The organism is Nocardiopsis kunsanensis DSM 44524 (assembly GCF_000340965.1).
Lineage (GTDB): Bacteria > Actinomycetota > Actinomycetes > Streptosporangiales > Streptosporangiaceae > Nocardiopsis > Nocardiopsis kunsanensis.
On sequence record NZ_ANAY01000045.1, the window covers coordinates 1 to 41,369 of the forward strand.

Genomic DNA, 41,369 nt, shown 5'->3' on the forward strand with positions numbered 1-41,369 from the left:
GACCGGCTGCTCGGCCGCCCTGGACGCCGAACGCCACCTCGCCGACATGGGCAACTGAGCAGCAGGGCCGCAACGCACGCAAGGACAGAGCCCCTGCCACGGCGGATCCTGCGCGGGGGTGCCTGTTCTGTACCCGTACCCGGAGGGGCGTTCTGGAGGGAGTTGCCGTGAGCGAGGAGCCGGCCGCCCCGGTCGTGGTCGACGGAGAGGACCGTTCTTGTGTCCAGCTCCTGCTGGAGTTGCGTGGACACGTCCGGGACCTACCGCACGGCACACAGGTCCACCTCATCGCCGCCGACCCCGCGGCCCCGCTGGACCTGGCGGCCTGGTGCCACATGACGGGCCACGTGTATCTCGGCCGGCTCGGGGGACACGACCGTCCGACCTACGGCATCGGGGTGGCCGGGGCCGCTCGCGAGACCAGTACCGCTTCCCCGTGGAGACCTGCCTGAACAGCGGGTCCGAGGCGGCCCGCCACCCTCATGGCCAGGGAAGCAGGCCCCTCCGCCACGCTGCAACCAGGTACCTTGTTCTACAGATATTTGGATGACAGGTGAGGCGCTGTGGACAAGACCGATTTCTACGAGGCCATCGCCCGCACGGGCAAGGCCCTGTCACACGGCAAGCGGTTGGAACTCGTCGAGCTGCTGGCCCAGGGGGAACGCCCGGTCCAGGAGCTCGCACGTGCGGTCGACCTGAAACTCACCACCGCTTCGGCCCACCTCCAGGTCCTGCGCCAGGCCGGCCTGATCACTGCACGCAACGAGGGCACCAAGATCTACTACCGCTTGTCCGGGGACGATGTCGCCACCCTGACCTCGCTGCTGTCCCGAGTCGCCGAGGCCCACCGGGCCGAAGTCGAGTCGATCCGGCGTTCCTACCTCGGTGAGGAAGAGGTCCGTCCCGTGAAACGGGAACAGCTCATGGCCGATGCGGCCTCGGGCCGTGCGCTGGTCCTGGATGTCCGCCCGTCCGAAGAGTTCGAAGCCGGTCATCTGCCCGGGGCCGTATCGATCCCCTTGGAAGAACTGGCCGGGCGGATCGACGAGATCCCTTCCGACGTCGAGGTCGTCGCCTACTGCCGTGGCCGGTACTGCGTGCTCTCCCACGAAGCCGCCCGACTCCTGCGCGAGCACGGGCACGAGGCGTCCCCCTCCGGTGAAGGCATCCTCGAGTGGGGCGCCGAAGGGCTCGTCAGGGCTTGACTCATGCCGGTGTCGATCCGGCCCGGGTGCCCTGCCCGTGCTCCGGCGTTCGCCGTCCGACCTCAGGGGGCCGACGGCCGTGAGCCTCTCCGGGGGCTCGGCCGGTAACGCATCCCGAACAACCATCCACCGCGACCTGTCATCGGCCGCCGCCGACCACCGACGCATGAAAAGGCCCCGCCACCTGCGAGAACAGGTGGCGGGGCCTTTCCCGTGTTCGGAGAAGAGCCAGCGACAGGACTTGAACCCGCAACCTACCGCTTACAAGGCGGTTGCTCTACCGATTGAGCTACGCTGGCGAGCGCTCCCGGGCCGGAACCGGAGCGTCCACTCGAATGGTACCGGTTTCTGAGCCGATGAGCCCACTCGGCACGGCCGGGTCGTCTCCGGGACGCCCGGCGGCGCCCCGGAACCCGGAATCAGCCCTGCTCGGCGCGCAGGCGTGCGATCTCGTAGAGGGTCACACCCGCAGCGACGGAGGCGTTGAGCGACTCGGCGGCGGTGATCGGGATGCTCGCGACGGCGTCGCAGTTCTCCTTCACCAGACGCGAGACACCCTTGCCCTCGGCACCGACCACGACCACGAGCGGTCCCGTGGCCAGGTGGAGACCGGGCAGGGACACGTCGCCGTCGGCGTCGAGGCCGACGGTGAAGAGCCCTTCCTTCTTGAAGGCCTCCAGGGTCCGGTTGAGGTTGGTCGCCTGCGCGATGGGCAGGCGTGCCAGCGTTCCGGCGGAGGTCTTCCACACCGTGGTGTTGACCCCTGCGGTGCGGCGCTCGGGGATCACGATCCCGTGGGCGCCGAAAGCGGCCGCGGAACGGGCGATGGCGCCGAGGTTGTGCGGATCGGTGATGCCGTCCAGGACCACCAGGAGGGCCGGTTCGTCGGCCGCCCGGGCGCGGTCCAACAGCTCCTCGGGGGTCGCGTACTCGTAGGGGCGCACCTGCAGAGCGATGCCTTGGTGCGCGGCACCGGGCTGGCCGTTGCTGTCGCAGCGGCGGTCGAGCTCTGCGCGGGTGACCTCGGAGACGTCGACGTCCTGGTCACCGGCCAGACGCGCGGCCTCGTTGACACGGTTGTCCGCGTCGAGGCTGTTCATGAGGAACAGACGCTTGGCGGGAACTCGGGCACGCAGGGCCTCGAGGACGGGGTTGCGCCCCACGAGCAGGTCGGAGTCGACCTTGTGGGAACGCTGCTCGGAGCGTGCGCCGCCCTTGGGTGCGCCACCCTTGGGGGCCCTGTCGGCCTTGGCCGACTTGGCCCGCTGCTTGCCCTCGTACCAGTGGCGCTGCTCGGCGGGCAGGGTTCCGCTCTTGCCCTCGAGGGAACGGCGGTTCTTGCCGCCGCTGCCCTTGGTCGGGCCCTTCTTACTCTTCTTCGCCGGCATGGTCGCCGCCTCCGTACGTTCTGCGAGCATGCCGGAAGCGCGGTGCGTCCGGCGGGTCTGTCGCGCCGCCCGGAACGGGCGGGCAAACCCCCAGACTACTGGGGACGCGGGACCGGCAGGTCCTCGTCACGGCCCGCCTGGCCCGCACAGGCCGAAGGGCCCGGGCGCGGACACCTCGGTCCGCGGCCCCGGGCCCCTCGGTTCCGGCTCCGGGCGTGGGCGCTTCCCGGGCTCGGAGGGCAGGCTCCTCGGGAGCAGAGTCACCCCATGTCGTAGACGCGCACGTAGTCCACGGCCATCTGCTGGGGGAACTCGGTGCTCTCGTCGGGGTATCCGGGCCACTCACCGCCGACGGCCACGTTGAGGATCAGGAAGAACTCCTGGTCGAAGACCCAGGCACCGCTGACGTCCTCCGTGGTGACGGTGTTGAAGGCAACACCGTCGACCGACCATGTGATGGACCCGGGCTCCCAGTCGATGGCGAAGACGTGGAAGTCGTCGGCGAAGGAACCTCCGTCGGGGTGGCCGTAGGAGGCGCCGACACCCCCGCCCCCGGAGTACCCGGGGCCGTGAACGGTGCCGTGGACGGTGCCGAGGTCGCTGCCGATGTACTCCATGACGTCGATCTCGCCGGAGTCGGGCCAGGGGGTGTCGGGGAAGTCGGAGCCGAGCATCCAGAACGCGGGCCAGATGCCCTGTCCGCTCGGCAGCTGCACGCGGGCCTCGATCCGGCCGTACCGGTGCTCCATGTTGTCCTGGGTGGTCATGCGGGCAGAGGTGTATTCGTGGCCCTCGTCCCGGGCGGTGATGACGAGGTTGCCGTCACCGTCGAGTGCGGAGTTGTCCCGGCTGGTGGTGTAGTTCTGCAGCTCCTGGTTGCCCCAACCGTGGTCGCCGGTCTCATGGTTCCAATTGGCGGGGTCGGGCGCCTCGCCCGCGGCCCCGTCGAACTCGTCGGACCACACGAGCTCGCCCGGCCTGGACGTGTCGTGGGAGGCGGGGCCGGCGGCCTGCTCGGTGTCGACGCCCCAAGTGAAGGCGGTCGTGGTGAGGGCGACGGCTGCGCCCGCGGCCAGGACGGACGTGACGTTGCGAGCGGTCCTGCGGCGGATGTGTCGGAAGGTGTGGGGGTGGTTCTTGTTCTCGGTGCTCATTCGATACTCCGGGGGTGGAGAGTGGCGGGAAACGAGCCCTGACCCGCACGACCTGTGGTCGTGCGGACCTTTCGTAGACGTGTAGTTCACCTCTACTGAACAGGTGTTAAGTTACTGTACGTGCAGCCCCCGTCACCGACAAGGGGAGTCGGTCGAATTTCTGGGAACGCTCCCGAACTTGTCGGTCCCGCACGCGCGCCCCTTTCCGGGGCCGGAGAACAACCACGGGGCGCCGCAGCGGACGAGCCACGGCACCCCGGACGTACAGGCCCCGCCGGGTCCGGCAGGGCGGAGGTCTCACCCCCGGCGCAGGTCCCAACGCGGGCCCTGCGGGGTGTCCTCGACCACCACGCCGGCTTCGGCCAAGCGGTCCCGGATCTCATCTGCTGCCGCGAAGTCCTTGCGGACCCGGGCCGCCTGCCGCTGCTCCAGCGCCACCGACACCAGAGTGCCCACGACCTCCGTCAACCCCTGGTCCCCGCTGCCGGACCACTGCTCGCCGAGCGGGTCCAGACCCAGCACGTCGAGCATGGTGCGCAACTCGGATGCGTACTGGAGAGCCTTGTCGCTCCCCCCGGAGGCCAGAGCGCTGTTGCCCTCCCGCACATGGCCGTGCACGACCGCCAGCGCCTGGGAGACACCGAGATCGTCGTTGAGCGCCGCCTCGAAGTCCGCGGGCACCCGCTCGGCGGGGACGACCTCGCCGGCCGTCTCGGCGACACGGGTCAGGAAACCCTCCACACGCTGGTAGGCGGCCGCGGCCTCCGCCAGCGCCTCGTCGGAGTAGTCGATGGTGGAGCGGTAGTGGGCCTGGGTCAGGTAGTACCGCAGCTCGACCGGGCGCACCTTCTCGATGAGCTTCGGGATGAGGAGCGAGTTCCCCACGGACTTGCTCATCTTCTCGCCGCCGACCTTGAGCATGCCGTTGTGCAGCCAGTACTGGGCGAACCCGTCGCCGGCGGCACGGGACTGCGTCTGCTCGTTCTCGTGGTGCGGGAAGACCAGGTCCAGGCCGCCGCCGTGGATGTCGAAGCTCGGTCCCAGGTACTTGGTCGCCATGGCCGAGCACTCCAGGTGCCAGCCCGGCCGGCCACGGCCCCAGGGGGTGTTCCAGCTCGGTTCACCCGGTTTGGCGCCTTTCCACAGGGCGAAGTCGCGCGGATCGCGCTTGTCCCGGCCGGGGTCGGAGTCGGCGGCCTCCTGCACCTGGTCGAGGCGCTGGTTGGAGAGCTCACCGTAGGACGGGTAGGAGCGCACGTCGAAGTAGACGTCCCCGGATCCGTCCTCTGCCACGTAGGCGTGGCCGTCGTCGATGAGGCGCTGCATGAGCTCGATCATCTCGGGCACGTGGCCGGTGGCCCGGGGCTCCACGGTCGGCGGCAGGCAGCCGAGGGTGTCGTAGGCCCAGGTGAACGCGCGCTGGTTGCGCTCGCTGACATGCCACCACGGCACACCCTCTTCGGCGGCGGTGACGATGATCTTGTCGTCGATGTCGGTGACGTTGCGGCAGAAGGTGACGTCGTAGCCCAGATGGGTGAGCCACCGCCGCAGGACGTCGAAGTTCACGCCGGAGCGGATGTGCCCGATGTGCGGGAGCGCCTGCACTGTGGCACCACACAGGTACAGGGACGCACAGCCCTCGCGCAGAGGGACGAATTCGCGGACCTGTCGGGCACTGGTGTCATAAAAGCGCAGACTCACACTGTCAAGCGTATCTGCTTCCCCTTGGCCCGCACGTCACAAACCGATGTCCCTGTGGCCCCGGCCCGTGCATCCGGCGGTCGTGGACGCGCACGGGAGAAATGGCTGAGCCGTATCCATATCCATGGCATGGGAGATAAACCGCTCGCACAAGCCCCCTCGAACGACCGAACCAGGCATATCACCCGGCTATCGGCATCCGGCCCCGCCGGGAAGCAACCGGAATCGGCCGGAATCTCGTGTTGGCGCCACCCCCTGGACTACTCTGCGATGACGATGGCCCCTAACAAAACGACCTCCGAGGAACAGCGCTACCGGTCCGGTGACCGTGGAGCGGGAGCCGGCCCCATCGTCGGTGCTGCCGTCTTCGTCGGCTTCATCACCGCATGCGCGCTCGTGCTCTCCTACCACGGCCTCTTCCAGCTCGCAGAGTACGGCGGACACGAGGGCAGCGCGTTCGCGCACGTGTTCCCCGTGTCCTACGCCCTGCTCGTCCTCATGGCCTTCTGGGTCAGTTACGTCCTGCGGTCGGCCCCGCCCCGCGACCGCCTGTGGGTCGACGTGGGACTCATCCCCCTGCTGATCCTGACCGCGGGGGCCACCATGGCCGCGCGCAACCTCGGCTTCTTCGACCCGCAGGTCGAGGGAGCACTGTTGTCGGAGCGCGCGGCCAACGTCATCGTCGCGGTCGCTCCGCTGGCCGCGCTCCTCATCGCGATCCTGCTGTGGATCACCGTGCGTGCCCACATGCGCCGCCGCCACCAGAGCGCCGTACCCCGCCCGCGCCCCTCGGCCGACCGCACCACGGTGCTCCCCGGACGCCGTCCGACCGGTGAGGGGGCCGAACCCGCACCGCTCAAGAGCCGGCTGCTCGACCTCGGTCAGAGCCCACGGGACGATGCGCCCGGCGAGGACCGCGTCGACACCGAGCACCTGCCTGCGGTCGGTGCCACCGACGGTGACCAGGACACCGAGCCCGCCGACACCGGAGCACTCCCCGACCCGGAACCCGCTGAGGGCCCTTCCGCCCGGCCGGAGGAGGAACCCCGCCCCGCTGACGCCTCCTCGGCCCCTGATCCGGAGCACGGGCCCGCAGACGGACAGGAGGCCGGCGCCCGTGCCGAGGCCGCGCCCGGACCCACCGCTCCGCTCCCCCGCCGGAGCGGCGGAGGCAACCCCATCAAACGTGCTGCCGAGGAGACCCCGGTCGTCCCGGGCGCTTCCCGGCCGCGTGATCGGGCGCCCGCAGCCGAGGAAGGAGGGGAGGGAACAGGACCCCGGCCGACCGGGGTCCCCGCTCCCGGACCCGACGAGGGTTTCGAGCACCAGCCCCCCGTGGGCGACCCGGCCACCGACGAGGCCGAGGCACCCGCCGTCCCAGAGCACGGGGCCTCGGCCCCGGCCCCCGTACCCGAGAAGGCGCCGGACGTGTCCGCGGGGACCGGCGAGGAGGACCTCCGCCCCGTCCCCGCTGCTGTGGACGGGCCCTCTGTGGAGGAGTCCTCGGGGGAGGACGGTCCGGACGGCACCGACCTGTGGGAACCGCCGCAGGAGAGCGACCTGTGGGAACCGCCGTCGGAGGAGACCGGAGGGGTCCTCGACGACTACGTGCCACCGGTGTGGACCCCGCCGGAGGACGACGGACCCGCGGCCGAGCACGTCCCCGACAGCGCCGATGCCCCCGACGAGGCAGAGGAGCACGTACGGCCCGTACCGGCGCTGGACCACGACACCGGCCCCGAGGACCGCGCGGCCTTCGGCCGGAGCGCCGATGCCCCACCTGATCGGGCCCGCCCCGGCTCCGAGCACCAGGAGACGCGGGAGAGCGGGAGCCGCGATCTCCCGGCCCCCTGCACAGAACCCGCCGGGACCACAGAACCGGCCGACGAGGAGACCGCCGGGGAGGAGACCGGACACCGGACTGCCGGTTCGCCCCGGCAGGACCCTCCCCCGCCGGCGTCGTCCCGGTCATCCCCGGCCGCGCAGGACCGGGACGCACTTTCCCTGGACAAGCGCCCGATGGTGCTCAAGCCGCGCCGTCCTCCGATGCCCGATCTCAGTTCCGGCCCGCCCTCCCGGCGGGTCCGCAGCGAACCGATGCGCCCGGAGGACTGACCCTGCGGAGCCGCTCCCGGATCGGTCGGCACGCCTCCGTGTCAGTCGTCGGGCACGCAGAGCGCCGTGGCCACCGCCGCGATCCCCTCGCCCCGACCCGTGAGGCCGAGGCCGTCCGAGGTGGTCGCGGAGACGCTCACAGGCGCGCCCACGACCTCGCCGAGGGCCTGCTCCGCCTCCGCCCTGCGCGGGGCGAACTTGGGCCGGTTGCTGATGATCTGGATCGAGACGTTGCCGACCGCGAAACCGGCCGCACGCACGCGGGCGACGGTCTCGGCGAGCAGGGACGCACCGGAGGCGCCCTTCCAGCGGGGATCGGACGTACCGAAGTTGGATCCGAGGTCGCCCAACCCGCATGCGGACAACAGGGCATCGCAGGCGGCATGGGCAGCCACGTCGCCGTCGGAATGGCCACTGACACCATCTTCTCCCGGCCATTCCAGGCCGGCGAGAAAAAGGGCGTGGTCAGGAGAAAAAGGATGGACGTCGGTCCCGACACCCACCCTGGGAATTCGTGTCATGAAGAAGTGATATTCCACAATCGCGCCCCGGCCGGCCCAACGACCGAATACCGGGGCGGCGATCAGTTCGCCTGTGGGTCTCCAGGGTCTGTTCGGTGGGTGCCTTCCGTCGCGAGCAGCGTATCCAGTGGTGCCATCGCAAGACCGAAGAAGGAACCGGCCTGGATGTGCCGTTGACTGACGAGAACGCAGCGAGAGTGCCGCTGGGGCGCCGCGCAGCAGGTAACTCGGTGTCCACCAAACAGGCCCTAGGTGGTGAGGACCTCGTCGAGGAGGGCTTCGGCCTTGTCCTCGTTGGTCTTCTCAGCGAGCGCGAGCTCGCTGACGAGGATCTGGCGGGCCTTCGCGAGCATGCGCTTCTCCCCGGCGGAGAGACCGCGCTCCTTGTCCCGGCGCCAGAGGTCACGGACGACCTCGGCGACCTTGTTGACGTCGCCCGACGCCAACTTCTCCAGATTCGCCTTGTAGCGCCTGGACCAGTTCGTAGGCTCTTCGGTGTGCGGAGCCCGCAGCACCTCGAAGACCTTGTCCAGGCCGTCCTGCCCCACCACGTCGCGAACGCCGACTTCCTGGGCGTTCTCAGCGGGCACACGCACCGTCAGATCGCCCTTGTCAACCCTCAGAACGAGGTAGGTTCTGTCCTCGCCCTTAATAGTGCGAGTTTCGATCGCTTCGATGCGAGCAGCCCCATGATGGGGGTAGACAACAGTGTCGCCGACCTTGAAAGCCATGTGACAGGTACCCCTTCCGCTAGCACAAGGATACCACGAATCCGTGACTTAACGTACCTATTAGGTTTGTGAAGTTGCAGGTCAGGCCACACATTTCGAGGCTTGACAAAGTATACCCGAAGGTTACGACGTGCCTGGTCGGAGAGGCGCGGAGGCCTCTCGGCCCCCGCACTCGAGGAGATTCCGAACCGCCGCGACACGCCGAACGCGGTCCGTCCGAGAGACGCCTCACGCGTCCGGCTCGTAGTCCTCACGCCGGTCCCCCGTGACCATGTAGACGAGGTTGTCGGCCACGTGCACCGCGTGGTCACCGAAGCGTTCGTAGAACCGCCCGACCAACGTTGCGTCCATCGTGGCCTCCACTCCGTACTCCCAACCGGGCGCGAGGATACGCTCCAGGAGTTTGCGGCGCAGGCGGTCCATCCTGTCGTCGTCCTTGTCCAGCTCCCAGGCGGTGTCGGGGTCCTTCTCCGAGATGACCTCACCCGCCTTGGTGACCAGCATCTCGGCCTGGTGCCCCATCTCGAGCACGATCGAACGGAGCGGCTTGGGGATCGCCGAGTCGGGGTGGCGCCGGCGGGCGATCTTGGCCAGGTGGACGGCGTGGTCGCCCATGCGCTCCAGATCGCCCCGCATGTACAGCGACGTGATGATGAGGCGCAGGTCGGAGGCGACCGGCTGCTGGCGGGCCATGAGACTGAAGGCGGTGTGCTCGATCTCCTGGTCCAGACGGTTGATCTCCTCGTCACCGGAGATGACCTCCTGGGCCGCGTTGAGGTCGCTGTCGAGCAGCGCTGTGGTCGCTCGGGCCACTGCATGCCTGGCCAGCCTCGTCATCTCGATGAGGCGTTCGCTCAGGCTGTCCAGGCCCTCGTGGTAGGTATCGCGCATGAGTCAATGCTCCCAGTGCTCATTCGAAGTGTCGGCCAAGGTTCGGTGAACGATCGGCGAACCTACGACGTGCCGGATGCCCTGACCGGGTAAAGCCTCACCTCGCACGTTTACGATCGAATCGTGCAAGGGGAACTTCTCGCCGCGGTGGCGGGCATCATCGGACTCGTGCTCGGCGTCGTCGTCGGCGCCGTGGTCAGCTCCGTGATCAGAGCCAACGGCCGTTCCGGCCCGGGCCGCGGCAACAGGCAAACGGCCGAACAACGCCGGGACGGCACCACACTTCCGCCGGGTATCGCCGAGGTCCTGGCGGCTCTGCCCTCCTCCGCCGTGGTCCTGGACTCGGCCGACCGGGTACTGCGGGCCTCCTCGGCCGCGCGTGCGTTCGGTATCGTGCGGGGCGAGGAACTGGTCATCAGCGAGCTGCTGGCCCTGGCCCGGCAGGTACGCCGCGACGGTGTGATCAGGGAGACCGACATCGAGGTGGCGGTCCGCAAGTTCGGTCCGGACGCGACCTCGTTCGCCGTGCGTGTGGCCCCGCTCGGCGGTACGGGTCTGGTGCTGGTACTGGCCGAGGACCAGACCGAGCACCGGCGGCTGGAAGCAGTGCGGCGTGATTTCGTCGCCAACATCTCGCACGAGTTGAAGACCCCTGTGGGCGCTCTGTCCTTGCTGGCGGAAACCGTACAGGACGCCAGTGACGATCCCGAGGCCGTCCGCCGTTTCACCGAGCGTATGCAGACCGAGGCCAACCGTCTCACAGCGGTCATCCAGGACCTCATCACGCTCTCCCGCATCCAGGGTGCCGAACCCATGGCCGAGCCCGCACCCGTGGATCTCAACGCCATCGTGGAGGAAGCACTGGACACGGTGCGCATGCCGGCCGACGCCAAGGGCATCGACCTGGTCGGCAGCGGCGCCGAAGGGATCACGGTCATGGGCGACGAGAGCCTGCTCGGCACCGCGCTGCGCAACCTCGTCTCCAACGCCGTGGCCTACAGCCCCAAGAACACCCGGGTCGCGGTCTCGGTTGGGCGCTCGAGCTCCTCGGTCGACATCAGCGTCGCCGACCAGGGCATAGGCATACCGCAGCAGGACCTCGAACGGATCTTCGAGCGGTTCTACCGGGTGGACGCCGCTCGGAGCCGGGCCACCGGGGGCACCGGTCTGGGCCTGGCCATCGTCAAACACATCATGACCCATCACCGTGGAGAAGTGACCGTGTGGAGCAAGGAGGGGTCGGGCTCGACGTTCACCCTGCGTCTGCCCAGGCCCGAGGCCGGAGGGTATGGCACCCGCCGAAACACCGACCGTCAGGAGGCGGCCCTGTGACGCGCGTACTCGTTGTCGAGGACGAGGAATCCTACAGCGACGCTCTGTCGTACATGCTGCGCAAGGAAGGTTTCGAGGTCGTCGTGGCCCCGACGGGGAACGTGGCCCTGGAGACCTTCGACCGCACCGGCGCGGATCTCGTCCTGCTCGACCTGATGCTTCCGGGGCTGTCCGGCACCGAGGTGTGCCGTGCCCTGCGGCAGAAGTCGAACGTCCCCGTGATCATGCTGACCGCCAAGGACTCCGAGATCGACAAGGTCGTGGGCCTGGAGCTGGGCGCCGACGACTACGTCACCAAGCCGTTCTCCTCCCGTGAACTGGTGGCCCGTATCCGTGCCGTACTGCGCCGCCGGGGCGAGGAGGACGTCCCGTTGCCCGCCGCGTTGGAGGCCGGTCCGGTGCGTATGGACGTGGAGCGCCACGTGGTGACCGTGCGCGGCGAGGACGTCCAGCTCCCGCTGAAGGAGTTCGAGCTGCTGGAGGTGCTCCTGCGCAACGCCGGGCGGGTGCTCACCCGGATGCAGCTCATCGACCGGGTGTGGGGCGCCGACTACGTCGGTGACACCAAGACCCTCGACGTGCACGTCAAGCGGCTGCGCGCCAAGATCGAGGACGATCCCTCCCACCCGCGCTACATCGTCACCGTGCGCGGTCTGGGTTACAAGTTCGAACCGGTCACGGTCGAGGCGAACTGAGCGCTCACACGCCGCTCGCAGCGCCCCGGTCCGCTCCGGACGGGGCGCTCCGCCGTTCGGCGCCGGGCGCACTCTGCCCGGCACCGGGGCCGCCTTTCAGGCCTCGATGATGACGGTGAAGGGCCCCTCGTTGGTGAGGCCGACCGACATCTGTGCACCGAAGACACCGGTGGCGACCTCGGCGCCGAGCTCGCGCAGTTCCTTCACCACCGCATCGACCAGGGGTTCGGCCACCGGCCCGGGTGCGGCCGCCTGCCACGTTGGGCGCCGGCCCTTGCGGGCGTCGCCGTAGAGAGTGAACTGGCTGACGACCAGGAGCGGGGCCCCGATGTCGGAGCACGACTTCTCGTCCTCCAGGATCCGCAGCGTCCACAGTTTCTTGGCGATCCTGGCGGCCTCGGCCCCGGTGTCGGTGTGGGTGGCGCCCACGAGGGCCATGAGCCCCGGCCCGGTGATCTCGCCGACGGTCCGTCCGTCGACGGTCACCGACGCGTGCGAGACCCGTTGTGCGACCGCGCGCATGTCGTCCTCCTGGTCACGAATCGGTCCTGAAGCTGTTGAGGGAGCGCAGCCGCCGGGTGTTGGTGATGGCGCCGGTGAGGGTCACCAGGAAGGTGCTGACGGAGTCGGCGAGGTCTTCCTCGGGCCGCCATCCCTCCGGACCGGTGTACCAGTGGAGCCCGTCACCGTCGAGTTCGGTCCGGGTGAGGTCGGTGCCGGCCGCCTGGGCCAGCAGTGCGGCCCAGCGCTCGACGTCGTCGAAGATGACGGCGTAGGGCAGGTATCGGGAGAAGAAGACGACGCGCCGGTCGGCCGGTACCTGCGTTGCGCGTTCGCTGAGCAGGTAGTCGCGGAAGCCCATGGTGTGGGCGTACACGGAGCTGCCGAGACGGGTCTTGGCGGGCATGTACTGGGCGCCGGCGGTGACGGCGGCACCGACGATGACGATGGCGAGCCCGGTGAAGGCGAACCCGGTGAAGGCCGCGAGTACGCCGGTGAGGAGTACGCCGGCGGCGGTGACGGCCATGCCAACGGTGGTCCACAGTCCGCGCTCCTGGTCGGGTGAGCGCGCGAACCAGCCCAGGCGGACCATGTCCCGGTAGAGCTGGTCACGGACCCGGTCGATGCGTTCGGGGAAGTGCGGGGCTCTGCGTGCCGAGGCGAGCTCGGAGAGGGTGACGGTTTCCGCGTCGCCGAAGAGGGCCTCCATGAGGAGTTCCTCGGAAGGCAGGAGGGGCTCGTCGGCTTCGCCGCTCTCGCGCACCAAGCGCCAGTCGACGAACGTGAAGCGGTGTTGGGGGAGCTCCTCGATGCGCAGGTGCCCGCGGACGGCGAGGTCGAGGACGGTGGCGGTGAGGTCGGCGATGTCGACGCGTTCGTCGATGAGGGTGCCGATCTGGCCGGGATGCACGTCGTCGGGGGCGTGGAAGCGGGGCAGGGCGCCGGGCCGGTCCTGTACCGGGTCGTTGTCGCCCGCGGCGGACTCCTTGCGTAGAGCGCGCTCGTCCCGGCCGCGGATGCGCACGAGGGCGACGAGTCCGGCCACGGGCAGTAGTAGCAGGAGCCCGAAGAGGGTGGCCGTGGTGGGGGTGATGGCGAAGGCCGAGGCCAGGGACCAGCGCCGTTCGAGGTCGGGTGCGGCCTCGGCGGTGCCCTCGGGGTAGGTGACGACGATGTCGAGCCGGTCGGTGGGGGCCATGTCGGCCTGGAGGAAGTGGGAGAGGGAGGCGTCCATGCCCATGTCCGAGGCCGTGCAGTACATGGCGCTGCGGGGTTCGCCGGCCAGGCAGGAGAGCGCTTCGGGCGGCAGGGGCGCTCGGACGGTCACGTCGGTGCTCTCCACGGTGTGGCTGTAGGCTCCCACGGCGCGCCACTCCAGTTGGATGCCTCCGGTGACCTCGGTGACGGCGCCGGTGACGGTGTAGTCGAGCTGGACCCGGTCGCGGCCGGCGGTGTCCATGCGGACGAGGAGGGAGGAGCCTTCCTGTTCGGTCTCGACGGGGACGGTGCCTCCGTCGGGGTCGACCGCGCGGACACGGTCGATCCCGAAGCGGCGGTCGTACTCCTCGTCGTAGAGCATCACCGTGGTCAGCGCGCGGCTGAAGGTCTCCGGTGCCTCGCCGTCGAACGCGATGGTCTCCTGTGCCCTGAGCACGCCGTCGTCGTCGAGTTCGAGCTGGATGTCGTTGGTGATGAGGGGCCCCTGGTCGGCACTTCTCGGGGTGTTCCCCGATATTGTGGGACTCGTCGCGGCCGCGGCCTCGGCCCGGGGCGTTCCCCCTGCCCCGCCGATAAGCGCAGCCGTGACCAGCGAACACAGCACGATCAGGGCGGTCGCGCCCGCGACCGCCCGACGCCAGGAGTCGACCCACCACATGACGCGAGAGCCTATCCGGTCACTTTGTGTGTCTCTGCCCGGGGTGTGCGCGTCGGGCGCAGGTCACCCCTCGTGTGTGGGGGGCGTGGAGTGAGATCGCGGCCCCTGCCCGACGCGGGGGTCTGGGCCGAGCGTCCCGGGCTCCTCCAGCGGATGGGCCTGGGGACGGCGTTGACTCTGGGTACCGGACTCGCGGCAGTGGGTGCCACGGGCTTCCTCGCGATCTCGTCGGCGTTCCCGCCGGGTGGGCACGACTGGTCCGACCCCGGATTCACCACAGTCGGGGGCCCGCCCCCGGACGGGGCCGTCACAGCGGAGTCGACGGCCGGTTCAGACGGCGAAGGGCACGGGGAGGACCCTCTGGGGGACAACCCGCTGTACCGGGTCGGCGAGCTGGGTGAGGTCACGTGTACTGCACCGGAGCTGGACGAGTCCGACCCGGAATCGATGGAGGGGTTCGCGCACTCCATCGCCGACTGTCTGGACGCCGCGTGGTCGGACTACTTCGAGGAGGCCGGGCTCGAGTTCTCCTCACCCAACCGCGTGTACTGGCACGCGCCCGGGCACAGCCCGTGCGGCCCGTTCCCCAGCGAGGGCACGGCGGCGTTCTACTGTGGGGCGAACGAGGGCCTGTACGTGGGGGTGGAGGACATCGTGGAGGCGTCCGCCGGCAACGACGAACCGGAGGCGTACACGTTCCTGCTCAGCCACGAGTACGGGCACCACGTGCAGGGGCAGTCCGGGATGCTGGCTGAGCTGCACAGTGCCCGTGCCGGGGCGAGTGAGGACGGCGGGGACGAGCTGACCAGGCGCAACGAGCTCCAGGCCAACTGTCTGGGCGGGGTGTTCCTGGGGGCCTCGGGTGACGCGCTCGGGCACGGTCGATCGGAGCAGCAGAATATCCTCGACGACGTCGAACGCCGTAGCGACAGCGGCGGCGCACACACGCACGGTTCACAGGAGAACGGGATCCTGTGGACCCTCCACGGCATGGACCGGTTGAATCCGGCCTCCTGCAACACGTGGGTGGCCGACGAGCCGCTGGTGCGGTGAGTCGGGCCGAGGGCCGCAACTGCCTCCCCTGCGGCCGGAGACGGTGACGGTGACAACAGGTGGGCGGACCAGGCGTGCACTCGGGCTTCGGAGAACCGTCCCGGTCCGGGACGGTGCGCAGGAACCGACGTACCGATCGGCGGGGCTTCGCGCTCGTGGCGGCCGTGCTCGTGGTGCTCACGGCTCTGGCCCTGCTGTCGTGGGCGACGGTGTCGGAGCAACGGTCCGGCGACACGTCCCGGGAGACGGAGGGGGCGAGCGGCGGGGGTCCCCCGCCCGCCGACGAGAACGGGGCGCCCGGCGATCGGGCCCTCCCGGGGCAGGCGGGGGCCCAGGACCGGCCGACGGGTCGTACGGCTCTGGTGGCCAACCCGATCTACGGGTCGGGCCGGTTGAGCCCGTTGCCGTGCCCGGTTCCGGAGCTGGAGCCCGAGGTCCCCGAATCGATGGAAGGGTTCCTCCACACGGTCGCCGACTGTCTGGACCGGACGTGGGAGACGCAGTTCGCCGAGGTCGGTCTCGAGTTCGAGACACCCGAGCGGGTGTTCTGGGAGGAACCGGGGACGAGCCCCTGCCGTCCTTACCCCTCCCCTGCCGGAGCGTTCTACTGCCGGGTGAGCGGGAGCATCTACATCGGCCTGACCGATGTGGTGGACAAGTGGAACGGGGCCACGCAGAGCGTCGTCTACGCGTCGTTGCTGGCCCACGAGTACGCCCACCACGTGCAGAGCCAGTCGGGGTTGTTGGAGTACTACCACGAGCAACGTCGGCTGGAGCCGGACGAGGCCGACCGGAACTCGTGGACCCGGCGCAGCGAGCTGCAGGCCAACTGCATGGCGGGGGCGTTCCTGGGGGCGGTCCGGGTCTCGTATCCGCTGACCGACGGGGACCTGGACACGCTCCTGACCGACGCAGCCGCGACCGCCGACCGTCCCGACGAGACGGCGGAGGAGCGTACGCACGGCTCGATCGACAACAGTGTGGCCTGGACCGAGCGGGGCTGGGAGGAACAGGAGCCGGGCGCCTGCAACACCTGGGAAGCGCCCGAGGAAGAGGTCCGCTGACCGGGCTCTGTCGACCTGTCCGGGTGCGGGTCGGTGTTTCCGTGCGGCCGGGTGCGGCCGTTGTCCACAGGTTCGCGGCCGGGACTGTTTGCCGGGAGCCGGAGGCGGCAATATGGCGACCATGCCGGATCACTCCGCACCCCCTGGCCCCCGCGCTCCCTTTCCTGCACCGGCCCCCGGTCCCGCACCCGACGGCCCCGCCCCCGACGCCGACCGGGTCGAGCTGCGTGTGCACGGGGTGAGTGGGGGCCGCCCCACGGAACTGTTGGACGTCGAACCGGCAGTACGGGTGGGCGGCGACCGCATGGCGGGTTTCTTCCGCTGGCGGCGCGAGCCCGACACCGAGACGGTGCCCGGTATGCGGCGGGAGATCTTCGCCTGGGGCAACCTCACGTCCGGCAACGCCTCTCGGGCGTTCTGGCTGCTTCTCCTACCGTTCATGCTGGTCAACATGGCGTACTGGATGCGTCCGGGGAGGGTCGACCGCGGTCCGCGCGGGCTGCGTCGGGTGGCCGGCAACCTGTACGGCGCGAGTGTGCGGCTCCTGGCGCTGTCGTTGACGGTGCTCATCGTGCTGGCGGCGGCAGGGATCGGCATGGACCTGGTGGCCTGGCAGTGTCCGGCGCAGGCGGAGGAGTGTGTGCAGGCACGGCCGTGGTTGGCTTTCCTGGCCTCCCCGGCCTCACCGTTGTCCGACCCGGGGACGGCCCTGCTCATCGGTGCGGTCCTGCCCGCGCTGGTCGTGGTGGTGCTGTGGCGCCTCTCCCGGCGCACTGCCGCCGACTACGAGGTGGCCGACGGCCGGGTGCCGCCCGAGCCCACCGATGCCGCGCCGTTGAGCAGGTCCGGTTTCTGGAACAACAGCGAGACCATGGCCCGGCTGCGCTCGGCCCACATCGCGGTGGCCATGGGCACGGTGGCGGCGCTGTTGCTGGTGCCGGCGCTCCGGTACGACCTGGATGCGCACGCGCTGGGCGTGCCGGTCCTGCCGGGTTCCTGGGTCCCCGGGGTGGCCTTGGCGGTCCTGCTGGCCGCGGTGGTGGCGGTCGCGGCCGTCAGTGTGCTGGTCCCCGGGGTGGACCCGCGGTGGAACGCACGCGCCGACCTGGTTTGCAGGGTGCTGCGCGACCTCACGTCGGGACTGACTGCGGTGGTGGTTCTGTACACGCTCTGGCCGCGTCCGGGGTGGGCGGCCGAGGGACGCCTGCCCGGGGCCACGGAGATGTTGAACACCCTGTTCACGGTGCAGGGGGTTCTGGTGTTCGTCCTGGTGGGGGCCGCCGTGGCGTTGCAGACGGCCGACCGGGCGCACGGCCTCACGGCGATGCGGGGCCAGGCGGGGCCGGCGACGGCGGCGCTGGGGGTCCTGCTCGGCGGCGCGTTCTCCGCGGCGCTGGTCTTCCAGGGTTCGGTGTGGCTGAGCGGGTGCGGTGCGCTGGCCACCGAGGGGACCGACTGCCTGCCGCTCGCGCCGCCGGAGATCTACTCGTGGCTACAGCTGACCATCGCGCTCGAGGCCGTGGTGGTGCTCCTGGCCGCAGTGTTCCTGTGGGTCCGGTTGCGGGTGGGTGAACGCGCCCAGGAGCCCCGGGTGGCCGAGCACTACGGCCGCAGTGAGGACGCACCTCGCACACGCGACATCGCGAGTGCCTGGGCGGGCGGGCGCCTGACCGAGGTGCTGCCGGGGGTGCTCCTGGCACTGCTGTTGCCGGTCCTGGCTCTGGTCGGGCTGGCGTTGCGCTCGGTGTTGACCGGCGGCATGGAGGCCGGTCCGGCGCCCGCTGCGAGCGCCGTGGCCGACGGTCTGCAGGGCGTGGCGCAGGAGACGATCAGCACCATGACCGGTGTCGGTTCCCTGATCGGTGCGGGCGCGTTGGTGGCGCTGGTGTGGATCGGCCGCAGCGCCTACAGCGATCGGCCCACCCGGCAGGCGGTGGGTGCGCTGTGGGACGTGGGCACGTTCTGGCCCCGGGTGGCGCACCCCTTGGCCCCGCCCTCCTACGCCGAGCGGGCCGTACCGCAGCTGACGGTGCGGGTGTCCCATCTGGCCAGGGACGGCACGAACGTGGTGCTGTCCGGGCACTCCCAGGGGTCGGTACTGGCCGCGGCGACCGTGTGGCAGCTGCCGCGCGACTGCCTGGGCAGGGTCGGGCTGCTCACGCACGGGTCTCCGCTGGACAGGCTCTACGCACGTTACTTCCCGGCCTATTTCGGCCCGCGGTCCTTCGCCGACCTGCAGAACCGTGTCTCGGGGTGGCGGAACCTGTGGCGTCGCAGCGACGCCATCGGCGGGCCCGTACGGCTGCACACCGACCCCGACGACCGCGGGGGCGCGCTGACGGTGGTGGAGCCGGGAGAACCGCTGACCGACCCTGTCTCCTACGGGGCGCCGCCCGGGGAGGCCCGCCGTCCGGAGATCCTCGGGCACTCCTCCTACACCGAGGACCCGGGCTACGCGGAAGCGCTGTGGCGGGTCTCGGTCGAGGGCACGGAGGTCACCGAACGGGAGGCCCCGGTCGCTTCCAGAGCCGAGGAACGGCCTCCTCAGGGGCCGTAGGGACCGTTGTTCCGGCCCACGCCCTTGACCGCGGGCCGCACGTCGAGGAGGTAGATGAGCGTCACCACCAGGCAGGCGATGACGAGCACGCCGCGGCCGGAGAACACCGCGAGTCCGGAGAGCGCGGTCGCCGCTCCGGTGAGGATGAGCCAGAGCTTCTTGGTCTGTTTGTCCATCACTTCGAACGCGGCGGCCGGCGTGCGTACCGCTTCGACCAGCGCATACAGGCTGGCCACGAACGTGGCCAGGTAGACGGCGTACCAGATCAGGCTCACAAGGATCACTCTCCCGACAGCGCGTTGAGCGGGCGTTCCACACCGCTCCCAAGGTAAACGGACACAGAGCATCAATCGTGCCCGATGAGCCGTTCCAGCGAGGGTGTCAGTGCTCTCGTCGCAGCGCACGGGCGGTGTGGGGGCTCCGCAGCGGAGCCGGGGCGCAGGCGCTCGTGGGTGTCGCTCAGACCGGGATGTGCCAGAGGCAGACGACGGAGGAGAGCAGGAAGGCGGAGGCGCCCATCACGAACGCACCGGCGTGGTAGGAGAGCTCGTCGTCGGGGCGCAGCAGTCGGTTGACCCGCTGCAGGACCCCGGGCTGGGTCTGTTCGGCCACGGCCATCGCCCCGTCCGGGACCCGGGCCGGGCCGGCCGCGCCGAAACGCATCAGCGCGGTGGCCAGTTCGCGCGGGGAACTGGTGCGGCGGGCCTGGTCGTCGGCGCACATCTCGATGAGCAGTGCGACGCTCTCGTAGTAGGTGCGTACCAACCGCACCTTGGGGAAGGCCCGCTTGAGGGAGGAGAAGGGCAGCAGTACCAGGTCGTGGCGCTGGCGCAGGTGGGCCTGCTCGTGGGCGAGTACGGCCGCCAGCTCCTTGTCGTCGAGGACCTCCAGCGCACCGGCGCTGATGACGACCTGTGAACGCAGGATCCCCGGCAGGCAGTACGCGGCGGCCACGGGGTGGTCGACGACCCGGGCACCCGGTACGTCGGGGTGGTCCTCGGCCACGAGCTCCAGGAGGTCGTGGTGGCGTCGGCGGACCCGGACGACCTGCACGAACGAGGAGACCAGACCGTAGAAGAGGACCAGGGTGAGCACGGTGGCCAGCACCACGGCCACGATGTGGCTGACGCCTTCGAGCCCGTGGGAGAGTTCCGCGAGGAAGAGATCCCCGGTGAAGATGTCGCCGAGCAGCGCCATGCTGCCGGCAGCGGCGCCCTGCTGGTACGAGGACAGACCGAAGGAGAGCAGCGCTCCGATGGTGGACACGCCCCAGGCCAGGCCGAGCGCCTGCCAGGCGATGACGGCCGTGTAGGGGCCTCGGGAGGGCCATGCGGCCCTGTGCAGGGCTTCCATGGCCCAAAGACAGCCGACCGAGACCAGGGAGAGGAGGGCTGCACTGACCATACGGGCTATTTCCTTGGCTGCTCGGCTTCAGCGAGTGCGCGCCGGAGCGCTTCAGCCTCCTGGCCGTCCATGGACTGGACGAAGGCTGCAAGGGCGGCGTCGCGGTCACCCGTCTGGCCGAGCGCGTCGAACATCAGCTCCGTCACGTAGTTCTCTCGGCTCGCTGCCGAACTGTACCGCCACGCGCGTCCCTCACGTGCACGATCGACGACCTTCTTCTTGGCGAGCCGGTCGAGCACGGTCATGACGGTCGTGTGTGCGAGATCGCGGTCGGCCAGAGCTTTGCCCACCTCACGCACCGTCATTGGTTCGTTCCGTGCCCACAGTACATCCATCACCGCACGTTCGAGTTCGCCGAGCCGATTCATACGAGTGAGTCTACCGGGGCTTCTACTACAGGCTGTCGTACCCCCACGTTAAATCTCGATGTCCCGTGAGCAAGTGGTTCTTGACCCGGACGGCAGGACCGTGGAGATCTGCTGCCCGGCGGGTAGGGGGCGAGCATGGCTGACAAGACCCCCACGCGGATCACTCTCCTGCGTGGCGACATCACGGAGCAACACGTCGACGCGGTCGTCAACGCCGCCAACAGCTCTCTCCTGGGAGGCGGCGGGGTCGACGGTGCGATCCACCGGCGGGGCGGACCCGAGATCCTGGAGGAGTGCCGAAAGCTACGCGGCTCGCACTACGCCAACGGGCTCCCGGCCGGGCAGGCGGTGGCCACGACCGCCGGTGACCTGCCTGCGCGCTGGGTGATCCACACCGTCGGCCCGGTCCACAGCACCACCCAGGACCGCAGTGGGCTTCTGGCCTCGTGTTTCACCGAGTCGTTGAAGGTGGCACAGGAGCTGGGCGCGGCCTCGGTGGCCTTCCCCGCCATCTCCACGGGGGTCTACCGCTGGCCGCTGGACGACGCGGCCCGGATCGCCGCGCGTTCGGTGCACACGGCCCCGCGCACCGTGCCCGACATCCGATTCGTGCTGTTCGACGCCCAGGCGTTGGCGGCGTTCGAGGCCGCGTTCGAGCACGAGGCCTGAGATCCGCGCCCGCACCCGTCTCACCGGTCGGCCGGAAGGCATGACCGTCGGCCACCTGCAGCATCTGCCGGCGGTCCAACGGGCCCGGCACCGAGCGGGGAGGACCACGGCGTCGGTGACGCCCTCGGGGCCTCCGAGCCGAGCCGGGGACTCATCCGCCCTCGGGGGCGGCGATCGGCGCCGGGTACCCCGCCGGAGGCGGGTCCTCCTTCCAGGGTGTGTGTGCCCGACGCCCGGGCAGATCGGCGAGCTCGGGGACGTGGCGCCGCACGTAGACACCGTCGGGGTCGAAGCGGCGGGCCTGGCGCAGGGGATTGAACCCGCGGTTGGGCCGGGTGCCGTTGCCGGTGCCGGCGACCCACTGCCAGTTGCCGTGGTCGTCGGCGACGTCACCGTCGTACAGGTGGGCGTCGAAGTGGGCGACGCCGTGGTGCCAGTCCACGCGCAGGGTGCGGGTGAGGAAGGCCGCAGTGATCATACGGGCCCGGTTGTGCATGAACCCCTCGTCGAGGAGCTGGCGCATGCCGGCGTCGACGATCGGGACCCCGGTACGCCCCTGCTTCCAGGCTTCCAGCGCATCGGGGTCCTCGTGCCAGGTGCGGCCCCGGTCGCGGTAGTCGCGCACGGTGATGGCAGGGAAGGCCGCGGTGACCTGGTGGTGGAAATCACGCCAGGCCAGTTGCCGCACGTAGGCGTCGCCGCCGCGCTCGTGGACCGCGCGTTCCAGCTCCAAGGGGGACAGGCAACCGAAGCGCAGGTCGGCCGACAGGTGGGAGGTGGCCCGGCCTGGCAGGTCGTCGTGGCGGTCGGGGTATTCGGCGAGGCCGCCGTCGATCCAGTCGTCCCTGCGCACGCGGGCACGTGCCTCCCCTCCACGCAGAGGGACGTTGGCAGGTACACCCCGGCCCTCCTCGGCCAGATGAGCGGGGATGTCACCGGTTTCGAGGCCGGAGGGCACCGGAACCCGGTCGGGGGCGGGCAGCACCGGCCGCCGACCGGTGCCCTCCCAAGCGCGCCAGTAAGGGGTGAAAACCTTGTAGTGGTCGCCCCCGCTCGGGGTGACCTCACCCGGAGGGACGACCGTGATACCGGGGTGAGTGCGGGCACGCAGACCCTTCTCGGCGATCCGCTCCATACGGCGCCGGGCGAAACGGCTGACTCCGGCGGAGAGGTGGACGTCGGTGGCCCCGGTCTCCTGGGCGAGAGCGTGGACCTGGTCCGCTGACTCGCCCTGCCTGACGATCAGGTCTCCGCCGCGGCCCCGCAGGGCCGAACGCAGGTCCTCCAAGGCCTCGGCGAGGTAGGCGTTGCGGTTGCGGGACGCCCGCCCGGTCAGTACGGGGTCGAGGACGAACAGGGGCACGACCTGGCGTCCCTCCTCGAGCACACATGTGAGTGCGGGATGGTCGCGGACACGGAGGTCCTGGGTGAAAAGGACGACGGCAGGCGCTACCACCAGGGCTTCCTCACTCTCGGTCACAGGTTTTGGTGCGAGATCGGTGTGGTGACCACAGTGCCAGAGAGCGGGCACGCGGGTAGGGCGGAAACATGAAGACATCCGCCTCTTCCACACAGGACATGATGGAGGTCCGCCCTTTGGTGGGGGTCTCCAGTTGCCTCTTGGGGGCGCCCGTGCGCCACAACGGCGGCCACTCCCGCCACCGGTTCCTCACCGACGAGTTGGACCGCTTCGTGGACTGGCTCCCGGTGTGCCCGGAGGCGGAGATCGGCCTGGGCACGCCCCGTCCCACTCTGCGGTTGCGGCGCCTCGGCGGGGGAGATCGGACGGTCTCCAACGCCGACGGCACCGACCACACCAAGGACCTGTCCGCCACCGCCGACCACCACCTCGAACGGTTGCGTGAGGCCGACGGCTACGTGCTCAAGAACAAGTCACCCAGTTGCGGCCTCTTCGCGCTACCCGTGGCCGACGACGAGGGAAACAGGGTGCACGGCGGTGGGCGCGGGGCCTTCGCCGACCGGCTCACCCGGCTCCTGCCGTCCTTGCCGGTGGAGGAACAGGGGCGCCTCATGGACGCGTCGCTGCGGGAATGGTTCGTGGAGCGGGTCTTCGCGCACGCGCGCCTGCGGGCCCTGTTCTCCGAAGACTGGCGCACGCGCGACCTGGTGGAGTTCCACACCCGGCACAAACTGCAGCTCATGGTGCACTCGCCGGAGGGCTACCGGGAAACGGGGAGGCTGGTGGCGCGCGCGGGATCGGTCCAGCGGGAATCGACGGAGGAAACCTACACCGAGGCCTTCCGACGGACACTCGCGGTGCGTTCGAGCCGGGGGAGACACGCCAACGCCCTGCAGCACGCGTTCGGGATGCTGAGCCCGCTGCTGGACGACGCGCGCCGCCACGATCTGCTCGCCTCGATCGAGGACTACCGGCAGGAACGAGCGCCGTTGAGCCTGCCGATGGCCCTGTTGCGCCACAACTGCGCGCCGGAGGAGGCGCGGTGGGTCCGGGACCAGACCTATCTGCGGCCGTACCCGGACGGACTCGGACTCCGGCACACAGTGGCCGTCTGACGCCGACGCGGGCATACGCGGGGCCGGCGCCGCCACAGCAAGCAATCGCCCCGTCCGTGGTCGGGCTCCTGTCCCGGCTTCTCACCGTCCTCCGAGGTGTCAGTGTGTTCACGTCCCTGTCCTGGTGTCCTCCTGCACCGTCGCTGTGATCGCTGTGGCCCTGGCGACCGTACAGAGACCCACCACTCCACCGGCGGCTCCTCGGGCCGGGGAGTTCCGCCACCGGCGGCACGGTCGATGCGGCCGAGGATGAACACGGACGCCACAGGAACACACATCCCGCAGCGGTGCGGAATCCGCGGCGAGGCCGAACGCTTCGCCGGTCTGCTCGACGAGCACGGCATGACGGTCGCCACCGATCATCCTGCCGGGAGGACACGGCTTCGGCACCTGGAAGAGCGCCGTACCCACCGTCGTCGACTTCCTCGTCTCCGGGTGGGCCACAACACCCTGACCGCCCGATGGTCGAGTCCGGCCCCTCGGGTCGCCCCGCCGGGAACACTGTGTACCTTCGTCGCTGTTGACCACAGCGGTTGATGGCACGGAACACGGAAGGGGCTCACCGGTGGCTGGAAAAGTTCTCCTGGGAGATCGGGCGGCGGTACCGTCCCGGGTCGCCACGGTAAGCCTGCACACGTCCCCGCTCGACCAGCCGGGAACCGGGGACGCGGGCGGCCTCAACGTGTACGTGGTCGAGGTGGCCCGCCGCATGGCCGAACGGAACGTGGCAGTGGACGTGTTCACCCGCGCCACCGACCCCGACCTTCCTCCGGTCGTCGAGCTCGTGCCCGGCGTGAACGTGCACCACGTGCCCGCCGGTCCCTACGGACACCTGGACAAGAACACTCTCGCCGACCACTTGTGCCCCTTCATCTTCGGGATGCTGCGTGCCGAGGCCGAGGGTGCGCCCGGCCACTACGACCTCGTGCACGGCCACTACTGGCTGTCCGGGCGCGCCGGAGTGGCCGCTGCCCGCCGCTGGGGTGTGCCGATGGTGCAGACGATGCACACCATGGCACGGGTGAAGAACGCCGCGCTGGCCGACGGGGACAGCCCCGAACCGGAACTGCGGGTCAAGGGCGAGGACCAGCTCGTGCGCCAGGCCGACCGGCTCATCGCCAACACCGACGACGAGGCGCGCCAGCTCGTCCACCACTACGGGGCGAGCGAGAGCCGCATCAGTACGATCCCGCCCGGCGTGGACCTGGAGACCTTCACCCCGGGGGATCGGCGTTCCGCGCTCCGCAGCCTCGGTTTCCCCGACGGCACCGAGCTCCTGCTGTTCGTGGGCCGGGTCCAGCGGCTCAAGGCCCCCGACGTGCTCATCCGAGCGGCCGCGGAACTGATCGAGCGTGATCCCTCGCTGCGGGACCGGCTCGTGGTCGGTGTGGTCGGCGGGCTCTCCGGCGGGGGTATGCACGAACCCGGCCTGCTCACCGAACTGGCGCGTTCTCTGGGCGTCGCCGACGTGGTGCGGCTCGAGCCCCCGCAGTCGCGGGCCCGTCTCGCCGACCACTACCGGGCTGCCACCGCCACGGTGGTGCCTTCCTACTCCGAGTCCTTCGGGCTGGTGGCCGTGGAATCACAGGCCTGCGGCACCCCGGTGGTGGCCGCGCGTGTGGGAGGACTGTCCACGGCGGTGGCCGACGGGGTCTCCGGCGTACTGCTGGAAGGCCACGACCCGGCCGAGTACGCGGCCGAGTTGCACCGGCTCGTCGCCGAACCGGCCTGGCGTGCGAAGCTGGCCGACGCGGCACCCCGCCATGCCGCGACCCTGGGCTGGTCGCGCACGGTCGACGAACTGCTCGACGTGTACGGACAGGCCCTGGCCCCCCGCGCACCGCTCCCCATGGCCGCGTGCCGCTGAGTCGGCACGTGCGGCCGGCACCGACGAGGAAGGACCCACAGGTGGCCAGTAACCCCGCGCGAGAAGCCGCGACCGAGGCGATCACCGAGGCCGTGGCCGAGGCAGGACTCGACATGGAGGTTCCCCGCGAGGGCTCCTTCCTGGTCACGATCCCGGGCACCGCCAAGCTCAAGACCCTGGTGTGGCTGGAGGTGGGCCCGCACAGCCTCACCCTGACCTCGTTCTTCTGCCGGCAGCCCGACGAGAACCACGGCGACTTCTACCGGTGGCTCATGCAGCGCAGCGCGGACATGTTCGGTATGGCCTTCACCGCGGACGAGGTCGGGGACGTGTACCTGCGCGGACGGTTGCCGCTGTCGGGGGTCACGCCGGAGGAGGTCGACCGCCTGCTCGGGTGCGTGCTGACCTACACCGACGAGAACTTCAACGCCGCTCTGGAGCGCGGGTTCGCCTCGGCGATCCGCAAGGAGTGGGCCTGGCGCACGGAACGCGGCCACGACACCCGCAACCTGCGCGCGTTCGCGCACTTGGCCGAGCAGCCCGAGTGAACCGGGCCTCCGCCCGCACCTGCTCCTGGAGCGGGGTGAGCGGCGCGTCCCCGGTGCCGGGGTCCGTGGGCCCGGTGTCCGGGAAACGCCTTTCGCGGCGCAGCGGGATGGGAGTCCTCCCCCCGCCAGGGCCTAAGCTGGGCGGCATGGGAACTCTGGTACTGCTGCGACACGGTGAAAGTGTCTGGAACGCGAAGGGCCTGTTCACCGGTTGGGTGGACGTGGACCTGTCCGCCACGGGCGAGGAGGAGGCCCGCCGCGGCGGTGACCTACTCAAGGACGCCGGTGTGCGTCCGGACGTCGTGCACACCTCGCTACTCGTGCGCGCCATCCGCACCGCCAACCTCGCGCTGGAGAAAGCCGACCTGAGCTGGCTGCCGGTCGAGCGTTCCTGGCGTCTCAACGAGCGGCACTACGGTGCCCTCCAGGGCAAGGACAAGGCACAGACCCGTGAGGAGTACGGCGAGGACCAGTTCATGATCTGGCGCCGCTCCTACGACACCCCGCCGCCGGTCATCGCCGACGACGACACCTACTCCCAGGTGGGCGACCGTCGCTACTCCCAGCTCCCCCCGGAGCTCATGCCGCGCACCGAGTGCCTCAAGGACGTTCTCGAACGCGCCCTCCCGTACTGGTACGACAGCATCGTCCCGGAGCTGGCCGCCGGTTCCACCGTGCTCGTGGTCGCGCACGGCAACTCGCTGCGCGCGCTGGTCAAGCACCTGGACGGTGTGAGCGACGAGGAGATCGCCGGTCTGAACATCCCCACCGGCATCCCGCTGCGCTACGACCTGGACGACAACTTCCACCCGACCAACCCGGGCGGCACCTACCTGGACCCGGAGGCCGCGAAGGCCGCCATCCAGGCCGTCGCGAACCAGGGCAAGAAATAGTCCGGTCCTGCCCGGTCACGGGCCCGTGTCCACGGGACGCGGGCCCGACGTGTGTTGGGACCAGTGCTCGTCAGCCCTGTTCCCGGGCGGTCAGTAGACGAGGGCCTGGGCGCCCTCGGCGAGAGTCTCCGCCACGAAGGTGGGGGCGCCGGCGATACGCACGCCCTCCAACAGGTCTTCCCGGGTGAGCTCCCGGCGGGCGGCGCACTGCGTACAGACCGTCACCGTCCCCGCTTCCAGCACCGAGCCCAGGAGTTCGGGCAGGGGCGCGGCGTGCGGCAGGGAGAAGCCCTCCGCCCGGCCGGGGACGGCGAACCACGAGGACTCCCCGGTCAGCCACAGCGAGACCTCGGCCCCGCTCGCCAGGGCCGCCGCCGCGACCGTGAACGCCTGGTTGCACCGCTCCGGCGCCTCGGCACCGGCAGTGACCTTGATCACCAAGGAACGAGCCATGGGCCTCAGCCTACCGAGATCCCCAGCAGCAGCAGCACCGACCCCGCCACAGCACACACGGTGAAGGCGGCGGTGAGCGAGAGGGCCTCGGTGCGGCGGGGCGGTGTACGGTCCTCCTGGAGGTCCACGTCCGGTTCGACCAGGAGTTTTCCTCCCTCCGGCGCGGTGATGACCACCTGCCCGTCGCGCACGGCCGGGACCCCCGTCACACGCACGATCCGCCCCGGGCGGATCACCCACTCGCGGTACTCGAACTCGATGGTCTCGCCGCGGAAGACACCGGAGATGCGCCCTTTCACCCGGGCCAGCAGGTCGTCGGCGACCGTGGCCACCCCGGGCTTGGGCCGTTCCACGAGGCGCTGCAGGCACAACTCGGCGCCGCGCTGTTCGCACCCGGCCGGGTCGACGAAGACCCGCTCGCCCTTGGGGTCGTCGCCTTCGGCGACCAGCCCGAACAGGTCCTCGGACATGTGGTCGGCGATGGAGTCGCAGGCACGCTCGCGGACCGCGGAGTCGCCTGTGTCACGGTTGAGCGGCCAGTAGTGGCGCAGCACCTCGTGGCCGTGCCAGACACAGTCGTTACCCGCCAGGCTCGAGCTGAGGGTCCCCTCCGGTCCCGGCGCTGCGACGCCGGTCAACGTGAGGCGTTCGCCCTCGTGGGAAGCGAGCGTGGCGGGCCGCAGCCGGGTGATCCCGCGTCGGCGCAGCCAGCGCCGCAGACCGATGACGGTCAGCGGCAGGAGGACCACAGCGGCCACGAGCAGCGCCGAACCGATCACCAGTAACACTGTCTGCCCCTTTGAACGCGTCGAATCCCTCAAGCCGGCGGTGGATCGAACACCCCGTGACCTCACCGCGTACGGTGACAATCTTTACCAGTTCTCCGGGAAAGCGGGGCCAATTGGGCGTGCCCGGCCGGTGACCGCAGGGTGGTGCCCGTTGGCGGTCCCGGCACCCCCTGGGCGCGGCTACGCTCGGGGGCTATGGACGCTGCGGTACACCCTGATCTGGCGAAACTGTCCTTCCTGATCGGTCGTTGGGAAGGCGTCGGCGTCGCCGGCTACGCCGAAGAGGAAGAATTCCAGTTCGGCCAGCGGGTCGAGTTCACCCCGCGCGAGGGCCTGCCCTACCTGGACTACCGGTCACGGGCCTGGCGGATGAACCCCGACGGCACGCTCGGCGAGCTGGTCACTGAGGAGTCCGGCTACTGGCGTGCGCTCTCGGAGGGCGACACCGCGCAGTACGCCAAGGACGACGAGAAGAACATCATCCACCTCGAGGTGCTCATCTCGCACAACGAAGGCTTCATCGAGTCCTACCTGGGAAACGTCTTCGCCAACCGGGTGGAGATGGCCACGAACGCGGTCATGCACACCATCACGGGACTCGAGGTCACCGCTTCTCACCGGCTCTACGGCCTGTTCGGTGAGGAGCGGGAGACCCTGGGCTACGCCTGGGACCTGGCCGCCCGCGGCCACGACCTGCGCTCGTACATGTCGGCGCAGTTGAAGAAGGCCGGGGGCGAGAGCACCGGGGACAGCGCTCCGGCCGGTGTCGAGCAGAGCTGATACGCCCGGACCGGGGGGGGAAGGGTCCGGGGTGGCCCCCGGCGCCGGTGAAACGTCCCCGGACACGGGCAGACCCCGGGCCTTCTCCCTCCGCGGAGGGGCCGGTCGGACGAGGCCGGCAGCCCGGGGTCCGGGTGTCCGTCTGGTATTCGCGTCGGGCTGACGCCGCGCGAACGTCGGTGTCGCCCTAGCGGACGGACACCTCGCAAGTCCTAAGATCACTCATTCTTCGGACCACCTCCCTTCTTGCTGTCTGTGACACTACGTCCGTGCCCGGGGACAGGGCAAGAGATTTTTCTCCGGACGAAACAGCAGTTCAGAGCCGCGTTTCCCGCCTGTGGGACGGCCGGATAATCTCGGGGGCATGACTTCGCCGCTGCTGACCACACCTGGTGCCGTGAATGCCGAGACCACCGACGACGGGGTGGCCGCCCACTACGGGGACCCCACACGTGAAGGACGGGCCATCGAGCGTTCCGGCGCCTGGGTGGACCGTTCCAACCGCGGAGTGGTCAAGGTCTCCGGCCCCGACCGCCTGAACTGGCTCAACGATCTCACCAGCCAGTACACACAGGGGTTGCCCGCCGGCGCCGGGACCGAGGCGCTGGTCATGGACACCCGGGGCCGTCTCAAGCACCATCTGTCCCTCGTCGACGACGGCGAGGCCACCTGGATCCACACCGAACCGGGCGGCGGCGCCCCTCTGGCACAGTTCCTGGACTCCATGCGGTTCATGCTGCGGGTCGAGATCGAGGACCTGTCGGACAGCCGCGCGGTGCTGACCGTGCTCGGCCCGGACCGCGACCGTCTCGTGGACACCCTCGACACCGCGGACGTGCCGGTACGCGCCTCCGAGTACGAGAGCGACCTGTTCGTGCCCACCGCTCGGGTCAGGGAGACCGCTGACACGCTCACCGAGGCGGGTGCCAAGCCGGCGGGCATGTGGGCCTACGAGGCCCAACGGATCGCCGAGCACCGAGTGCGTCCCGGTGTGGACACCGACGAGCGCACCATCCCGCACGAGGTCGACTGGGTCGGTCGCGCCGTGCACCTGGAGAAGGGCTGCTACCCCGGTCAGGAGACCGTCGCCCGTGTGCACAACCTCGGACGTCCTCCGCGCCGCCTGGTCATGCTGCACCTGGACGGCACCGCCGAGCGGCTGCCGGATGTCGGTGCCGACATCGAGCTGGAGGGCCGCAAGATCGGGCGTGTGGGTTCCTCGGCCCGCCACCACGAGCTCGGTCCCATCGCTCTGGGTGTGCTCAAGCGCAACGCCCCGACCGACGCCGAGCTGACCGTCGACGAGATCGCCGCCTCCCAGGAGGTCGTGGTCGACCCCGACACCGGCGCCAACGCCCAGATCAACCTGCGTCGCCGTCCCAACTGAGCCACGGCCCCACCGGGGCGCACGGCCGTGTGTACCGACAGGCGCGTCGGCGGCGCGGCCCTGCGCTCCCGTTCCCCTGTGAGCGGCGCTGAGCCGCACGGGTCCGGGCCCGCAGCCCGAATGGGACGCGGGCCCGCGGCGGGCCTTTCCGAGGCCGGACACGGGCCGTGTGCGATGCCGCTCGCCCCGACCGGTCCGGTCCTGCCGGATCAGACCGTCAGGACGATCTTGCCCCGAGTACGGCCCTCCTGGTTGAGGCGCCAGGCGTCCGCCGCCCCCGCGAGTGGGAAGCTGCGCTCGACGTGCACCGAGAGCTTGCCCTCGTCGGCCAGACGTGCCAGTTCGGCCAGGTCACCGTGGTCCGGGCGCACCCACAGGTGGTGGCCTCCGTGATCGGCCACGGACGGGTCGGCGACCGAGACGATGCGGCGCGTCTTCTTCACGAGGGGCAGCGAGGCTTCGACGGCGCCCTCACCCACGAAGTCGAAGACCGCGTCCACACCCTCGGGTGCCAGGGCGCGTACCCGGTCCGCCAGGCCCTCGCCGTAGGTGACGGGTTCCGCGCCCAGGGAACGCAGGTAGTCGTGGTTGCGTTCACTGGCGGTACCGATGACCCGGGCCCCGCGAGCACGGGCGATCTGCACGGCGAAGGAGCCCACACCGCCGGCGGCCGCGTGGACGAGCGCCGTCTCCCCCGAGACCGGGGCGACACGATCGATGGACTGCAGCGCGGTCAGCCCGGCCAGGGGCACCCCTGCGGCCTCGTTCCAGTCCAGGGCACGGGGTTTGTGCGCGATCATCCGCACGTTCGCCGACACCAGTTCGGCGTAGGTACCGTTCTGCGCCCAGTCCTTGCGGATGTATCCGTAGACCTCGTCCCCGACCTGGTACTCGGGGGCGTCGAAACCGGTCGCCTCGACGACACCGGCCACGTCCCAACCCGGGATCAGCGGGAAGCGGGCCTCCACGACGGCGTCGAGGCCGCCCGAGGCGAGCTTCCAGTCGACGGGGTTGATCCCCGCGGCGCGGACCCGGATCAGGACCTCGTCGGGGCCGACCTTGGGGTCGGGGAGCTCGGTCTCGGTGAGCTCGTCGGCGGTTCCGTAGTTGTTCAGTGCGATTGCCCTCATGTTCAGCAACAGCGACGTGTCCCGCCAGGACATTCCGCCCCCGCGGCGGCCGACTCCCGACACAGGTGTGCCCGCCGCACCCGGGCGCGGCGGGCACACGGAACGCGTGCGAGGGATCAGTGCAGGGCGGCGGCCAGGCGCTCGTCGTGCAAGCGCTCACCCCACGCCGGGGGCAGCGGGCTCAGCTGCCCCACACGCCAGCGCAGCAGCAGGTCGGCCAGCTCCGGGTTGCGGGGCAGTGCCGGACCGTGCAGGTAGGTGCCCAGGATCTGGCCCTGGTAGGCACCCTCGATCCGGTCGTCGTTGCCGATACCGCGGACGACCGTGGACAGCGGGCGGGCGGACGGGCCGAGCACGGTGCGGCCCCGGTGGTTCTCGAAACCGGTGATGCGGCCGACGCCGAGCGCCGGGTCCACGTCGGCGACGATCTCCCCGACCGCGCGGGTCTCGCCGCGGTTGCTGCGGATGTCGAGGATCCCCACCCCCGGGAGCGGGTTGGACTCGTCGTCGCCGTAGCTCTCACCGATGATCTGGTAACCGGCGCAGACGGCGAACACACACGCCCCGTTGTGCGCGGCGCGTGCCAGGCCGCCGTCGGCACGCAGGCGCTCGGCCGCCAGGATCTGCGGGCGGTCCTCACCGCCGCCGAGCAGATAGACGTCACCGTGCTCGGGTACCGGGTCGCTGGAATGGACGTGCACGACCTCGGTGGGGATGCCGCGTAGTTCGGCGCGGCGCTTGAGGATCAGGGCGTTGCCCTGGTCGCCGTAGGTGCTCAGCAGGTCGGGGTAGATCCACACGATCCGAAGAGCGCTGCTGGTGTCGGTCATGGTCGTGAACTCCCCTACTGGACTCGGCCGTACGCCGTGCGGATCTGTTGGAAAGCCGTGTAGTTGGCGATGACGTCGACCTTGGTGATGTCGGGACGCTCGGACTTGAGACGGCCCAGGACCTCGTCGACCCGATCGGCGACCTCGAAGGGCACACCGTCGGTCTCCAGGCGCAGCGCGAGGTCGGTGCGCCGCTCACCCATCACGAAGACGCGCCGGTCGCGCAGGACCCGGTAGTCGACGTCCCACAGCCACGAGGTGTCCTTGCCGTCGGGTACCTGGGCGTTGACCCCCAGGATCACGGGTACACGCGGCGGGTCGAGGACGGCGAAGGACTCGAGCCATCCGGCCGGGTTCTTGGCCAGCAGCAGGCGGACCTCGACCCCCATGGTGACCACGGAGGTGTAACGCCCGGCCACGGATCTGATCTCGCGGAGGCGCTCGATGGTGCGCTCGGGGTGCATCCCGTACCCGGCGGCGGTGGCCGCGGCGATGGCGGCGTTGGCGCGGTTGGCGTCACCGGGCAGGTTGAGCTGCAACTTGATGCGCTGCCCGTCCGGGGCCACGAGGGTGTCGTCGTCGTTGTCGACGGCCCAGGCGGCCTGCGGGCGCGCCAGACCGCACTCGGGGCACTCCCAGTGCGGGTCGCTCTCACGGTTGAGGTGGGCGCCGCACTCGGGGCAGCACCAGGAGTCCTCCTTCCAGCGCTGGCCGGCCGAGACCCAGGTGGCGTTGGGTGCCCCGAGACCCGCCCACGCCACGAGCGGGTCGTCGGCGTTGGCGATGACGTGGGTGTTGGTCTTGCCGAGGGCGGTGCGCCACTTCTTGGCGAGGAGGTTGATCTCCGAAGCACGGTCCATCTGGTCGCGGCTGAGGTTCATGAGCACGACGAAGGCCGGCTGGGTGGCCTCGATGACCTGTGGGAGGTACTTCTCGTCGACCTCCAGGACCCCGTTGACCGCGGACTTCTCTGTCGAGAGCGCGGTGATGTGCCCGGTGGGCATGTTCGCGCCCTGCTCGTTGGTGGCCACGGCACCGAACTCGCGCAGGGCCTGGGAAATGAGCCGGGTCGTGGTGGTCTTGCCGTTGGTGGCGCTGACCAGGGCCAGGCGGCGGCCACGGGAGAGCCTGCTGAGCAGGTCCGGCTGGACCTTGAGCGCGACACGCCCACCGATGACGGAGCCGTCACCGCGCCCGGTGGCACGGGACAGGCCGGCTGCGCTCCTACCCAGTACCGATGCCAGTTGGGCACGCAAGGGAAGTTCGCTCATCTCAACTCCACGATCGCTCGATCACCCGGTGTCGCCGGGCCCGGGGCTTGGGTGATGGTCGGGCCAAGCTTAATGTCCACCGCCGGTCAGGCTCGCCAGTCCAGACGCTCGGGCGGCGGCCCGAGGTTGGGCGGGACCCGCTCCGGGAACCGGCCGGTGTCGGCTCCCACCGGGGCCGGGTACCACTCCCGCTCGCGGCCGTGCCGTCCACCCGTGTCGTCGGGCCCGGTGACCGGTGCCGTGCGGGCACCCCGACCCCCCGTACGCGGCCCGGGGGGAGCGGTCGCGCCGGGTGTTCCGTGCCCGGCATCCGTCCCCTGACCGGACTTCCAGGAGTCGTCCACCGTGGCCAGAGTGGCCGTGGACAGGGTGAGGATACCCGGGTTGGTGTCGGCCAGGACCGGGCCGGAGGGGTCGAGGACCAACGCCAGGGTCTCGGGGAGCGCGCGCAGAGCCGCAGCGTCGGTCCCACCGGTCCGCACAGGGGATCGGTCCCCGGACCCGCCGTCGGGCGGGGCGTCGACGCCTCGGACCCGTGCGGTCGCCCTGCCCCACTCCGTGGCCGAACTCACACGGCGCAGGAGATCGAGCGGGGCCACGGCCGCAGCGGCGTTGCGCACCACCGCACCGGACTCGGTGTGCGGCGAAGGGAACAGCCGTTCTTCATCGGTCTCGGTCTCGGTCTCCGGTTCGGCCTGCCGCCCGACGGTCTCAGTGAGCCGGTGCACGGCGAGTCGGCCCGGGTCCCCGCCGGGGTGCTCGGCCACGGCCCGTGCGAGGAGGTCGGCGTCATCCTCCGTCCGCATCACCACCGGCAGGCAACGGGGGTCCTCGAAGCGGGCCAGGACCGGTTCCGAGGGGGATCGGAACAGCAGCACGACCTCCACACCACTGCCTTCGGCCACCGACAGGACCTGCTCGTACTCCCCCGCGGGCAGCCGCTCGGCCCCGCACACCACCACAGTGCGCCGCCGCGCCGGTGCGGGCGCGGCCGTACCGGCGGGCCGGTCCCCCAGGAGTTCGCTGAGGGCCGCAACTGCGTAGGTGCCGTAGGAACGGGCCGCTTCCTCCCCCGAGGCCCGGTCCACCGAGATGATCTTGACCTGGGCGTAGGCGGTGTCGTCGGCCCGGGTCCCGACAGCTTCGAAAGGGGCCAGGCGGCGTTCGAGCTCCCAGGCACGCGCCCACACGTCCTGGTCGTCGCCGCACCGTGCCCGCACGTGGTCGCGCTCGTCACGGGAGAGCAGGGAGAGCGCGGGGTCGTCCTCGGCGTCGTCGTCCGCGCGGGTGAGCAGGGCCCGCAGGCCACCGATGATCTCCCGCACCCCGGCGTGCGGCCCCAGGACCTCGAGGAGCCGGAGCAGGAGTGTCTCGTCGGCGTCGACCCCTTCTTCCCTGCTCCCGGCCGCGGCCACCGCCGACAGGATGCGGGCGCGTTGGCCGGCGTCGAGGTCGGTGCCGAGGGTGACCGACGGTAGGTCCGCTGGAAGCACCCAGTGCCGGGGGGCGACCGCGCACCTGCGGGCCAGGCGCCCGAGCTCCCGCGAGACCCCGTGTCCGGTGAGGTCGACGACGGTGAGGTCGCCACCCTCCCGCAGTCGGGACAGTCCGATCGTGGTGAGCAGGGCCGACCAGCCCGCGTCGGTGCCGCCTGCCACGATCACCGAGTCCACGCCCTCGGGCACAGTGACCCCGTACCAGTGCGGCTGGGCCTCGTAGGCGCGGGAGGCGCTCTGCCAGGCGGTGTAGGCCTCGGCGTGTGCGCGCTGGCGTTCGTGCAGCAGACGTTCGCGTTCGTCGCGTTCCACCGCCAGGCGTTCACGTGCCTGCCGTACCCGTTCGGAGGCCACGTGGCGTCCCTGCAGGAGCGCGACGGCCACGGGGACGGCGAGGGTCGCGCAGGCGAACACCCCGGCGAGGGCCAGGATGCCCGGCAGGATGCGCAAGCCCCACAGCAGTGGGCACAGCAGCATGAGGAGACCGAGCCCGGCCAGTGCGATGTGGAGGGGGCGATCGGTGTGGGCCTCGTTGTTGCCCTCGGTACCGGCACGCCCGCCCTCGGGGGGACCGGCGTCCTCCGGCGCCGGTCGGCGCGGGGCCTCACCGGGGTGCGGGATGAGAACGGCGGGCCGCCACCCCACATAGGTCCGTGAGGCTCGTGCGCGGGGGGCACGTGAGGGGGTGGACATCGTCCCGGCACCTCCTGACCGACCTTGAGTTCCTCAAGTCAAGCAGGCACCGCCACGCTCTTCCAGCCCCGAGCCCCCACCTGTGGACAAGCGCCGCGCACCCGGCTGCGAGCAGGACAGGAGCCCGCCCACCGACACGCCCGGGGTTCGTCCCGAGCCCTTCGCGCGCAGGAGCAGCACGGACGGCGCAGTGTCCGGGAGGCGCTCTCTCGGTACAGGACGGCGCCGGCGGGGACGTCCTCCGTCCTCCGCCGGCGCCGTTCACATGTGGGCACCGGCGCGGGCCGCGGCCCGCGCCGGTGTCAGGCGTCCACCTGGATGTCGACGACCTTGCCGACCTCGGCGGTCACCGGGTACTCCCCGGTGAACCCCTGGGAGGCCAGCACACGCACCTTCCAGTCACCGTCGGCGGCGAAGAAGCGGAACGTGCCCTCCTCGCCGGTGGCCACCTCGCCGACGAAGTCGTCGGAGGGGTTGAGCAGCCGGGCGTGAGCGCCGCGCAGCGGCTGCCCACCACGGGTCACCGTGCCCTGGATGACGGCCTGGTCGCCTGCGTTCACGTCGGCGAGGGCGACGCCGCCCTCGGGGGCTCCGCAGCTGTCACTCACTTGGCCTCGGCCTCCCCCACCTCGACCGGGACCCCGACCAGCGAGCCGTACTCGCTCCAGGAGCCGTCGTAGTTCTTGACGTTGGGAACGCCGATGAGCTCACGCAGCGCGAACCAGCTGTGCGAGGAGCGCTCGCCGATACGGCAGTAGGCGATGATGTCCTTGTCCAGGTCCACCCCGGCGCTGGTGTAGAGCTCGCGCAGCTCCTCGGCGCTCTTGAAGGTCCCGTCCTCGTTGGCCGTCTTGGCCCACGGGATGTTGCGCGCAGTCGGGACGTGCCCGCCGATCTGTGCTGCTTCCTGGGGCAGGTGTGCCGGGGCGAGCAGCTTGCCGGTGAACTCGTCGGGCGAACGGACGTCGACCAGGGCCTTGGTGCCGATGGCGTCGACGACCTCGTCGCGGAAGGCGCGGATCGAGGTGTCCTGTTCCTCGGCCTCGTACTCGGTGGCGGCCCGCTCGGGCACCTCCGTGACGAGCTCGCGGGAGTCCAGCTCCCACTTCTTGCGGCCACCGTCCATCAGGCGGACGTTCTCGTGGCCGTAGAGCTTGAAGTACCAGTACGCGTAGGCGGCGAACCAGTTGTTGTTGCCGCCGTACAGGATGACCTGGTCGTCGTTGCCGATGCCCTTGGCGGAAAGAAGCTTCTCGAAGCCGGCCTTGTCCACGAAGTCGTGGCGAACCGGGTCCTGGAGGTCCGTCTTCCAGTCGATCTTGACGGCACCTCGGATGTGGCCCTTGTCGTAGGCGGACGTGTCCTCGTCGACCTCGACGAGGACCACGTGGTCGTCGTCCAGGTGAGCCTCCACCCAGTCGGCGTCCACGAGGACGTCGGAGCGGCTCATGGGGAACCTCCTGTGTTCGTGCGGTGTCACGGTGCGTCGTCTCGGTGCCCCGGGCCGCTGTTCCGTCCGGGGCTGGGATCTGCGGGGTCCGGGCGGTCACCGTGCTCACCGGCCTCACATGCCTGGACGCAGGGCTTCCTCTCGCCGGGTACCGGAAACCGCCCCTGGAACCGGTGCGGTCCGGGGTGTGCGGGTGTTCCGGTGGGATGCGGGGAGGATGCCGGCAGGAGGGTTCGCGGCCTGCCGATTACGGCATGCATGAGGTGCTGTCCCTGCTGCGTCGCGGACACGGAGACCGGTCGACACGGCTCAGCGTGGGCCTGATAGGGGCCCGACCGCCCTAGGGACACGGACAGAGCGCTGCGGCGACGCGGCAGAAGTCCACTGCCCGTCGCTTCGTCAGATACGCGCTCGTCAAGGAAGTCACGTCTTCGACGGTACCGGCACCCGCCGGAGTTTGTCACTGGTGTCGTGAATCACAGGCCCGGCGCAGCAGCTCAAGGGCGGCACGGTGCCCGGTTCAGCGAACGGCCTCACCGAGCGCGGCGATGACGTCCGGCTTGCGCGGCTGCCCGCCGGCCCGGCGCACCACACGTCCGGCGGCGTCCAGCACGAACACGGTGGGTGTCCCGGTGATACCGAGGTCGCGCACCAGTTCCAGATGGGATTCGGCGTCGATCTCCACGTGTACGACACCCTCGACCATGCCTGCCACGTCCTCGAGGATCCGGCGTGTGGCGCGGCAGGGCTGGCAGAAGGCCGAGGAGATCTGCACGAGGGTCGCACGTTCCCCGAGCTGTGCCCCGATCTGCTGGGCCGTGAGCACATCGCCCACGTCCCCCTGCTTCCGTTCCATCCCGATCAGGCCGCCTCGTCGCCCATGATCGGGACGTCCTGCGCGGTGCCGTCGACCCGGACACCGCTGCCGGTGGGTTCTACCTCGGTGATCTGCAGGCCGTAGGGGAGCTCGGGGATCTGGATACTGAACGCGAGCATCCCGGCGACGCTGTCCACGACTCGGGAGGGGGCACCGTCCACCTCGACGTCGACCGGGATCACGTGGAGGGTGCCGTCGTCGATCTCGAACTCGGCCCCGGAGGAGATCCGAGTACTCAGATCCAGCTCGGTGATGGCGAGCTCACCGGACATGCGGGCCTCCTCTCCTTCATTGTTGATGGTCACGCCCTCGGGGAGCTGGGAATCGAGGTAGCCGTACGGGAGCACGACCGAGCCGTCGATCCCGCCGGCCACGACCTCGGGCTGCCCGCCGACGAGGTCCGGCAGCGGGGCCCCGACGTCGGTGAGGTCGACGTTCACCTGTTCCACGTCGACGCCCTCGACGGTGGCGCTACCGGCGCTGAGACCGATCTCGGAGTAGTCGCCCTTGATCGCCTGGGGCAGGAAGGCCCAGCCCTCGATGGCCACGTCCGGCTCCTCTGACATGTTCATCTGTTCGGCGGTCCGTGCGGCGATCGTGTTCTGCGCGAAGCTGCGGGCCAGAACGTCACCCACAACCACCACGACAGCCAGGAAGATCAGGAAGACCACAAGGAACTTACGCATCGGAAACCCCAGAACACTCTCTCTTGCTCCGGCGCGCGTTTCGGCTGGGTGGTCCGGCCGTCTTGGTCACACGCCATCGGCACCGGTCGGGAAACCCCGGTTGGGAACCGTACTTCACTCGATCTTGGACGCCATCGGGGTCGGGACGGTTCGACACGACGGAACGAAGTGACACTCTCGAAACGTCCGAGGCCGCTACGGGCCCGCTCCGACCGTCCTGAGCGGACCGGTCAGCGCGGCATGAGCATAGTCGCGAGGCCGTCACTGGCCGAGGCCTCGGACAGGGAGAGCTCGATCACGTTGGTGGCCACGACGACGCCGGCGCTGCGGCGCTGGAACTCCAGCACGTGCGGTTGCTGCTCGTGTTCCTCACGGGCGAGCTCGTCGCGGTAGATCGCGTACACGATGCGCTGCTGCGGTGCACTGGCCACGGTGTGTGCTGCGAAGAGCAGGGTGTCGGGTTCGTTGCGCGAGACCTCGGAGACCACCGCGCCCGCGAGCTGGTCGAAGGCGGGCACCTGGCCGTCGGCGATCGTGTAGATCGTGATCACGCTACGGGCGTTGGAGCCCTGGGAACGGCGCGGCGGAGCGTCGTAGAGATCGTCGTAGGTGTCGGCGTTACGGCGCTTGCGGCGCACGGGCTCCTCCGGAAGGTCTTCGAAGTCGTCCTCGTCCGCGTGGTCGTACTCGTCGTCGTAGTAGTAGTCGTCGTCATCGTCGTGGTCGTTCCGGCGCGGGTCGACCGCGAGAGCGGCTGCGCCCCAGAGGGCGGAGACCGCGCCCAGCATGAGCAGCGGCCCGAGGGCGCCCAGGCCGAAACGGCTGACGACGACCGAGAGGAGCACGCTCAGGGTGACCAGGGCGACGACGGTGAGACCCGTGTTCCGGGTGATCGGGGCGCGCCGGGCGGCCATGGTGAGAGCGGCCGCCAGGAGCACCGCGGCGAACCCGTGGACGAGGCCGGCGAGGACACGCGGGATGAGGTCGTAATGGTCGGCGAAGGCGGGGAAGGTCGAGCCGAACTGCCCGCTCAACCGGTCCACGCCGAACACGACCAGTGGAACGACGGTGAAGGCGCTCAGCAGCAGGCGCGAGGCGAACCGCGCCGTGGAGGCCCGGGCGGTGAACTCGAAAGCCCCCCAGGCCATGTAGAGCGGCCCGATCAGGCCGAGCCCTGTTTGCAGCAGCCGGAAGGTGAGCTCGCCGAAATCGAACATCGCGCCGATCACGGCCGCGCTCAGCCCAACCGTCATACCCAGTGCGGCGATCAGCCAAGCGACCGAGGCCACACCGGGACGGCGCTGTGCGTACGCGGCGAGGGCAGCAGTGCCGCTCCAGCCCACCAACGCGCTTATGAATGCCAGTCCTACCGTCACCATCATGAACAATGATGCTTCACGTCGGTGGGTGGATGTGCACCACGTGCGCTGATTCGACACCCTCGTCAGGGGTGATCCCGCAGAACGGAGGCTACTCATGGCTTGAGAGGTGTGATCTTCCTCACCCGCTTTTTCCTCGCGACCCTCTGGCGACACACCGACGACCTGGGGGCTTAGGCTCACCACACACGGGGTTCCGGCCCCGACGACGGAGGATCGCCTCCCCACCCGAGCCAGGAGTAGAACGTGTCACATCCCGCCCGGCCGGGAGCCGCCTTCTTCGACGTCGACAACACCCTGTTGAGGGGTGCGTCGATCTACCACTTCGCCCGCGGCCTGGCCGCCCGCGATCTGTTCACCACACGTGATCTGGTCCGTTTCGCATGGGGCCAGACGGTCTTCCGCATCACCGGGAACGAGCAGCCCGAACACATCAACGCGGCACGGGAGTCGGCGCTGGCCTTCGTCGCCGGCCACGACGTGGGCGACCTTGTCAGCCTGTGCGAGGAGATCTACGACCACACCATGGCGAACCGGATCTGGGCAGGTACCCACGCGCTCGTGCGCCGGCACCTGGACGCCGGGCAACCGGTGTGGTTGGTGACCGCCACCCCGGTGGAGCTGGCCCGTATCATCCAGCGGCGCCTCGGACTCACGGGAGCGCTGGGCACCGAAGCCGAGTACTCCGGAGGTGTCTACACGGGTCGGCTCAACGGCGACCTGCTGCACGGGCCCGCCAAGGCCGTCGCGGTGCGTGCCCTGGCCGAGGAACAGGGACTGGACCTGAAGCAGTGCTCGGCCTACAGCGATTCCTACAACGACCTGCCGCTGCTGTCGCTCGTGGGGGACCCGCACGCGGTCAACCCCGACGGTGACCTCCATCGGCACGCACGCACACAGGACTGGCCGATACACGACTTCCGCCGTCACCGCCGCGCGGCCAAAGTCGCGCTGCCCGTGGCCGCAGTCGGCGCCGCGGCGGGGCTGGTTGCGTTGCGGGCGGTCCGCAACCGCGCCACGCGCTAGTGCCGTGGCCGGGAACGTTCACCCGGGTGAGTGATCGATGCCAGGGTTGACCGCA

Annotated in this window: 40 protein-coding genes and 1 tRNA gene; 16 read left to right on the forward strand and 25 right to left on the reverse strand. The window is 70.2% G+C overall.

Annotated features, from left to right (window positions below):
- Positions 1 to 167 precede the first annotated feature (167 nt).
- Both D456_RS0121430 and D456_RS0121435 read left to right on the forward strand, forming a co-directional pair.
- A complete protein-coding gene (locus D456_RS0121430) occupies positions 168 to 452 on the forward strand; it encodes a sulfurtransferase TusA family protein (protein WP_017578226.1) in 285 nt (94 codons plus the stop codon).
- Positions 453 to 563: 111 nt separating this feature from the next.
- Positions 564 to 1,205 (forward strand): ArsR/SmtB family transcription factor, encoded by a 642-nt coding sequence (locus D456_RS0121435; RefSeq protein WP_017578227.1) that lies wholly within the window; start codon positions 564 to 566, stop codon positions 1,203 to 1,205.
- A 226-nt stretch (positions 1,206 to 1,431) separates the two neighbouring features.
- Here D456_RS0121435 and D456_RS0121440 read toward each other — a convergent pair.
- The 4 genes from D456_RS0121440 to cysS all read right to left on the reverse strand — a co-directional run bounded on the left by D456_RS0121440 (position 1,432) and on the right by cysS (position 5,448).
- Positions 1,432 to 1,504 (reverse strand) — tRNA-Thr (locus D456_RS0121440).
- 120 nt (positions 1,505 to 1,624) lie between these two features.
- Positions 1,625 to 2,593, reverse strand: a complete 969-nt coding sequence (gene rlmB, locus D456_RS0121445; protein WP_017578228.1) for a 23S rRNA (guanosine(2251)-2'-O)-methyltransferase RlmB — start codon at positions 2,591 to 2,593, stop codon at positions 1,625 to 1,627.
- Positions 2,594 to 2,853: 260 nt separating this feature from the next.
- The gene (locus D456_RS0121450) at positions 2,854 to 3,747 is read right to left on the reverse strand and encodes a glycoside hydrolase family 16 protein (protein WP_017578229.1); all 894 of its coding nucleotides are present in this window, start codon (positions 3,745 to 3,747) and stop codon (positions 2,854 to 2,856) included.
- Positions 3,748 to 4,044: 297 nt separating this feature from the next.
- A complete protein-coding gene (gene cysS, locus D456_RS0121455) occupies positions 4,045 to 5,448 on the reverse strand; it encodes a cysteine--tRNA ligase (RefSeq protein WP_026116097.1) in 1,404 nt (467 codons plus the stop codon).
- 276 nt (positions 5,449 to 5,724) lie between these two features.
- Between cysS and D456_RS0121460 the strand changes: the two genes are divergently transcribed.
- Positions 5,725 to 7,563 carry a hypothetical protein gene (locus D456_RS0121460; RefSeq protein WP_026116098.1) on the forward strand — a complete coding sequence of 613 codons (1,839 nt, stop codon included), beginning with the start codon at positions 5,725 to 5,727 and terminating at the stop codon, positions 7,561 to 7,563.
- A gap of 41 nt (positions 7,564 to 7,604) precedes the next feature.
- Here the strand turns inward: D456_RS0121460 and ispF are convergent, their stop codons facing one another.
- From ispF to phoU, 3 genes are all read right to left on the reverse strand, one after another.
- The gene (gene ispF / locus D456_RS0121465) at positions 7,605 to 8,084 is read right to left on the reverse strand and encodes a 2-C-methyl-D-erythritol 2,4-cyclodiphosphate synthase (RefSeq protein ID WP_193373858.1); all 480 of its coding nucleotides are present in this window, start codon (positions 8,082 to 8,084) and stop codon (positions 7,605 to 7,607) included.
- Between the two features lie 248 nt (positions 8,085 to 8,332).
- Positions 8,333 to 8,815 carry a CarD family transcriptional regulator gene (locus D456_RS0121470; RefSeq protein WP_026116100.1) on the reverse strand — a complete coding sequence of 161 codons (483 nt, stop codon included), beginning with the start codon at positions 8,813 to 8,815 and terminating at the stop codon, positions 8,333 to 8,335.
- Between the two features lie 228 nt (positions 8,816 to 9,043).
- The gene (phoU, locus tag D456_RS0121475; protein ID WP_017578233.1) at positions 9,044 to 9,706 is read right to left on the reverse strand and encodes a phosphate signaling complex protein PhoU; all 663 of its coding nucleotides are present in this window, start codon (positions 9,704 to 9,706) and stop codon (positions 9,044 to 9,046) included.
- Between the two features lie 204 nt (positions 9,707 to 9,910).
- Between phoU and D456_RS0121480 the strand changes: the two genes are divergently transcribed.
- Both D456_RS0121480 and D456_RS0121485 read left to right on the forward strand, forming a co-directional pair.
- On the forward strand, positions 9,911 to 11,038 hold the full coding sequence (locus D456_RS0121480; RefSeq protein WP_373295710.1) for a sensor histidine kinase: 1,128 nt from the start codon (positions 9,911 to 9,913) through the stop codon (positions 11,036 to 11,038).
- Positions 11,035 to 11,733, forward strand: coding sequence for a response regulator transcription factor (locus D456_RS0121485; RefSeq protein WP_017578235.1), 699 nt, complete (start codon positions 11,035 to 11,037; stop codon positions 11,731 to 11,733). Before D456_RS0121480 ends, D456_RS0121485 begins: the two co-directional genes overlap by 4 nt.
- Before the next feature lie 96 nt (positions 11,734 to 11,829).
- On the opposite strand, the gene dtd is transcribed toward D456_RS0121485, so the two are convergent.
- Entirely contained in the window at positions 11,830 to 12,255 is a 426-nt protein-coding gene (dtd, locus tag D456_RS0121490; protein WP_017578236.1) for a D-aminoacyl-tRNA deacylase, read from the reverse strand.
- Positions 12,256 to 12,268: 13 nt separating this feature from the next.
- Complete coding sequence (locus tag D456_RS0121495) at positions 12,269 to 14,110, reverse strand: DUF2207 domain-containing protein (protein ID WP_017578237.1); 1,842 nt, start codon at positions 14,108 to 14,110, stop codon at positions 12,269 to 12,271.
- Positions 14,111 to 14,263: 153 nt separating this feature from the next.
- Between D456_RS0121495 and D456_RS0121500 the strand changes: the two genes are divergently transcribed.
- The 3 genes from D456_RS0121500 to D456_RS0121510 all read left to right on the forward strand — a co-directional run bounded on the left by D456_RS0121500 (position 14,264) and on the right by D456_RS0121510 (position 18,784).
- On the forward strand, positions 14,264 to 15,163 hold the full coding sequence (locus D456_RS0121500) for a neutral zinc metallopeptidase (RefSeq protein WP_017578238.1): 900 nt from the start codon (positions 14,264 to 14,266) through the stop codon (positions 15,161 to 15,163).
- Between the two features lie 74 nt (positions 15,164 to 15,237).
- Positions 15,238 to 16,227, forward strand: coding sequence for a neutral zinc metallopeptidase (locus D456_RS0121505; protein WP_026116101.1), 990 nt, complete (start codon positions 15,238 to 15,240; stop codon positions 16,225 to 16,227).
- Between the two features lie 112 nt (positions 16,228 to 16,339).
- Entirely contained in the window at positions 16,340 to 18,784 is a 2,445-nt protein-coding gene (locus D456_RS0121510) for a hypothetical protein (protein ID WP_017578240.1), read from the forward strand.
- Here D456_RS0121510 and D456_RS0121515 read toward each other — a convergent pair.
- From D456_RS0121515 to D456_RS0121525, 3 genes are all read right to left on the reverse strand, one after another.
- Complete coding sequence (locus tag D456_RS0121515; protein WP_017578241.1) at positions 18,772 to 19,068, reverse strand: DUF2516 family protein; 297 nt, start codon at positions 19,066 to 19,068, stop codon at positions 18,772 to 18,774. The genes D456_RS0121510 and D456_RS0121515 overlap by 13 nt on opposite strands.
- 175 nt (positions 19,069 to 19,243) lie before the next feature.
- Positions 19,244 to 20,188: a M56 family metallopeptidase gene (locus D456_RS0121520; RefSeq protein ID WP_017578242.1), complete on the reverse strand. Its 945-nt coding sequence runs from the start codon at positions 20,186 to 20,188 to the stop codon at positions 19,244 to 19,246.
- Positions 20,189 to 20,193: 5 nt separating this feature from the next.
- Positions 20,194 to 20,556: a BlaI/MecI/CopY family transcriptional regulator gene (locus D456_RS0121525; protein ID WP_083904662.1), complete on the reverse strand. Its 363-nt coding sequence runs from the start codon at positions 20,554 to 20,556 to the stop codon at positions 20,194 to 20,196.
- Positions 20,557 to 20,691: 135 nt separating this feature from the next.
- On the opposite strand from D456_RS0121525, the gene D456_RS0121530 reads away from it, so the two are divergent.
- Positions 20,692 to 21,225, forward strand: a complete 534-nt coding sequence (locus tag D456_RS0121530) for an O-acetyl-ADP-ribose deacetylase (RefSeq protein WP_017578244.1) — start codon at positions 20,692 to 20,694, stop codon at positions 21,223 to 21,225.
- A gap of 151 nt (positions 21,226 to 21,376) precedes the next feature.
- Here the strand turns inward: D456_RS0121530 and D456_RS0121535 are convergent, their stop codons facing one another.
- Positions 21,377 to 22,681, reverse strand: coding sequence for a cryptochrome/photolyase family protein (locus D456_RS0121535; RefSeq protein WP_026116102.1), 1,305 nt, complete (start codon positions 22,679 to 22,681; stop codon positions 21,377 to 21,379).
- A 122-nt stretch (positions 22,682 to 22,803) separates the two neighbouring features.
- Between D456_RS0121535 and D456_RS0121540 the strand changes: the two genes are divergently transcribed.
- The 4 genes from D456_RS0121540 (at position 22,804) to D456_RS0121555 (ending at position 27,068) form a co-directional block, all read left to right on the forward strand.
- Entirely contained in the window at positions 22,804 to 23,760 is a 957-nt protein-coding gene (locus tag D456_RS0121540) for a DUF1722 domain-containing protein (RefSeq protein WP_017578246.1), read from the forward strand.
- Between the two features lie 565 nt (positions 23,761 to 24,325).
- The gene (gene mshA / locus D456_RS0121545) at positions 24,326 to 25,627 is read left to right on the forward strand and encodes a D-inositol-3-phosphate glycosyltransferase (RefSeq protein WP_026116104.1); all 1,302 of its coding nucleotides are present in this window, start codon (positions 24,326 to 24,328) and stop codon (positions 25,625 to 25,627) included.
- Positions 25,628 to 25,668: 41 nt separating this feature from the next.
- Entirely contained in the window at positions 25,669 to 26,175 is a 507-nt protein-coding gene (locus tag D456_RS0121550) for a YbjN domain-containing protein (protein WP_017578248.1), read from the forward strand.
- A 146-nt stretch (positions 26,176 to 26,321) separates the two neighbouring features.
- Positions 26,322 to 27,068 (forward strand): phosphoglyceromutase, encoded by a 747-nt coding sequence (locus tag D456_RS0121555; RefSeq protein WP_017578249.1) that lies wholly within the window; start codon positions 26,322 to 26,324, stop codon positions 27,066 to 27,068.
- A gap of 90 nt (positions 27,069 to 27,158) precedes the next feature.
- Here the strand turns inward: D456_RS0121555 and D456_RS0121560 are convergent, their stop codons facing one another.
- Entirely contained in the window at positions 27,159 to 27,521 is a 363-nt protein-coding gene (locus D456_RS0121560) for a DsrE family protein (protein ID WP_017578250.1), read from the reverse strand.
- 5 nt (positions 27,522 to 27,526) lie between these two features.
- Complete coding sequence (locus tag D456_RS0121565) at positions 27,527 to 28,300, reverse strand: GIDE domain-containing protein (RefSeq protein WP_017578251.1); 774 nt, start codon at positions 28,298 to 28,300, stop codon at positions 27,527 to 27,529.
- 204 nt (positions 28,301 to 28,504) lie between these two features.
- Between D456_RS0121565 and D456_RS0121570 the strand changes: the two genes are divergently transcribed.
- A complete protein-coding gene (locus tag D456_RS0121570; protein ID WP_017578252.1) occupies positions 28,505 to 29,089 on the forward strand; it encodes a nitrobindin family protein in 585 nt (194 codons plus the stop codon).
- A gap of 364 nt (positions 29,090 to 29,453) precedes the next feature.
- Positions 29,454 to 30,476, forward strand: coding sequence for a CAF17-like 4Fe-4S cluster assembly/insertion protein YgfZ (gene ygfZ, locus D456_RS0121575; protein ID WP_017578253.1), 1,023 nt, complete (start codon positions 29,454 to 29,456; stop codon positions 30,474 to 30,476).
- A 209-nt stretch (positions 30,477 to 30,685) separates the two neighbouring features.
- Here ygfZ and D456_RS0121580 read toward each other — a convergent pair whose 3' ends face one another.
- From D456_RS0121580 to D456_RS0121620, 10 genes are all read right to left on the reverse strand, one after another.
- A complete protein-coding gene (locus tag D456_RS0121580) occupies positions 30,686 to 31,606 on the reverse strand; it encodes an NADP-dependent oxidoreductase (protein ID WP_026116106.1) in 921 nt (306 codons plus the stop codon).
- Between the two features lie 116 nt (positions 31,607 to 31,722).
- Positions 31,723 to 32,436 (reverse strand): type 1 glutamine amidotransferase, encoded by a 714-nt coding sequence (locus D456_RS0121585; protein WP_017578255.1) that lies wholly within the window; start codon positions 32,434 to 32,436, stop codon positions 31,723 to 31,725.
- 14 nt (positions 32,437 to 32,450) lie between these two features.
- Positions 32,451 to 33,707 carry a MurT ligase domain-containing protein gene (locus tag D456_RS0121590; protein ID WP_017578256.1) on the reverse strand — a complete coding sequence of 419 codons (1,257 nt, stop codon included), beginning with the start codon at positions 33,705 to 33,707 and terminating at the stop codon, positions 32,451 to 32,453.
- Positions 33,708 to 33,793: 86 nt separating this feature from the next.
- Positions 33,794 to 35,896: a hypothetical protein gene (locus D456_RS0121595; protein ID WP_017578257.1), complete on the reverse strand. Its 2,103-nt coding sequence runs from the start codon at positions 35,894 to 35,896 to the stop codon at positions 33,794 to 33,796.
- Between the two features lie 302 nt (positions 35,897 to 36,198).
- Complete coding sequence (locus D456_RS0121600) at positions 36,199 to 36,504, reverse strand: DUF1416 domain-containing protein (RefSeq protein ID WP_017578258.1); 306 nt, start codon at positions 36,502 to 36,504, stop codon at positions 36,199 to 36,201.
- Positions 36,501 to 37,346 (reverse strand): sulfurtransferase, encoded by an 846-nt coding sequence (locus D456_RS0121605; protein WP_017578259.1) that lies wholly within the window; start codon positions 37,344 to 37,346, stop codon positions 36,501 to 36,503. Before D456_RS0121605 ends, D456_RS0121600 begins: the two co-directional genes overlap by 4 nt.
- 340 nt (positions 37,347 to 37,686) lie before the next feature.
- On the reverse strand, positions 37,687 to 37,773 hold the full coding sequence (locus D456_RS28095; protein ID WP_355267795.1) for a putative leader peptide: 87 nt from the start codon (positions 37,771 to 37,773) through the stop codon (positions 37,687 to 37,689).
- Between the two features lie 93 nt (positions 37,774 to 37,866).
- Complete coding sequence (locus tag D456_RS0121610; protein ID WP_017578260.1) at positions 37,867 to 38,202, reverse strand: TlpA family protein disulfide reductase; 336 nt, start codon at positions 38,200 to 38,202, stop codon at positions 37,867 to 37,869.
- A 5-nt stretch (positions 38,203 to 38,207) separates the two neighbouring features.
- Complete coding sequence (locus D456_RS0121615; protein WP_017578261.1) at positions 38,208 to 38,909, reverse strand: LmeA family phospholipid-binding protein; 702 nt, start codon at positions 38,907 to 38,909, stop codon at positions 38,208 to 38,210.
- Between the two features lie 230 nt (positions 38,910 to 39,139).
- Positions 39,140 to 40,288 carry a putative quinol monooxygenase gene (locus tag D456_RS0121620; RefSeq protein ID WP_051049523.1) on the reverse strand — a complete coding sequence of 383 codons (1,149 nt, stop codon included), beginning with the start codon at positions 40,286 to 40,288 and terminating at the stop codon, positions 39,140 to 39,142.
- A gap of 246 nt (positions 40,289 to 40,534) precedes the next feature.
- Here D456_RS0121620 and D456_RS0121625 point away from each other — a divergent pair, with 246 nt between their 5' ends.
- Positions 40,535 to 41,314: an HAD family hydrolase gene (locus D456_RS0121625; protein WP_017578263.1), complete on the forward strand. Its 780-nt coding sequence runs from the start codon at positions 40,535 to 40,537 to the stop codon at positions 41,312 to 41,314.
- Positions 41,315 to 41,369 lie beyond the last annotated feature (55 nt).

What these genes read in the sequence shown, in the direction of transcription:
- D456_RS0121450 (WP_017578229.1), bottom strand. Translation starts at nt 3,747, where the DNA reads ATGAGCACCGAGAACAAGAACCACCCCCACACCTTCCGACACATCCGC.
- D456_RS0121500 (WP_017578238.1), top strand. Translation starts at nt 14,264, where the DNA reads ATGGGCCTGGGGACGGCGTTGACTCTGGGTACCGGACTCGCGGCAGTG.
- dtd (WP_017578236.1), bottom strand. Translation starts at nt 12,255, where the DNA reads ATGCGCGCGGTCGCACAACGGGTCTCGCACGCGTCGGTGACCGTCGAC.
- D456_RS0121615 (WP_017578261.1), bottom strand. Translation starts at nt 38,909, where the DNA reads ATGCGTAAGTTCCTTGTGGTCTTCCTGATCTTCCTGGCTGTCGTGGTG.
- D456_RS0121460 (WP_026116098.1), top strand. Translation starts at nt 5,725, where the DNA reads ATGGCCCCTAACAAAACGACCTCCGAGGAACAGCGCTACCGGTCCGGT.
- D456_RS0121555 (WP_017578249.1), top strand. Translation starts at nt 26,322, where the DNA reads ATGGGAACTCTGGTACTGCTGCGACACGGTGAAAGTGTCTGGAACGCG.
- D456_RS0121610 (WP_017578260.1), bottom strand. Translation starts at nt 38,202, where the DNA reads ATGGAACGGAAGCAGGGGGACGTGGGCGATGTGCTCACGGCCCAGCAG.
- D456_RS0121530 (WP_017578244.1), top strand. Translation starts at nt 20,692, where the DNA reads ATGGCTGACAAGACCCCCACGCGGATCACTCTCCTGCGTGGCGACATC.
- D456_RS0121595 (WP_017578257.1), bottom strand. Translation starts at nt 35,896, where the DNA reads ATGTCCACCCCCTCACGTGCCCCCCGCGCACGAGCCTCACGGACCTAT.
- D456_RS0121510 (WP_017578240.1), top strand. Translation starts at nt 16,340, where the DNA reads ATGGCGACCATGCCGGATCACTCCGCACCCCCTGGCCCCCGCGCTCCC.
- D456_RS0121580 (WP_026116106.1), bottom strand. Translation starts at nt 31,606, where the DNA reads ATGAGGGCAATCGCACTGAACAACTACGGAACCGCCGACGAGCTCACC.
- D456_RS0121540 (WP_017578246.1), top strand. Translation starts at nt 22,804, where the DNA reads ATGATGGAGGTCCGCCCTTTGGTGGGGGTCTCCAGTTGCCTCTTGGGG.
- D456_RS0121570 (WP_017578252.1), top strand. Translation starts at nt 28,505, where the DNA reads ATGGACGCTGCGGTACACCCTGATCTGGCGAAACTGTCCTTCCTGATC.
- D456_RS0121520 (WP_017578242.1), bottom strand. Translation starts at nt 20,188, where the DNA reads ATGGTCAGTGCAGCCCTCCTCTCCCTGGTCTCGGTCGGCTGTCTTTGG.
- D456_RS0121590 (WP_017578256.1), bottom strand. Translation starts at nt 33,707, where the DNA reads ATGAGCGAACTTCCCTTGCGTGCCCAACTGGCATCGGTACTGGGTAGG.
- ygfZ (WP_017578253.1), top strand. Translation starts at nt 29,454, where the DNA reads ATGACTTCGCCGCTGCTGACCACACCTGGTGCCGTGAATGCCGAGACC.
- D456_RS0121560 (WP_017578250.1), bottom strand. Translation starts at nt 27,521, where the DNA reads ATGGCTCGTTCCTTGGTGATCAAGGTCACTGCCGGTGCCGAGGCGCCG.
- D456_RS0121470 (WP_026116100.1), bottom strand. Translation starts at nt 8,815, where the DNA reads ATGGCTTTCAAGGTCGGCGACACTGTTGTCTACCCCCATCATGGGGCT.
- phoU (WP_017578233.1), bottom strand. Translation starts at nt 9,706, where the DNA reads ATGCGCGATACCTACCACGAGGGCCTGGACAGCCTGAGCGAACGCCTC.
- D456_RS0121525 (WP_083904662.1), bottom strand. Translation starts at nt 20,556, where the DNA reads ATGAATCGGCTCGGCGAACTCGAACGTGCGGTGATGGATGTACTGTGG.
- rlmB (WP_017578228.1), bottom strand. Translation starts at nt 2,593, where the DNA reads ATGCCGGCGAAGAAGAGTAAGAAGGGCCCGACCAAGGGCAGCGGCGGC.
- D456_RS0121495 (WP_017578237.1), bottom strand. Translation starts at nt 14,110, where the DNA reads ATGTGGTGGGTCGACTCCTGGCGTCGGGCGGTCGCGGGCGCGACCGCC.
- D456_RS0121620 (WP_051049523.1), bottom strand. Translation starts at nt 40,288, where the DNA reads ATGGTGACGGTAGGACTGGCATTCATAAGCGCGTTGGTGGGCTGGAGC.
- ispF (WP_193373858.1), bottom strand. Translation starts at nt 8,084, where the DNA reads ATGACACGAATTCCCAGGGTGGGTGTCGGGACCGACGTCCATCCTTTT.
- D456_RS0121605 (WP_017578259.1), bottom strand. Translation starts at nt 37,346, where the DNA reads ATGAGCCGCTCCGACGTCCTCGTGGACGCCGACTGGGTGGAGGCTCAC.
- D456_RS0121585 (WP_017578255.1), bottom strand. Translation starts at nt 32,436, where the DNA reads ATGACCGACACCAGCAGCGCTCTTCGGATCGTGTGGATCTACCCCGAC.